We start from the raw sequence: 55950 nt of genomic DNA on the forward strand, positions 1-55950 counted from the left end.
GGCAGCCCGGCCACCCCGACCTCGGATTCGACACCGCTGAGCCCGAAATCGCTGATGATTCCCATGTCCAAGGTCCCGCGCTGGACCGCCTCCGACATCGTGAACTCATCGCCCGCGACGCCGTTGAGCTGAAGCGCCACCTTGACCCGGCCGTCGGTCTGTTCCTCGACCTGCTCCTTGAACTGTTCGGCGGCCGGTGTCATGGCATTGGTCGGTGCGGCCGCCGAACCCAGTGACAGGGTCACGGATCCGTCTGCGCCACCGCCCGATCCGCCTCCGCAGGCGGCGAGCAGGGTGACGGACAGCGCGCCGGCGACGATGCTGGCGAGGCGGTTGGACTTCACGGGCATTTCCTCACTGTGGGTGGGTGGTCGACGATGTGACGTGGTCAGGCGCCGGCGGGTTCGCGGAGCAGGCGGCGCAGGATCTTGCCGGTGGGGCTCTTGGGCAACTCGTCGACGACCTCGACGATGCGCGGAATCTTGAACCCGGCGAGCTCACCGCGGCAGTGGGTCTGCAGATCCGGCACATTCACCTCGTGGCCCGGACGCAGCGCGACCACCGCCCGCACCACCTCGCCCCATTCGGCATCGGGATGGCCGACCACCGCGGCTTCGGCGACCGCCGGATGCATGAGCAGCACGCTTTCGACCTCGGACGGGTAGACGTTCTCGCCGCCCGACAGGATGAGATCGCTTCTGCGGTCGGCGAGGAAGAGGAAGCCGTCCTTGTCGAGGCGACCCATGTCCCCGGCCGAACACCAGCCGTCGGGTAGCAGTGCTTTGGCGGTGGCGTCGGGCCGGCCGTAGTACTCGGTGAGCAGCACCGACTCCCCGCGGATCCAGACCTCGCCGACCGTGCCGACCTCGACGGGATGTCCTCGGGGATCGCGAATTTCGACCTCCATGCCGATGATCGGACGGCCGACCGACGACTTCTTGTCGGGCGGGTCGTTGGGGCGCAGCGACGAGACGATCCCGGTTTCGGTGGCGCCGTAGCCCTCGCTGACCGAACACCGCAGCTCGGTCTCGACCTGCTGTTTGAGCGCGGCCGAGATCGGCGCCGATCCGCAGAGGAAGCGGCGCAGCGAGCTGAGGTCGTACTGCCCCACGATGTCGGGACCCAGGTCGACGAGACGTTTGAGCATCGTCGGCACGACCGAGGTGTGGGTGATCCGCTGCTCCTCGATCGACGCCAGCATCGCGCGCGGGTCGAAGCTCGCGCCAGGCCAGATCACGTTGGTGGCGGCGGCCATGACGCACGCGATGCCGAACCAGGTGCTGTTGGAATGGAACATCGGCATGACGGTGAGGAACCGGTCGCCGCGTTCACTGGGCCCGCCGTAGTCGAGCATCAGCGACAGGCAGTTGCGGATCATTCCGCGTTGGCCGACCACCGCACCCTTGGGGGCGCCGGTGGTGCCCGAGGTGAATCCGATGAAGAACGGCACATCCGGCTCCGCCGGGCGCCGGTCGGCCGGGCGTCCGTCACCGTCGGCGAGCCATTCGTCGTAGGGCACCGCCCAGGGGGGAACCTCGCCCGGCGCCCCGAGGACGACGTAGCGCACGTCGCGTCCGGTGCCCCGCAGCCGCAGCGCGTCGACCACCGGGACGAGGCCGGGTTCGGTGACGAGCACCTGCGGGTCGGCTACGTCGAAGACATGGTGCAGTTCGCGCTCCACCGAGCGGAAGTTGACGGGCACGGCGACGGAACCGCTGCGCGCCATCCCGAACCAGAGGTCGATGATCTCGCCGCGGTTGCGGAGGAAGAACGCGCACCGGTCGCCGCGGTCGAGGCCGGACGCCTGCAGGGCGCGTGACACGGCCCCGGACCGCTGATGGAGACCCTCGTAGGTCACCGACTGCTCGGCCGCGACCCACGCCTCCCCGTCTGGATTCTTGGCCGCGGCCTGGTCGAGATAGTCGGCCAGCGTCAACAACATGAGTTTCCCTCCATCGGGTCAGACTACCGGCGTTCACAGAGCGAGCGCTCGGCTCACTAAGCATTGCGGCCAATCCCTAGTGATGTCAATCACTTCACAGCAATAGCCTGTCGGTTTACTCTCAGGACGCGGCCCTTGAGACCGGTCGAACGGTTCTCGCCCAGTTCAGTTGTTCAGGTTTACCGAACATGCCGGGGTTCTGGGGCGCAACTGCCTGCGGAGAGGAAACCACCATGACGACCAAGCACTGGCCCGCCGAACTCGCGGTTCACGCGCTGCTGCGCGAAAAGGTCACCACAATGTTCGGGCTGCTCGGCGGCCACATCAACCCGATCCAGGACTTCGCCTACCGGGCCGGCATCGACGTGTTCCAGATGCGGCACGAGCAAGCCGCGGTCCACGCCGCGGACGGCTACGCGCGCATCACCGGACGGCCGGGTGTCGCGTTCGCCACCGCAGGGCCGGGCATGACGAACACCGTCACCGCGATGCACATGGCCTACGGTGCGCGCACCCCCATCGTGCTGTTGCTCGGCGGACACAAGCTGCACGAGGACGGCCGCGACACCGCGCAGGAAGCCGACGCCAAGCGCGTACTCGGTTCGGTCACAAAGTATTTCCAGCGGGTGACGCTGCCCGAACAGGCTGATCTGTTCATCAAGCGGGCGTTCCGCGAGGCGATGACCTACCCGTACGGGCCGGTCGCGCTGGAGTTCCCGGTCGATGTGTTCAACTACCAACCGATGTCGCCGACCGATCAACTCGGCTACGTCACCGGGGGCGGCCGTCCGGTCGGTCCGCCACCGCCGTTCAACGGTGACCCCGAGGGTGTCCAGTCGGCGTTCGACCTGATCCGCTCGGCTGAACGGCCGGTGATCCTCGCCGGCGACGGTCTGCACTGGGACGGTGCCGCCGCCGAGTTGCGCACCTTCGCCGAAACGCTTTCGATCCCGGTCAATCTCCGCCGCCACGCCCGCGGCGCGATCCCGGAGTCGCATGCGCTCGCGGTGCCGGCCGCCGTGCGCAAACCGGTGCTGGCCGAAGCCGACGTGGTCGTCATCCTCGGCCTGCATCTCAACTACTTCGAAGGCTTCGGCGACTGGAAGTCCGACGCGAAGTTCATTCAGGTGAGCCGTCATCCCAGCGACGTCGGTGTCAACCTCCCGACGGCCGTGGAGATCACCGGCGACATCCGTTCGGTGCTCCGGCAGTTCAACGCGATGGCGGTGTCCACGGGCGCGGCAGCGGAGACGACGACGTGGTCCGCCCGCGTCGCGGCACTGGCCGACGAATGGCGTGCCGAACGCGACGAGGACGTGGCGTGCCGCCGCGCCTCCGCCGGGCGGATCCACCCGGCGGTGTTCTCACAGGAACTCGCCGAATGCCTTCCCGACGGTACGCCGGTGATCCTCGACTCCTTCACCGCATCCGGCTACGTCGTACAGCATCTGGACCCGACCGTCACCGGGCAGGTGATGGACGCGGGGCTCTCGGCGGCCTTCGGGCACGGCATCGGGATGGCGATCGGCGCCTCGGTCGCCCGTGGCTACCAGCCCGTGGTCTCGGTGCTCGGCGACGGCGGAATCGGTTTGGGCGGTGGCGATATCGAGGTCGCGGTCCGCTACGGGGTGCCGGTCGTGTTCGTCGTCTACAACAACAGCGCGCTGTGCGGCGGGTTGGAGGTCTACGCCTACGGTGAGGAGTACTCGGTGCTCGGCCCGAATGCCCGCGGCGGTTTCGACGTCACGCGCGACATGCCCTATGAACGGATGTGGGAGCTGATCGGTTGCCATGCCGAACTCGTCGAGTCCCCAGGCGAGTTCCCGGCGGCGCTCGAACGCGCACTGGCGTCGGGGAAGCCCGCCGTGATCAACGTCCTCGCCGACCGCGACGCGCAGCCCGGACTGTACGAAACTCACCACGCCAAGGACATGTTCTGGCACCTCCCGGTCGACGAGGTGGCCGAGCCGGTGCGCAGACGCCACCACGAACAGCTCTACGAGCGGTTCCACGGCGGCCGGCGCCTCGTCGACGACCTGACGTAAGCGCCCGGCGGCGGGCTTCAGTCCTCGGTGATCACGACGTCGAGGGTGCGCGGACCGTGCACCCCTTCGACGCGGTCGAGTTCGATGTCGCTGGTGGCGCTCGGACCCGAGATGAAGGTCAGGGGCCGCACAGGGTCCAGCCGCGCGAAGGCCTGCGGAACGGTGTCGACGATCTGGCCGGCACCGACGATGCAGATGTGGTGGTCGGGTACCAGCGTCACGGCGCGCCGCCCCTGGCCTGTCCCGCCGTCGAGCACGATGGTGCCCGTCGCGGCGATACCCACCGCACACCCGGTGACCACCGCGTCCGCCGCGTCGAGCGCCGCCGGCGCCAACGCCGGCTCGTCGCGCATGACGTCGAGATCTCCGACCCACGCCGCAGGCAGGTCCGCGGGCACGACGACGCGTCCGCCCCGCGGGACGAGGCCGGCGACGGTGGTGGGGACGGCCTCGGCGGACACCCGCCACACCCGCGCCCGGTACTCACCGACCGTCTCCGCGAACCGGTCGACGTCACCGGGACCGTGCAGTGGGGCGTGGTCGTAGTCGCGAGGAACGACAACGGTTTTCGGCGGTGCGGACTCGAGCGCACGGCGGATCCGGCCCAGCACCTCGGTTTTCGCGTCGCTCATCGGGACTCCTCCCCGTGCGTACGGGCCCACCACTGGCGGAACGTCTCCTTCGGCGGTTCCGTGATGTCGCGGCTGGCGGTCCATCTGGACCCGGGCCACGGCAGCGTCGTGATGCGGTGATCCTTGCCGGCGATCACGCGTCCGGCCGACAGCGCCTTCTCGGCCAGTGCGAAACGCCGCGGTGACGCCATCGCCCACGCCGCCGCCTTCATCGCGAGATCCTGTCCGCCCGGCACTCCCCCGCGTTCGGAATCCACCTGCCGCGCCCGGAGATGGACCAGGATCGACGGAATGTCGATGCGTACCGGGCAGGCGTCGAAGCACGCACCGCACAGCGACGACGCGTACGGCAGCGACGCGTTCGGATCGTCGTGCCCACCGGTCCCGGTGAGTTGCGGCGACAGGATCGCGCCGATCGGGCCGGGATAGACCGACCCGTAGGCATGCCCGCCGGTGCGCTCGTACACCGGGCAGACGTTGAGGCAGGCGCTGCACCGGATGCAGTGCAGTGCGGCCCGGCCGACCTCGTCGGCGAGCACACTGCTGCGGCCGTTGTCCAGGAGCACCAGGTGGAATTCGCGGGGGCCGTCACCGTCGTGGGCGCCGGTCCACATCGAGGTGTACGGGTTCATCCGCTCGGCCGTCGACGACCGGGGGAGCAACTGCATGAAGACCTCGAGGTCACGGAACGTCGGCACGATCTTCTCGATGCCCATCACCGTGATCAGTGTCTCGGGCAGCGTCAGGCACATCCGGCCGTTGCCCTCGGATTCCACGACCGCGAGCGTGCCGGATTCGGCCACACCGAAATTCGCCCCGCTCACCGCGACCTTGGCGGAGAGGAACTTCCGCCGCAGGTGCGCTCGGGCCGCCATCGCGAGGACGCGCGGTTCGTCGGTCAGGTCGCCCGCCTCGGGCATCTCCCGGCGGAAGATCTCCCGGATCTCGGCGCGGTTGCGGTGGATCGCCGGTACCAGGATGTGGCTGGGTTTGTCGTGACCGAGTTGCACGATCAACTCCGCCAGATCGGTTTCCACGGCCGCGATGCCGTGTGCCTCCAGGTGTTCGTTGAGGCCGATCTCCTGGGTGGCCATCGACTTCACCTTGACCACTTCGTCCGCGCCCGCCGCGGTGACGAGTTCGGTGACGATGCGGTTGGCCTCGCCGGCGTCGCGGGCCCAGTGCACCACGCCGCCGCGGGCGGTCACGTTGCGCTCCAACTCCTCGAGGAGTTCGGGAAGCCGGGCCAGCACGTCCTGCTTGATCGCGCTGCCGGCGGCCCGCAGCTCCTCCCAGTCAGCGCATTCCGACACCGCGCCAAGGCGTTTGGTGCGGATCGTACGGGTAGCGTGGCCGACGTTACGCCGCATCTGGGTGTCCCGCAGCGCGCGGCGGGCCGCCTGTGGGAACGCCTCGTCGCCGCGGAGGTTTCCGGTGCCGTGCTGTTCGGGCAGACCGAGGAATACGCTCACCGCACACCCGCCGGGGCGTCTTCGGTGGAGGCCAGGATCTCCGCGAGATGCACGGTGCGCACACCGGACCGGATCCGGGTCAGCCCGCCGCCGATGTGCATCAGGCACGATGAATCGCCGGCACTGCACACCTCGGCACCCGTGCCGATGACGCACGCCATCTTGTCGGCCAGCATCGCCGTGGACGTGTCGGCGTTCTTGACCGCGAAGGTCCCGCCGAATCCGCAGCACGAGTCGGCGGCGGGAAGTTCGACCAGTGTCATCCCCCGGACGTGGCGCAGCAGCTGCAGCGGCTTGTCACCGACGCGCAGCATCCGCAGCGAATGGCACGTCGGATGGTAGGTGACGCGGTGCGGGAAGTAGGCACCCACGTCGCGGACGTCGAGTACGTCGACGAGCAGTTCGGACAGCTCGTAGGTGTGCGACGCGATCGCCTCCGCCCGCGCCGCCAGGGATTCGTCACCGGCGCGCCGCGCCACCATCGCATGCTGGTGGCGGACCGAACCGACGCAGGAGCCCGACGGCGCCACGACGGCGTCGCAGCCGGCGTCCTCGAACACCTCGACGTGGTGACGCACCAAGGCCGTCGCCTCCGCGAGATAGCCGGTGTTGGTGTGCATCTGGCCGCAACAGGTCTGTTTGTCCGGGAACACCACCTGGTGCCCCAATCGCTCCAAGAGGTTGACCGTGGCGATCGCCGCCGCCGGGAACATCGCGTCGGCCAGGCAGGTCGCGAAAAGGGCTATGCGCATACGGACTCCGAACCGCTCGGGCTGTGGTCAGACCAACATAGGGTCGTGGTCTGACCACGATACGTGACTGTGCGGACCGGCGACAGCCCCTGGGTCGCTATCCTCTGTCCATGCGTGCGCACGAGCTCGTCCTGCAACGGATCGAGCGGGATCTTGCCGAGGGTTCCCTTGGTGTGGGTGATCGACTGCCCGCGGAACGCACGCTCGCCGAAAACCTCTGTGTCAGCAGGTCATCGGTCCGCGAGGCGATGCGGGTCCTGGAAGCGATGGGTGTGGTGCGGACGGCGACCGGCTCGGGCCCGGATGCCGGCGCCGTCGTCGTCGCCGACCCCATCACGTCGATCGGATCGGCGTTGAGGTTGCACGCCGCGACCAAGCACCTCCCGGTCGCTGATCTGGTCGAGACCCGCGTGCTGTTGGAGAGTTGGGCGGTGGACGAGGCGGCGCGCCGTCGCGGGCAGGGCGACCTGTCCGGTGTCGAGGAACTGTTGCTGGCGATGGACGGCGACGACCTGACCCCCGAGGAGTTCCACCAGCTGGACGCGGCCTTTCACGTCGCGGTGTCGACGCTGTCCGGCAATGTGGTGGTGGCGGCGATGATGGCGGCGCTGCGCGACTCCATCCACGGATACGTCATGGCGGGGGTGCCGTTGCTCGACGACTGGGCGGCCGTCGCCGACGGACTGCGCGAAGAACACCGCGCCATCGTGGCCGCGGTGCGCCGCGGACACGGCACCAAGGCGGCCGAGTTGATGCGGCACCATATCCGGGGCTACTTCGCGCGGATGCAGCGGGGCTGAAACCGGGTCGTCGATCCGGCCTGACATGAACGGATGCGACCCACTCAATGCTCTTGGGGCAGATCAGTTCCTCTCGTCGCGGACATCCTTGCCCTGTTCTGCGAACGCCTTGAAGTCCTGCATGTGTTGCTGTGACTGCTTGACGAAGGCACCCGGCATCAGACGCCCCATCAGCCGCATCAGCGGGTTGCTGAATCGGTATTCGCTGTCGCTCTCCCAGAGTGTCGTCGCCGGACCGAGTTCGGTCAGCCGGTCGCGCACGGCGCTCCACATGCCTGCGCCGACGATCTCTCGGTCGAAGTGAACGACGACCTCCTTGGGGATCGCGTGCAGGTCCGCCGGATCCCGTCGTGTGATCGTTTCCGTGCACTCGATCTCCCGCTTCCCCGAGCGCATCACGACCCGTGACGTGGTTCCGGGCCGGCCATGTACCCCGCTCACCGGCTCGTGTAGTACCACCCCTCGGAGCCACTTCGGTAAGTGTGCCGGGTCGGCGAGCAGCTGGGCCACCTTCTCCCGCGGCAGAGCGATCTCGATCGAGTTGGTGTACTTCATCGCGCAGATTCCTTCCGGTGATTGCCATCGTCGCTCGCTCGAACCGCGACGACCTGCTCCCCTGTAAGCCGACCGACCGGGGCATGGACGTTTGACCTCTCGGCGGACATCCTCTTGTCCCAATCTCCGACGACTACAGGGCACAAAGCCCTAGTCTTCCCCGACGAGGACGACACTGTGAACCACGATCGCGCACGGAACGTGGATCGCCCACCAGGACACGCCACCGACGCCATGGAGGAAGATGAGCCCCGTCGCCGAATACGACTTCATCGTCGTCGGAGCAGGCAGCGCGGGTTGCCTGCTTGCCAATCGGCTCAGCGCCAACCCTGATCACCGTGTGCTCTTGATCGAGGCCGGCGGCAAAGACAACTGGTTCTGGATCAAGGTGCCGGTGGGCTATCTGTACACCATTGCCAATCCCCGCACCGACTGGTGCTTCACGACCGAACCCGATCCAGGTCTGGCCGGCCGCAGCATCATCTACGCGCGCGGCCGTGTACTCGGCGGCTGCTCGTCGATCAACGCGATGATCCACATGCGCGGCCAGGCCAGCGATTACGAACTGTGGGCGCACGCCACCGGCGACGAACGATGGCTCTGGGGTGGCAAAGACCGTCCGGGCGAGACACTGACGATCTACAAGGAGTTGGAAGACTACTTCGGCGGAGCCGACGACTGGCACGGCTCCGGTGGTGAGATCCGGGTCGAACGGCCACGCGTGCGCTGGAAGATTCTGGACGCCTGGCAGGCCGCCGCCGCCCAGTTGGGCATTGAGCCGATCGATGAGTTCAACCGGGGTGACAACTCCGGCAGTGCCTACTTCCATGTCAATCAACGGCGTGGCCGGCGCTGGTCGATGGCCGACGCCTTTCTGCACCCGGTCACCCACCGCCCCAACCTCACGGTCTACACCCAGACCCAGGCTCTCCAGCTGCTGATGGACGATCAGGTTCACGAGTCCCAGCGTCGCGGTGCCTGGACCACGGCGCAGCACCGCGCCACCGGCGTACGGCTGCTCAAAGACGGCCAGATCGTCGACGTCCGAGCCCGCCGGGAGGTGATCCTGAGCGCCGGAGCCATTGGCTCGCCGCATCTGATGCAGGTCTCGGGTCTGGGCCCGGCCGGGCTGCTCACCCGACATCACGTGCCGGTGGCCGTCGATCTGCCGGGAGTCGGTGAGAACCTCCAGGACCATCTACAGCTTCGAACGGTCTACCGCGTCCGGGGTGCCCGGACCGTCAACACGCTGTACCGGAATTGGATCACGCGCGCGGGCATGGGAATTCAGTACCTGTTGCTGCGATCAGGACCCATGACGATGCCGCCGTCCACACTGGGGGCTTTCGCCAAGAGCGACCCGGCGCTGGCCAGCCCGGACATGGAGTGGCATGTGCAACCGCTGTCGTTGCCGAAATTCGGCGAACCGCTGCACCCGTTCGGCGCCATCACTCCCTCGGTCTGCAATCTGCGGCCCACCTCGCGGGGCCATGTGCGGATCGCCGATGCGGATCCGCTGACCCACCCGAAGATCTCCTGCAACTACCTGTCCACCGATGCCGACCGTGACGTCGCGGTGCGCGGCCTGCGGATGACCCGGCAGATCATGGCGGCGCCTGCACTGGCCCGCTACCAGCCGGAAGAGATGCATCCCGGCCCGCAACTGGTGAGCGACGACGACCTGCTGACGGCGGCCCGTGAACTGGGGACCACCATCTTCCACCCGGTGGGCACCTGCGCGATGGGTGCCTTCGACACGCGCGGTCTGCCACGGTCGTCCGCCACGGTGCTCGACACCGACTGCCGCGTGTTCGGCGTCGCCGGCCTTCGAGTGGCTGATGCGTCGGCGATGCCCACCATCACCTCCGGGAACACCAACGCGCCCGTCATGCTGATCGCCGAGCGCGCAGCGCGGGCGATCCTGGAATGAGTCGGCCAGCCGGTCAGGGGGCACCGGCCCGCGACCGCAGGAGTTCGGCGCGGGTGGCGGGTATCGCGCTGCGCCCGCGCGGATCACACTTGACCGCCAGGATCTGGTTGACGCCGAGCCGGTTGGCGGTGAATGCCAGCGCTGAGCCGGCCATGTAGAGCCGCCAGACCCGGGCCCGGCCGGCGCTGCTGAGCGTGACGGCCTGCGTCCAGTCGTCTTCCAGGTTGGCGACCCAGGCCCGCAGTGTCAGCGCATAGTGTTCGCGCAGCGACTCGACATCGCGCACCTCGAAGCCGGCCCGCTCGAGCGCGTCGATCATCGTCGCCATCGGTTCGATCTCCCCGTCCGGGAACACATAGCGATCGATGAACGACGTCTTGGAGAACTCCGGCGGTTTGCCTGGCCGGCGCGAGATGGCGTGGTTGAGCAACCGACCCTGGACGCGCAGGAGCCCGAACAGTCGGTCGGCGTACACGGGCAAGATCGCCGCACCGACATGTTCTGCCATACCGATACTCGCGATCGCGTCATAGGGCCCGTCGGTGACGTCGCGGTAATCCTGGACGCGAATGTCGACCGACTCGGCGACGCCCTCGGCGATCATCCGCTTCCGTGCGTAGTCCGCCTGGGCGTGAGACAGGGTGACGCCGACGACGTGCGCGCCGTAGTCGCGGGCGGCGTGCAGTGCGAAAGTCCCCCACCCGCAGCCGACATCAAGAACGCGCATCCCCGGGACCAGGCCGAGCTTGCGGGCAACCAGATCACACTTGGCGTACTGCGCCGCGTCCAGGCCCCTGTCTGGTTGCTCCCAGTACCCGCACGAGTACGTCATCGAGTCGCCCAGTACCAGGCGGTAGAAGTCGTTGCCGACGTCATAGTGGTGGTTCACCGCGGCGGCGTCGCGCCGTTTGTCATGTCGGCGCCCGCGGGCCGGTTCGGCTTCTTCGCGAGGCGGTTTCGGTGGTGGACCGAGGATGCCAAGGCGCAGTACGGTTTTCGCCAGTGCCTTCTTCGTCTCGGCATCGATGGACACGCCGGGGCCGCGTGTGGGATCCGACATCTGCTCGAGGACTTCCATGCCCGCGAGCAGGTCTCCCTCGATTTCGATGTCGCCGGAGACATACGCACGGGCGAAGCCCAGTTCGTTGGGAGCCCAGAGTAGACGCCGCAGGCCTCTTCGATTGTTGACCTTCAGCGCCCATGGTGCATTCGGCGGCCCGGCGCGACTGCCGTCCCAGGCTTTGATCGCGATCGGAGCCTCTGGGTTCACCGCAGCGCGGACCAACGGCACCAGCGTGTCAGCTACTGTCATTGAGGTCAACCTCCGTCCGAAGCGGCCACCGCAGAGGCCGAGCAGCACGTAGTCCTGTCTACCGCCAATGGATACCGGCCCGCTCCTTTTCGTGTGACAACGGCTATGACGGCCGGTTCACAAAGAGGGGCGGTCTCGCCCTGTCCGTCTGGGAACGACGCGTTATATCCAAGCGGCAGAGCGGTTTCGGGCGACAACGCCGCACACGGAGACCGCCGCCCGGCACCTCCGGTGGGAGCGCCCTTTACAACGTGCGGGGGACGGTGTGACAGTGGACGTCGGGGGCTCTCGCTGCGGACCGCAGGCGCGCTTGATTTCAGACCGGGGGTGCTGAGGTGCAACAAGCCGACGAGGCGTTGTCCGACATGCCGCTGGCGCAGCTACTGGCCGAGTTGGACAGCTCGGCGCACGGGTTGACCACCGCCGAGGCGCGGCAACGACAGCAGCGGTACGGGGCCAACGAGATCACCGAGCGCCGGCGCAACCCGCTGGTGGCGTTCCTCGGATACTTCTGGGCGCCGATCCCGTGGATGATCGAGGCGGCGCTGGTGTTGTCGCTGGCCGCCCGGCATTGGGCCGACGCGGCGATCATCGCGGTGCTGCTGGTGATGAACGGGCTCGTCGGCTTCGTCGAGGAACACCAGGCGGCCAACGCCATCGACGCGCTCAAACAGCGGCTGGCCACCTCGGCGCGGGCCCTGCGTGACGGTGTCTGGGTGACCGTGGCACTGCGAGACCTGGTACCCGGCGACGTGGTGCGGGTGCGGCTGGGCGACGTGGTGCCCGCCGATCTGCGGGTGCTCGACGACACCACGGTCGAAGTGGATCAGTCCGCGCTGACGGGCGAGTCGCTCGCGGTGTCCCGCGGCCGCGGTCAGGTGCTGTACTCGGGGTCGGTGCTCGTGCGAGGAGAAGCCGACGCCCTCGTGTACGCGACAGGCGCGTCGTCCTTCATGGGGCGCACGACCTCCCTGGTGCAGACCGCCGGTACGGTCAGCCACTTCCAACGCGCAGTGCTGCGCATCGGCAACTACCTCATCGCGTTGTCGGCGGCGCTGGTGGCGCTGACGGTGGTGGTGTCACTGATCCGCGGCAATCCTGTGCTCCAGACGCTGGAGTTCGCCTTGGTGGTCACGATCGCGTCGGTGCCGGTCGCGCTCCCCGCGGTGCTGTCGGTCACCATGGCCGTCGGTGCCCGAAAACTGGCCCGACACCAGGCTGTCGTCAGTCATCTGCCTGCGGTCGAGGAACTCGGCGGGGTCGATGTGCTGTGTTCGGACAAGACCGGCACGTTGACCGAGAATCGCCTGACGGTGACGACGTCCTGGGTCGCGCCCGGCGTCGACGCAGCCGAACTGCTGCGGACCGCGGCAGCGGCGTCCCGCGCCGAGGACAACGATCCCATCGACATGGCGGTGCTGGCGGCGGCCGGCGAAGCGGCGCCGGCGGTGGTCGAGGACTTCACCCCGTTCGACCCGGTGAGCAAGCGGACCGAGGCGACGGTGCGCGGCGACGACGGCCGCTCGGCCACGGTCAGCAAGGGTGCCCCGCAGGTCATCAGCGCCCTGTGTGTGCACGACCCCGCAACCGGTCAGATCGACGGCGTGGTCGAGGGGTTCGCCGACCGTGGCTACCGCTCGTTGGGGGTGGCCCGCACCGACGATGCCGGGGACTGGCGCCTGCTGGGTGTGGTGGCGCTGGCCGACCCGCCGCGGGAGGACTCCACAGCGACGATCCGCACGGCCCAGCAGCTCGGTGTCGAGGTCAAGATGGTCACCGGCGACCAGGTGGCCATCGGCCGTGAGATCGCCCGCCAGGTCGGTTTGGGCGAGCACATCGTGGATGCCGCCGCACTGGACGCCGACGCCGGCGACGACGCGTTGGCGGCCCGGGTGGCCGACGCCGACGGCTTCGCGCAGGTGTTCCCGGAGCACAAATACCGCATCGTGCGGCTACTGCAGGCACGCGGCCACATCGTCGGGATGACCGGTGACGGGGTCAACGACGCACCCGCCCTCAAACAGGCCGACGCCGGCATCGCGGTGGCCGGGGCGACCGAGGCCGCGCGTGCCGCCGCCGACGTGGTGCTGCTGGCGCCGGGACTCTCGGTGATCGTCGATGCGATCCGGCAGGCCCGCGAGATCTTCGCCAGGATGACCAGTTACGCCACCTACCGCATCGCCGAGACCATCCGGGTGCTGCTCCTGATCACCCTCTCGATCATCGTCTTGAACTTCTTCCCGGTCACCGCGGTGATGATCGTGTTCCTGGCACTGCTCAACGATGCCGCCATCCTGACCATCGCGTACGACAAGGTGCGCGGGTCGGCCACACCGGTCGCCTGGGACATGCGCAGCGTGCTCACCATCGCCACTACGCTGGGCGTGATGGGCGTCGTCGAGACCTTCCTGCTGTTGGCGCTCGCGGACAAGGTCTTCGGTCTCGATGAGGACCTGATCCGCACCCTGATCTACCTGAAGCTGTCGGTGTCGGGGCACCTGACGGTGTTCGTCACGCGCAGCCGCCATGCGTTCTGGTCCCGGCCGGCGCCGGCGCCGGCCCTGCTGACCGCGGTGATCGTCACCCAGCTGATCGCCACCCTGATCGCGGTGCACGGTGTGCTGATGACCCCGCTCGGGTGGGCGTGGGCCGCCGTCGTGTGGGGCTATGCCCTGACCTGGTTCCTCGTCGAAGACGGGGTCAAGCTGGCCACGCATCGCTGGCTGGACCGCCATCCGGCCCGACCGGGACCGGGCCGGACTGCATCGCGCTGACGTCCAGACCGCCGATCTGCCGGCAGAGGCCGTGTCAGGCCTCCGGCTGTTGCATCACGGCGATGGCCAACCGGCCCTCGTCGTCCTGCTCGACGTCGAGCACCTTGTCGTCGAGCAGGACGGCCGCCGCCGGTTCGAGGAAGATCCGCGCACCGCCTTCGGTTCCGAGCACCTCATCGCCTTCCTCCGGCCCGGGAGCGATCGAGACTGCGAGTTGCGCCCCTGAATCGTCCTGTGCCTGCACCGTGAAGCGCAGTCCGGCAGTACTCTCTCCGTCCGGCCCGTCCGGCGAGGTCATCGCCGTGACCGCCTCAGCAGCAGCGTCCGTCATGGCAAGCATGTTCGGTTTCCCCTCTGTTGGCATTTGGGTTGACAGTCCCCACCGTAGGGGCGACAGGCCGAGACCGCCATGCGGCTCATCCTCCGAGCGCGGGGCCCGGCAGCGTCGGAAGGCTGCCGTGCGGCAACCGCTCTCATCGCTCACGTGGGCGGTGAAACAGGCGGTTCACCATCGTGTGACTCGGACCGATTGAGCCGCCAAAGTCGGTAGGCCCAAGGAATGTCATACAAAACCACGTAGGTCGTATACGCCGTCACCATCAAGCGCGATCTCCGATCCCGCCGGACTGATCGCTGGAGTCCGCCCAGGGGCAACAAGAACGCGAGCAAGCCGAAGAAGGCGGCGCGCGGGCTTCGCCGACTGAACAGCAGCACGTTCCACGCCTCGTTGCCCGCCAAGACCGCGACCGCCCATCCGACTGTGCCAGTGGCGCGCCGATCGACACCCCGTCCCAGCACCACACCCATGATCACGTAATAGACGGCAGCAACGACAAAAAACCCCGGCATCGGCAACTGCCACCGCGGCGACCTCAATCCACGGAACCACGTGAGAGATTCATTGCCGACGAAGGCGTTACCCAGCACTGCAGCGGCCACAGTGCCTGCGGTGCCGACCAACGCAGAGCGCCCCCTCATAACCGTGAGACCCTGATCGGACACCAGCGTCGTCGCAGCAACTTGCTCGCGCTCAGAAATGCGAACCGAGGGTTATCAGGAGAACTCCGTCTCATCTGTTGAGTCACCTGGGTCCGATCTGCTCTCGTTGCGGTACGTCCAGGCACGAGGTCAGCCAAGCGTTGATCTGGCGGTGAGCTTCTTGAGCCATCGAAGTCGGGTGGGCGGTGAATCCGTGCGGGGAGTCGGGGAAGATCCGCAGATTCACGTCGACCCGGGCTGCCGACAATCGAGCGGCCATGGCCAGGTTGTCTTCCAACAAGATGTCGTCACTGCCGACGACGATCAACACCGGCGGCAAACCTGTGAGGTCCGCGAAGATCGGCGAGACGTGCGGGTGGGTGCGGTCCGGTGCCGCCCCCGCGTAGGCGTCGAGGAAGTACTCGTCGGCGATCTGGCGCCCGGCCGGTGTCTGTGCGGCCAGGTCATAAGTTCCGAATTGCAGTACGGCCGAACAGAACCCGGTGACACCTCGATCGCGCAGGCGCAGCAGCGTAACCATCGCCAGCGTCGCACCGGCGGAGAAACCACCGACGGCGAGCCGCGTCGTTCCGAACCTCCGCTCTGCCTCGTCGACAAGCCATAGTGCTGCGGTTTCGCAGTCCTCGGGGGCCGATGGCCACGGATGCTCAGGAGCGAGCCGGTAATCCACGCTGACCACCGCAATACCGAGAGTGTCGGCGAGCCGACGGTTCGCGGTGTCACTGCCCGCGGCGGACCCCATATAGAAGCCGCCGCCGTGGATTTCGAGAAGGACGCCGACTGGCGGCTCGGCCGTCGGTAGGTGAATCCGGATCGGGACGCTCCGTCCGCCCGCGATCGCCACGTCACTCACCGTCGACGGTTCGGACTGAATCGACGCCGCGGCCGCTGCTCGGACTTCGCGGAGTTCGTCCCAACCACTCGGCCCCCGCCGAGACGGGCGCTGCGCATAGAAGCTGCGGGACTCGGCGGCAAGCGCCCACAACGACGGGTCGATCAGTGAGGACAGCCCGACATGCACACCGAGCACCATACGAACCCGGGCCGGCAGCCGTCACCTGTGTCAGCCCCCTACCTCATCGGGACGCGTGGTTCTGGCGTCGTCGGTCTGGTCCAGAAGGGGCCGTCCGCGGCTCCGGTACAGTGCGGAATCGGCTTGCGCGTACAGCTTTGCGATGCTGATGTCGCCCGAGGTCTGCGTGGCCGTGCCCAGGCTGACCTCGGGGGTGTTTCGCCGGATACTGGTGAGGAATTCCTCGACGTCGGGAGCCTTCACACCGGCGATGCAGGCGGCGAACTCGTCGCCGCCCAGTCTGGCCAGCACGGCGCCCGCAGGTGCGACGTGTCTCCAGTGGCGGGCGTACTCCACGATGCGGCGGTCCCCGGCTTGGTGACCCCACGTGTCGTTGAGTCTTTTGAGGTTGTCGATGTCGAGGGCGACGACGGTGACGGGGTCAGGAGCCGAGCGGGCACGGGTCAGCACGTCGGCTGTGGCAATCTCCCAACCGGCGCGATTGAGAAGTCCTGTCATCGGGTCGGTGCATGCTGCGGTCAACATCGCGCGCATGAGAAAACCGAAGGATTCGGAGGCTCCGACGATGGCCACGGCCATGATCACAAACGTGATGACGCCCGTCGCCGGCGCTGGGGCAAGGGCGACGGCGATCAGGCAGGCGCCGGTGAGAGCAGCGATCAAGGGCAATGCGCGACGGGGTGCGTGGAATGCCCGTAGATACATGGCCAGGAACATCGCGCCGATCAAACAGACGTATTCAGCGATCATCGAGATGTGAAAAGCCATCACGAACGGGGTGGCGGCGATGGCGGCCCACGTTGCCGGCGCGGGGTTATCGGGTTTGATCGCCAGGTATAACAGTGCCGCCGATCCCAGAAGGATCGCGATGATCCCCCCGGTCGGGTTGGCGTAGGTGAGGTCGGTGCGTACCGGGAAGATCGTGAACGCGACGCCGTACAGGTAGAGAAATGTCGTCGCGCCCAGGTAAATCCGCAACAAGCGTACCCGCTGCCTGCCGAAGAGCCGGCTGTCGGCGCCGGCGAGCGAGCTGAGGCGATACATAGCCCTAACTGGGTCGTGACTGAGCGGATGCCAACCGCATGGGAAACGAGAAATCGGCATCGACATTACCGAACACGACGCCGTCATCATCAACACTCGTCGTTCGACCGGACAGATCCGTCTGCGGACTCCGCCGACGACCGGCCACTGGACGGCGCGCTGGTTAGAATGCCGTTGCGACCGGATGCCGGAATGGTGGGTCGCTGCGGGAGGGGTAAGGGTCGATGATCGACCGTCTGACGGGTGCGCAGACAGTCGGTCTTGCCGTCGTCATCCTCGGTGTGTTGTTCGTCGTCGGATGGTGGGTGCGCTCGCGGGTCCCGGTGCTGCGGGCGTTGTTCATCCCGGCGAGCATCATCGCGGGGTTTCTGGTGCTGCTGCTCGGTCCGCAGGTCCTGGGCCGGCTGACCGGCACCCACGGTCTCTTCCCCGCCGAGGTTCTGGAGACCTGGCGATCTCTTCCCGGTCTGCTCATCAACGTGGTGTTCGGCGCCATCATGATCGGCAAGACGTTGCCGAGACCGCGACAACTCTGGCAGGCCGCGGCACCGCATGCATTGTTCGGCACGTTTCTGTCGTTGGGGCACTTCGCGCTGGCCGGACTCGCCGTGCTGCTGTTCCTGGGCCCGGTGCTGGGTCTCCCGCCCGAAGCGGGGGCGTTGCTGGAGATGTCGTTCGCGGGCGGTCACGGCACGATCGCCGGGATGGGTCAATTGCTCACGGAGGCAGGCGCTTCCGAGCTGGTCGATGTGGGGCTGGGGTTGGCCACCGTCAGCATGATCACCGGTATCGGCGTCGGGTCATGGCTGGTGCGCTGGGCGGTGCGCAGTCCGCGGGTGACGGTCATGCGCAATGCGGCACCCACCGCCCAGGAAGGTTACGACGTGGATCACGTCCACGTCGTGCCCGCCGACGACCGGCCCCGGGTTGACGACGGTATTCATCCGACGGTGTTCGCGTTCGCCCTCATCGCCGCCGCTATCGCGGTGGCTATCGGATTGCTATGGGCACTGAGGGCGGCTGCCGGCGCTTTCGGCTCGGACGTCTTCGATGCGTTCCCCCTCTTTCCGCTGACCGTCATCGGTGGATTCGTCGTGCAGTGGTTGGCGACCAAGACCGGTCAGGCCGCCAAGATCGACAAGAGAGCGGTCGACGGCATCTCGGCGATCGCCTTGGATGCGCTGCTGGTGACCGCGATCGGGACCATGTCGCTGGCGGTGATCGGATCCAACATTCCGGCGATGGTGGTGTTCACCGTGATCGGTGTGGGATGGAGTGTGATCACACTGTTGTTGCTGGGGCGCCGTTTTCACCGAGACAACTGGTTCGAGCACGCGATCGCCGACTTCGGCCAGTCCCAAGGCAACGTGGCCACCGGCTTCGTGCTCGCCGACATGGTTGATCCGCAACGGCAGACCAGTGCTGCCACCGACTACGGTTACAAACAGCTCGCGTACGAGCCGATCCTCGGCGGCGGATTGATCACCGCCCTGTCAGTGCCGCTGATCACCAGCATCGGTCTGCCGGCGTTCACGGTCGTCAGCTCCATCCTCGTTGTGCTGGTGGGATTCTGGGGCATGGCGCGACGGTAGCGTGGCGAGGCTTCACTCGGGCAGATTCAGCAGCCGCCGGGTCAGATCGGTGAGCGTGGCGCGCAGGGTCTCGTCGTCGACGTGCGCGATCAGGGGGTGGATCACCGCGCCACCGATGGCGGCCGAGAGTACCGCTGCTGCCACCTGCGCTTCGGTGTCGTCGTGTTCGTCGAGTAACGCTCCGTACAGGCGGCCCATGAAGTCGCGGAACGGCCGATAGTCGCCGAGCAGACGCATGATCACCGGATCGTGCTGCAGGGTCCGCGTCCAGTCGCGCCGCGTCACCGCCATGTCGATCACACGGGCCAGGAGGAGCTTGCGGGCGCGCTGACGATCGGGTTCGGCCTCGGCGTCCTCCACCGCCTCCTCCAACGAGGCGAGTTCGTGCGCGGTCACCGCGATGACGATCTCTTCTTTGGTCCTGAACTGGTAGTAGATCGCGGCTTTGGTCACGCCGACCGTGTCGGCGATCATCTGCAGTGAGGTCCCACCGACCCCGTGTCGGCCGATCAACTCCATCGCGGCGTTCATGGTGCGTCGCTGCGCCGGCGTCCACGTCAAGTCGCGCAGCGCGCGTGAGGCGGGCTGATCCGTGGGCACGCCCAAGGGTATCGGCGAGCGGCTCCAGATGGACGTTGACCTTCCTCTGGCTGCACGACTAGAGTTCGGCCTAGCCGACCGGCTAGATGAGGCGCCCGAGGGGTAAGCGCGGGTGCGGGACGGTTGTGGGAGGTCGCCGATGGCTCGGGACAGGACGCCATCAGTGTGCCGAGATGCGCGTTGGCGACGTGAAACACCTTCTGATAGACGGGCATAACGCATGAGAACCGTTCACAGTTTCTGCCGTGTCTGCACGTCGGTCTGCGGCATCCTCGTCGACGTGGACGGCGACGAGGTCGTCCGGGTCCGCGGCGACCAGGACCATCCGTTCTCGCGGGGCTATACCTGTCCGAAAGGGCGCGCGCTACCGCTGCTGCACCACCATCCCGACCGCATCGAGCGCCCGCGGATGCGCATCGGCGGCCAGCAGCGCGAAACCACGTGGGAGACCTGCCTCGACGATCTGAGCACCCGGCTGCGCGACGTCATCGACAGGCACGGGCCTGAATCGGTGGCTTTCTACTTCAGCACCATGGAAAGTGCCGGCTTCCGGATGGCCGAAGCGCTGCACGCGGCGATCGGCACCCCGGCGAAGTTCAGCCCGTTGACCATCGACGGCACCGCCAAGCCCCTGATATCCGACCTGGTCGGCGGGTTCATGGGGTTGTCCGGCCGTACCGACCTCGACAACGCGGACTTCCTGATGCTGATCGGCGTCAATCCTGTTGTGTCGCACGGCCATGCGATCTCGATGCCCAATCCGACCGGCACCGTGCGGGACATCGCCAAGCGCGGTCAGGTGTGGGTGATCGATCCGCGCCGCACCGAGACCGCCCGGTTGGCGACCGGACATCTGGCACCGCGGCCGAGCACCGATCACGCGGTGCTGGCCTACCTGGTGCGCGAACTGCTGCGTGAGGGCATGAAGGCCGATGTCCCGGTGCAGGGCGTCGACGAGCTGAGGGCCGCGGTCGAACCGTTCACCCTGGCCCACACGGCGGCGCTGGCCGACGTGCCCGAAGCGGACCTCACGCGACTGCGTGACGCGGTGCGCGGCGCCGACTGCGTCGCGGTCGAAACCGGCACCGGCGTCACCATGACGGCCGACCGGGGCAACGTCACTCAGTGGCTGGCCTGGGTGCTGATGATCCTCACCGGCGCGATGAACCGTCCCGGCGGCACCTGGTTCCACCCCGGATTCGCCTACCAGATCGAGACTTTCGGTGATCTGCTGCCCGTCACACCGCCGGAGGGATCGTTCGGCCCGGGTCCGCGCAGCCGCCCGGAGGCGCAGGCGTTCATCAACGAATGGCCGTGCGCGGTGCTGCCCGACGAGATCGCCGCAGGCAACATCCGCGCTCTGATCAACGTCGGCGGCAGTCTGGTCACGTCCTTCCCCGATACCAACCGGCTGATCCCGGCTCTGCAGCAACTCGAGGTGTTCGCCACCACCGAGATCATCAACAACGAAACCGCGGAACTGTCCACCCATGTCCTGCCCACCAAGGATCCGCTGGAACGGCCCGACATCACCATCCACGACATCCTGAGCTCGAGGGTCTCCGTGCAGTACTCCCCCGCCGTCGTGGAGCCGGTCGGTGATCGGCGGTCGATGTGGTGGGTGTTCGCCGAGATCGGCCGCAGACTGGGTCACGACCTTGGCCTGGCCGATCCGGACACCAGCACCGATGACGACGTGCTCACCGTCCTGTTGACCGGCGCCCGGTCGAAGTACGACGAGGTGGCGGCCACCGGTTGGGCAGACGCCGGCCGGGAGCTCCCCGCGCCGTGGGTCGACGCGCATATCGAGCGGATGGGCGGCTGGCGGCTGGCCCCGCAGCTGCTCGTCGATCAGCTCGCCGCCCTCAAGCCGCCGGCGCCACTGGTGATGGTGCCACGGCGCCAGCGCAAGAAGCTGAACGGCCAACTCGATTTCATGGGCGAAACCGCCGAGGTACTCGTTCACCCCGACGACGGTGCCGCAGCGGGGCTCGTCAGCGGTCGACCGGTGACGGTGCGCAACGCCAACGGCGAGTTGACCGGCGTCGCACGATTCGACGACTCCATCCGACGAGGGGCGGTGTCGATCCCGCACGGACACCACACCGCCAACGTCAACCGTCTCACCAACAAGGACGACATCGACGTGGTGACCGGGATGGTGCGTTATTCCGGGATCCCGGTCAGCCTGCACCCGGGGTGAGCTCTGTGCCCGGCACGCGTCACTACTGGCAGCAGCTCGGGTCGAGCACCACGCACAGCGCTTGCAGCGCCTCGGGTTTCACCCGGTGGAAGACGTTCATGCCCCGGCGATCGGAGATCACCAGCCCGGCTTTGCGCAACTGACCGAGGTGGTGGCTGACCGTCGACTCACTCAGGTCCAGCGCCGCGGCCAGGTCTCCGCTGGTCTCCTCCGCACGGGTCGAGCTGAACAGCAGCGACATGATCTTGACCCGCATCGGATCGGCGAGCGCCTTCAATCGCATCGCCACCGCCAGGGCATCCGCGTCGCTGATCGGGCCGGCGGCCACCGGGGCGCAGCACACCGGGGCGGACATGTCGATCACGGGCAGCGCTTTGGGCATAGCCCCCATCCTGCCACCTATCTTGACATATATCAAAAAGGTGGCACTCTGAGATCGACGCGTCAGTTCGATATATGTCTCATCCCCCAAGCGGAAGGTCGATCATCATGTCCCGCGTTCAACTCGCTCTCAATGTCGATGATCTCGACGAGGCGATCCTGTTCTATTCCAAGCTGTTCAACACCAGCCCGGCGAAGGTGAAGCCGGGCTATGCCAATTTCGCGGTGGCGGAGCCGGCGCTGAAGCTGGTGCTGCTGGAGAACCCGGGTAAGGGCGGCAGCATCAACCACCTCGGCGTCGAGGTCGAGTCCAGCGACCACGTGCATGCCGAGATCGCCCGCCTGACCGGCGAAGGTCTGTTCACCGATGAGGAGATCGGCACCACGTGCTGCTTCGCGACCCAGGACAAGGTGTGGGTGACGGGCCCGGGCGGGGAGAAATGGGAGGTCTACACCGTGCTGGCCGACTCCGACACCTTCGGCACCAGCCCGCAACATCCCGACGACTCCGCCGAGGACAAGGATGGGGTGTGCTGCGGCAGCTCCGCCCCAGCGGGTGAGCCGGCGGGCACGGCGCCCTGCTGCTGAGTACCGTCCTAGACGGTTGCCCCACCCCCCGATGCGGGGGTGGGGCAACCGGCGACAGCAGCGCTTCGAGGGGATAGGTTGACGGATCCATTCTCGGGCCCCGTCGGCACCGGCCGCCGGGACCGTGGCCGGACGGATTGCGCAGCGGCGCACGCCGGGACGCTCAGTGATGCGGTACTCCGCCGCATTCTGGCGACATTGTGTCTCACCCAGATCACCAGCTGGGGCGTGCTGTACTACGCCTTCACCGTGTTGTCGGTGCGCATCACCGATCAGACCGGCTGGTCTCAACCCGCGGTCACCGCGGCGTTCTCGGCGGCGCTGGTCACCTCGGCCCTGACCGGGATCCTGGTGGGCCGTCGGCTGGATCGACACGGCCCGCACGTGGTGATGACGGCCGGCTCGGTCCTCGGCCCGCTGGCCCTGGCCGGTGCGGCGGTCTCACCCAACTTCGGGGGGTTCGTCACGGCCTGGCTCGCCGCCGGAGTCGCGATGGGCGCGGTCCTCTATCAGCCGGCGTTCGCGGCGTTGACCCGCTGGTACGGGCCGCGCCACGTCCGAGCGCTGACTGTGCTGACCCTGGTCGCCGGCCTGGCCAGCACGGTGTTCGCGCCGCTGACCGCCCTACTGGCTGATCATTTGGATTGGCGCACCACCTATCTCGTGCTCGCCGCGGCCCTGGCCGTGATCACGGTGCCCGCGCACTTCTTCGGCCTGCGCCACCCGTGGCCGCCCGCGCCACATTCCCATCATGCCGATTCGCCGACCACCACCACCCGCAGCCGCGCCTTCATCGCGTTGACCGCGGCGATCGCACTGGCCGCCTGCGCCTCCTATGCGATCATCGTCAACCTCGTGCCGTTGATGACCGAACGCGGCATCAGCACCCAGGCCGCCGCCCTCGCGCTCGGCTTGGGTGGCGTCGGGCAGGTGTTGGGCCGCCTGGGATACGGGGCCTTGACCCGGCGATTGGGCGTGCGGACCCGCACCGTGCTCATTCTGTCCGCGATCGCCGTCACCACCGCCCTGCTCGGGATGTTCACCTCACTGATCGCACTCGTGGTCGTGACGGTCCTCGCCGGCTTCGCGCGCGGGATCCTGACGCTGCTGCAGGCGACGGCCGTCACCGACCGATGGGGCCCGACACATTACGGTCACCTCAGCGCCGTCATGGCAGCCCCGGTCACCGTGGTCACCGCGCTGGGCCCGTGGATCGGCGCGGCGCTGGCCAGCCTGCTCGGCGGATATGCGCCGATGTTCGTGCTTCTCGGCGTGGTCGCCGCGCTGGCCGCCCTGCTCAGCCTCGCCGGTTCCCCCACCCGCCGCCAGTTGTTCACTTGACCATTGATTCGATATCCATCAATATCGATGAATGTCGAATTCGTCGCCGGAGCTCGTGCCCGCACCGGACGCATGCTGCCCGCCCGGCGCGTTACTGCGTGAACCGCTCTCCACGGCAGAAGCGGCGAGCATGGCAGTCAAGCTGAAGGCTCTGGGCGACCCGGTACGCCTGCAGTTGTTCTCGGCGATTGCCAGCCACGTCGGCGGCGAGGCCTGTGTCTGTGACATCTCGGCGGGCCTGGACGTGTCGCAGCCGACCGTGTCTCATCACCTCAAGGTGCTGCGCGATGCCGGTCTGCTGACCTCGGAGCGTCGGGCGTCGTGGGTCTACTACGCGGTGGTGCCCGAAGCGTTGGCCAGCCTGGCCGTCCTGCTCGGTACCGACACCTCCGCAGCGGTGCCGGCATGACCGACACCACGACGCCACCGCCGTCGGTTGTCGGCAAGCTCTCGACCCTGGACCGGTTTCTGCCGCTGTGGATCGGTGCGGCGATGGTCGCCGGTCTGCTGCTGGGCCGCTGGATCCCCGGGCTCAACACCGCGTTGGAAAGTGTTCAGTTCGACGGGATTTCACTGCCCATCGCGCTGGGCCTGTTGATCATGATGTACCCGGTGCTGGCCAAGGTGCGCTATGACCGTCTCGACACCGTCACCGGCGACCGCAGACTGCTGCTCTCCTCGCTGGTGTTGAACTGGGTGCTGGGCCCGGCGCTGATGTTCGCGCTGGCCTGGCTGCTGCTGCCCGACCTGCCCGAATACCGCACCGGTCTGATCATCGTCGGCCTGGCGCGCTGCATCGCGATGGTCATCATCTGGAACGACCTGGCCTGCGGGGACCGGGAAGCCGCCGCTGTGCTCGTCGCGCTGAACTCGATCTTCCAGGTGGTGATGTTCGCGGTCCTGGGCTGGTTCTACCTGTCGGTGCTGCCCGGCTGGCTCGGACTCGAACAAACCACCATCGACACCTCACCGTGGCAGATCGCCAAATCCGTGCTGATCTTCCTCGGTATCCCCCTGGTGGCCGGTTACCTCTCCCGCCGGCTCGGTGAGAAAGCCAAGGGGCGTGACTGGTACGAAACGCGGTTCCTGCCGCGCATCGGGCCGTCGGCGCTCTACGGCCTGCTCTTCACCATCGTGATTCTCTTTGCCCTGCAAGGCGATCAGATCACCACCAATCCGTGGGACGTGGCCCGCATCGCACTGCCGTTGCTCGCGTATTTCGCGATCATGTGGGGCGGCGGCTACCTGCTGGGCAGCGTGCTCGACCTCGGCTATGAGCGGACCACCACTTTGGCGTTCACCGCCGCCGGCAACAACTTCGAACTGGCCATCGCCGTCGCGATCGCCACCTACGGTGCCACCTCCGGGCAGGCCCTGGCCGGCGTCGTGGGCCCGTTGATCGAAGTTCCCGTACTGGTGGCGCTGGTCTACGTCTCGCTGGCGCTGCGCCACCGGTTCACACACCACACCTCCCTGAATACCTCCCGGGATCAGCCGATCGACCCGACGACGAGAACGGAAACGGCTCCATGACCGACAGCCCCGTCACCCACCAACTCCGCGACAGCCTGTCCATCGACCAACAGCTGGCCCTGAAGACCGCCGCGACCCGGCTGCACGGCGAGTTCGACGGCACCTTCGGCACCGAAACCATCGAACGGTTCCTGCACTCCTCCTACGACCAATTCGCCGGCCGCGCCACCGTTCCCCACTTCCTGCCGCTACTCGCCGAACGGTTCGCCCGTCAACGGCTGCACGCCCTGGCAAGAGTCGAGGGCAAGATCACCGACGGCAAACCGACCGTGCTATTCCTGTGCACGCACAACGCCGGCCGCTCGCAGATGGCCCTGGGATTCTTCACCCACCTGGCCGGCGACCAGGCCGTCGCCTGGTCGGGCGGGTCCGAACCCGGCGACGAAATCAACGCTGCGGCGGTCGCGGCCATGGCCGAAGTCGGCATCGACATCACCGGCGAATACCCGAAACCCTGGACCGACGAGATCGTGCAAGCCGCCGACGTCGTCATCACCATGGGCTGCGGGGACGCCTGCCCGATTTTTCCCGGAAAGCGTTACGAAAACTGGGAACTCCCCGACCCCGCAGGCCAGGGCCTCGACGCGGTGCGCCCGATCCGCGACGACATCGAGGAACGCGTCCACCGGCTGCTGACCGGTCTGAACGTGTCGCTCACCCGCCGGTAGACCTCGCCGCGACCGCACCTTTCACCACTCGGCGGGGTATGCCATCCGCCAGCGGCTGACTGACCCGGCCATGAGCCCGAACACGGGGTCCGGTGTCACCCGCAGGGCCAGGTTGCGGGTCTTTTCCAGCCCGGCGAGCCGCGGTGCGGCGAAGTACGCCCCGGCCTTCGACATCGCGTACAGCGCAAGCATTCTGGAGAAACGCCGAGACAGCGCGTCGGTGCCGTGACGGGCCAGGGTGAGGGCGTCTTCCATCGCGAGGGCCGCACCCTGCCCGAATGTGGGTTGCATGGTGTGGGCCGCGTCGCCGATCAGTACCACTTTTCCGTGCACGAGTCGGCGCGGTGGCCGGGCCTCGAAGATCTCCGGGGTGATCATCTGAGCCGGCGCGGCGTCGTCGATCAGCTCCGGCAGTGGTGCCGCCCAGTCCCGGAAGGATGTCAGATCTACCCCACGCAACGAGGTGCCGCCGTAGACATAGGTGCGTCCGTCGGCAAGCGGCAGAATGCCGAACTGGGAGGTACTCCCCCAGATGGTGCCGAAGCCGGTATCGAGTTCGCGGTCGGCGATCCATCCCCAACCCGTGGTGCCGGTGGACCGCAGCCTCGGTGCGTGCGGCCACAGCGCTCGTCTGACCACGCCGCGGGGACCGTCGGCGCCGACGACGAGATCGAACCTGTCAGCGCGGTCACCGATCTGCAGCGATCCATCGGGCTCCGCGCCGACCACGGCAGCCGAGTAGTGCACACACTCCGCGGGCAACTGTTCGGTCAGCCAGCGCAGAAGCTGGCTTCGCGGCACGGTCGCGTACTCACGCCCACCGGTGAGCTGAGCCAGGGTGCTGCGAACCAGTATCCGGCCGTCGGCGCTGCGCACGGTCGCGGGGACGTTCGCCCATGGTCGGGTCGACAACCGGCTGCGTAGACCCAACATCGACAGACACGCCAACGCGTTCTGAGCCAGCGAGATCGCCCCGCCCGCTGTGGACGGCCCGCTTTCCTTCTCGAACACGGTGACGTCATGGCCGTCGCCCCGGAACGCGATCGCGGCGGCCAGACCCGCGAACCCGCCGCCGACAATCCCCACACGCACACCGATAAACTACAGCGCGTAGTAGCGGTCTGTGGGCGAATTCGCAATATCGCCACCTGGAGGGTAGGTGCGGCTCCAAAGTCGTTGTACTGCAAGATAATAGCGTTTGCCTAGAGATCGAGGGCGTTGACCGTGGCGCCTGGATTGGGCCCCAGAAGCGCGGCGAGGCGCGGGCTGACATCGCGGCACGCGCCCTGGAGTGGGCGCACCAGACGGACCAGGGCCTGACGTGGAAGACGTGCGGCCGGACCGGCGATCGTCATGGACCCGAGCGCGAGTGGCGGGTCAACCTGATCCTCGGCCTGTGCGAGCAGCGGGACGGACACCCCGTTGATGCCGGGATGATTCTCGCCGTAGGACATTTCGTAGCCGCGCCGGCGGATCTCGGCGAGGTGTTCCGGGGTGATCCCGTCGAGGTCGATGCCACCGAGCTCGGATTCGGGCAGATGGGCGAGGATGATGCGGCCGCTGGCGCCGGACGTCAGCGGTGACCGCTCCCCCAGCACGCCCGCCGGGTCGACGACCGGGCCGGACGGTGCAGGGACACCGAGGACCAGCACGCGGAAATGGCCCGCGCGCAGATGCACGATGGCGGCCTCACCACTGACGGTGGCGAGCCGCGCCACGACGGGATACATCACCCGCAGCATCGCCGGTCGCGGACCGATGAGGGTCGCCAGCGCGACTGATCGGCTGGCCAAGCGATACCCGGACCGCCCGAGGTGGTGCAGATAGCCCTCGCGCTCGAGAGCCTGCAGGAGCCGGAAGGCATAGGACTCGGAAAGGCCGGCGCGCTCGGCGATATCGCGCAGGGTGGCCGGTTGGCGCATCCCTGCGAGCGCTTCGAGCAGTTGAAGTCCGCGCAGCGCCGTCGTCGCCACAGGACGATGTTACTTGCTGATCCAGCAAGTTGAGTAGTGCGCGGACGAGTGACTCCGTCCAATGGGTGCGTGATGCCAATCCAGGGAGAGGCGATGACCACCACGGCTCGTGCGCGGTTACGTGAACTGCTCGACCGCAAGCAGTTGATCGTCGCCCCCGGTGTGTACGACGTAATCTCGGCACAACTCGCCAAACGGACCGGCCACCCCGTTGCCTACCTGACCGGCGCCGGCGTCGCCGCGTCCGGGTTCGGGCTGCCCGATATCGGGCTGCTCACCCAGACCGAGATGGTGGAACGCGCCAGGATGGTCGTGCGGGTGCTCGACGACGTGCCGCTGCTAGCCGACGCGGACACCGGTTACGGGGCCCCGATCAACGTCATCCGCACCGTGCGGGAATACCAGGACGCCGGCGTCGCCGCGATCCAACTCGAAGATCAGGCTTTTCCGAAGCGGTGCGGTCACCTGCCGAACAATGAACTGGTCGGTGCCGACCACTTCGTGCGCACTCTCGCCGCCGCGTTGGAGACGCGAACCGATCCCGGCATGCTGGTCATCGCCCGCACCGATGCCCGTGGGCCGCTAGGCCTCGACGAAGCGATTCGACGCGCCAACCGGTACGCCGCCGAAGGAGCCGACATCCTGTTTGTCGAAGCGCCGCAAAGCGATCGCGAGGTCGAGCAGATCGCCCGCGAGGTCAACGCCCCGCTGTTGCTCAATCTCGTGATCGGCGGACTCACCCCCGAGCAGTCCGCAGAGCGGCTCCAGAAGCTGGGCTTCGCCATCGCCATCCATCCCTCCGCGGTCCTGGGCCCGGTCGCGCTCGGGGCGCTCACCGCGCTGTGCCGACTGCGGGGCGTCAGCGTCGACGAGTTCCTACCCACCACGCCGGAACAGTTCTTCAACCTTGTCGGCATGGCTGAATGGTTCGCCCTCGCAGAGAGATACCAGCCGGGCGCGGCAGGACAGGAGACCTGAGATGGGCATGACGATGATCGAGCGAATACTGGCCCGCAAGGCCGGCATTCCGGAAGTCCACGCAGGCGATACGGTCACCGTCGAAGTGGACATGACCGTGCTGATCGATCTGCAGTTCGCCACCATGTGGATGCAACCGCTGAAGATCAACGATCCGGCCAAGGTCGCGATCGTGATGGATCATGCCGTGCCGGCCCCCACCATCAAAGACGCCGCCGGCGGCCCCAAAGCCCGCCGGTTCGCCCGAGATTTCGGGATCGAGCGCTTCTATGACGTCGGCCGTCACGGCATCTGCCACCAGGTCATCGCCGAGAACGGGCTGGCCCGTCCGAGTGAGATCCTTGCCTGCACCGACAGTCACACCTGCGCCGGCGGCGTCTACAACTCGGCCGCACGCGGTTTGGGCCCCGCGGAGGTGTACTCGGTCCTGTGCACCGGGCGCACCTGGTTTCAGGCCGCCCCCACGATCCGTTACGAACTGACCGGGGCGCTGCCGGCTGGGGTCAGCGGCAAGGACGTCTTCCTGTACATCGCCGACGAGTACGGCGACGCCACCAACCGCAACCTGGAGTACGGCGGGCCCGGGCTGGGCACCGTCCCGCTGAACGATCGGCGCACCATCGCCACCCAGGGAGCGGAGGTCTCGGCCGACTTCTCCACCTTCGCCTACGACGACGTGCTGGCCGAACAGTTCCGCGCGCTTGGCATCACCGACTACGAGCCGACCTACGCCGATTCCGACGCGGTCTACGACGAGGTCCGTCACATCGACCTGTCGGCACTCGTGCCCTACGTCGCGCGCCCGGGAACGGTGTCCCACAACGGAATTCCGGTCGGTCAGATCGAACCCCGCAGGATCGACCAGGCTTTCATCGGCTCGTGCGCCAACGGTCAACTCGACGACCTGCGCATCGCCGCCGACGTGCTGCGCGGCCGCCACGTTGCGCCCGGTGTGCGGCTCATCGTCACCCCGGCCAGCCAGCAGGTCTACCGTGACGCGCTGCGGCTGGGTTACCTGCAGGACATCGCCGATGCCGGCGCCGTGGTCACCAACGCCACCTGTGGGGCGTGTTTCGGCTACCACATGGGGGTCGTCGGGCCTGGCGAGGTCTGCCTGACCTCCAGTACCCGCAACTTCACCGGCCGGATGGGCTCGGCCGAGGCCGAGATCTACATGGCCTCCAGCGCCACGGTGGCTGCCTCGGCCGTGGCGGGACACATCACCGACGCCAGGGAGGCCATGACACCATGCGCACGAACCTGACGGTGACCGGGCGTGTCTGGGTCTTCGGTGATGGCCTCGACACCGACGCCATGTACCCACCGGATGCGATGAAACTCGACCTGCCGGAGGCGGCCCGGATGGTCTTCCACGCCGTGCGGCCCGGATGGACCGGCCAGGTTGCTTCCGGCGATATCGTGATCGCCGGCAAGAACTTCGGGATCGGCTCGTCGCGGCCCGTCGCGGCACTCTTCGACCAACTCGGTGTCGCGGCACTGGTGGCCGAGGAATTCAACTCCCTGTTCTTCCGCAATGCCGTCAACGCCGGCCTGCCCGCGATGGCCGTCCCCGAGGTCACCTCCGTGTTCACCGACGGTGACATCGGCACGTTCGATCTGCGTACCGGGCACTGGAGTAACGACACCACCGGCGCCGGCGGCGTCGTGCCGGTGATGCCCGAGCTCATCCTCGACATCCTGGCCGGTGGGGGCGTCTTACCCCGGCTGGCCGAACAGGGCTATCTGCCCGCCGAACTCGCCGACGTACTCCGCTCGCCAGCCGTCACAGCGGCTGGACTCGGCAGCGGTGCGTGAGGGCCGAAGTTATCGGAACGGCGCTGAATTCGAGCCGGACAGGTCGGGTCGATAACTGCGCAGCAGCTCGGCCTGGGCAATCAGACGGTCCGCCGCCTCGAGGTGACCGAACCCGCGATAGCGGTCGGCCTCGCGCAGTGAGCTGTCGATGAGCTCGTCCAGCACGGCGGCGACGTCTTCGACGGACAGGTCGCGCCGCGCGACGTCTGCGGCCCCCAACCCCGCCGAAGCCCCGGCGATGCGCCCACTGGCGGGCGCGGGTTCGTCGCCCACCCCGACGGCTTCTGCGTTGTCGATCGCCGCGATCGCGACGCGCAACGCACTGGCGACGTCGGCGCGCCGAGCTTTGAGCGCCGCGCGGAGATCCCGCCGCATCGCGTCGCGCACATCGGGCTGGTCGCGGCAACCGCCGGCGGATCCGGACGTCGTCACCGGCGTGCCGACCCGGTGAGGAACTCGTCGATCGACGAGCCGTCGTCCACGAGCGCGTGGCCGGCTTCGGGCACCACCGTCAAGCTGGCGTCGGGCAACAGGCGCTTCACCCGCCGGGCTGTGTCGCGCGAGTCGAGTATCCGGTCGCGTGCCCCCAGGACCACCAATGTCGGTGTCTGCACAGTCCTCAACTGTTCGTCTGTGAAGACTGGGAGCCGATCGCGGCGCGGCCGGTAGTGCTGTTGGGTCAGCGCCATGTAGTCGATGAAGTCACCGAGATCGGGTGAAGGCCCCAGAATCAGCCGCACCGCGCTGCGCCGGCCGCGCTGACCCAACGCCAGCAGAAACGCCGAGGCGAGCACCGCACCGTACTTCTGCCTCCCGATACCGCCCGGAGCGCGCAGGACAAGCCGGTCGACCCGGTGCGGGCGCCGGATGGTGTAATCCAGTGCCAGCCAGCCTCCCAGCGAGGCGCCGACGAAGGCGGCGTGGGATATCCCGAGGGCGTCGAGCACGTCATCGAGCCATTCGGCGTAGGCGCCCGACTGCAGGGGCGGGCGTGACGGGGCACTCAGCCCGGGTTCACCGATGACGTCGACGAGGTGAACCCGGTGGGTCTTCGACCAGCGCTCGGCCTCGGCCAGCCAGATCGTGCTGTCGGTGCCGGCGCCGTGCAACAACACCACCGGGGAGGCCTGTTGCGGCCCGCACACGGTGACGAACGTGTCGCCGTGGCGCGTCGGCACGGTGCGGTGTTCGGCCGGCACCGGCCAGTTGTCCAAGTGCTCGCGGTAGCGCTGTTCGACGGCCCGCTGTCCGGCCGGTGTCCGGTAGATGCCGCTCATTGCGGTTCGGTCTCCTCGGTAAGGGCGCTGATCAAAGTGATCGCCTTGGCGGTGTCGTCGGCATCGCCGACCAGGATGACCTTGAGGTTCTCGCGGGACTCGTCATAGACGACCTGCACGTGCAGGCCACGGCGAGCAGCCGAGGCGCTCGACGCGGCGCCGACCACATGCGTGGCCACCCGGTCCATCGCGGATCGCCCGATCCCGTCGATCGTCACAATCGCCGAAACCTCCGTCCGTGCTGAGGCGGACGCCGGAACGGCGCCGGGACACCCACCGATGAACTCCTCCAGGTCCTGGGCGGCGATGCGGTACTGCTTGCCGATCCGCACCGCCGGCAGCCGGCCCTGACGCACGTAGCCACGCACGGTGCGCACGTGTAGGCCGAGGATGCCGGCGACCTCTTCAGCTGTGTACCACCCAGGCGCCATCGACCTCATCCTTCCCTATGCTGCCCTGTAAAGACTCACTATAGGTAATAATAGAGAAGGTCAGTGGGTTTCCGGGGGCGGCCGGCCGAAGCGCACCGCGAAGCTCGCGGCCCGTCGCCGCTTAACGGTTCAGCCTCGCGTGTCCTGGTTGAGGCCGGACAGGAGTTCCCGAACACGAGCGATGTGGGCCGCTGCGGCTGTGCGTGCGGCCTGGGCGTCGCCGACGTCGATCGAAGCAAGAATTGCCTCGTGTTCACAGACCGAGAGGTCGAGGCGACCTGTGGGAGTGAAGCCCACTGAGCGCGCCTCGCGCAGATGCTGATGTAGTTCGCCCAGCAGATCGATGAGCAGTGAACTGCCGCTTGCCTCTGCGACGGACAAATGGAATGCGATGTCAAGGTCGGCCAACGCGTTCAGATCGCGCTCGCCGGCTTCGACGGCGGCTACGAAGGCTTCATGGGCACGTCGGATCGCCGCGCGCTGGCGCTTGTCGGCGCGGGTCGCCGCCTCGCCTGCCGCCAGTTCGTCCAACGCGCCGCGCACCAGCATCATGTCCATCACTTCGGCACGGTGCTCGCCCAGCCATTTGAGCACGTCCACACTCGGGCGCCGCACCGTCGCTGTCACGAAATACCCGTTGCCATGCCGCACTTCAACGAGGCCGACGGCTTCAAGGGAACGCATCCCCTCGCGGACACTGACCCGGCTGACTCCGAGCATCTCGGTGAGTTCGCGTTCAGAAGGCAGCTTGGCTCCGACCGGATACAGGCCGTTCTTGATCGCGTCGGCGAGTTGATCCCGTACCTGGTCGGCCCGCGAACGGGACGGCAACCGGGTGAAGTGACCCGGGCTAGTCACGATGACACCACCTGCCGCATCCGTTCGATCCTAGTGCGCACACCGTGCCACTGACTTCCACCGACCGTGACTGGTGCCCGCCGACCCATTCCCCGCGCCCAGACCGCCCGATGGCCCATGTCGGCGGCAACTGTCAGGTCCACACCTCCCGGCGGGGCTGCCACGTCGACCACCAGCGAACCGGTTGGCAACCGCTTGAGAACGTCTTCGGTCACCACCCGGGCGGGCACCGTGGAGAACAGCATCGAGGCTTCTGCGGCGGTGTCCGCGAGCTCGGTCAGCGGGGCGCTGTTCAGGTGAGCGGCGTACGCCGCAGCGCGCTGCACCGGATTCCGCGCCACCACCGTCACCCGTGCGCCCAGGGCCCGCAATGTCGTGGCAAGCCGTGCGCCGATGTTGCCGAACCCGACCACGACGACCGATGCGTCGTTGAGGGAAACCCTGGTGTTCTCGATGGCCACCCGCAGCACGCCCTCGACGATCGCAGGCGCACGCAGCAGCATCAGTTCCTGATCGTCCTCGTATTCATCGAGTACAGCCCCCGCGGTGGCCGCCGCCGCCCGCAACGCACCATCGGCCCTCCCCAGAACGACATGTGCCGGAGATGACATCAGCCTCAGCAGCTCGGCGGTGATGACGATCGGCGGGGTGTGCTCCGGGGCGAATATCGATCCGTCCAGGGCGATGCCCGGAATGGGCAGCAACAGTATGTCGGCGCCGTCTACCGCGGATTCCAGGTCGGCCGCGCTCTGCACACCGGTAATCGGGCCCGTGGCGCCGATGAAGCCGTACGCGCGCACCCGGGCACCGGTTTCGGCCGCGAGGCGGGCGATCTCCTGTTCGCGCTCGTCGCCACCCACCACGGCGATGGTCAGATCATTCCAGCTCACAGTGCACCCTTCGTGACAAGATCGAGTAACTCGTCGGTGCTGCCCGCCTCGAGTCCGACATCCCGCAACCGGAGTCCGTCCCGTTTGGCCGCGCCGTGTGTCGCGCAGTCGACAAGGTGCAGCAGCGCTGTTGCGACCGGCATCTCGATGTGCGCGATCGCGGCAAGCTCCAGCATCGGCACCACTGCGAACGCGAAGTCTTCACGGTAGTAACGATGTTCGAGTGAAGCCGGCGCCATGATCGAGGCGTTGGCACGACCGGTGGACACCGCGATACGCAACTGGTCTTCTGCGGTGCCACTGTCGGGTACCGCATCGACGGTACCGATGGCCAGCATTTCCTGCACCAACGGGTCAAGGGTGTGGCCGAACGCTGTTGCAAGGGCGAGGCGCTCCTCGTCCAGCCGTGTCATCACTGTGGCGACAGCGGGCGTGGTGGCTTCGGCGTAGTAGGCGAACTGCCCGCCCGTCGCCTCCACCCAGGCGGCGGCGAGCACTGCTGCCGGGGGGTGCAGAACCGCGTTCACATTGGCCAATCCCGTGGCGAAGACGTCTGGTTCCGGTCGGCAGGACGGCCACAGCTGTGTCGCGAATGTAAGTGCGGTGTCGTCGGTTCCAAGAGTCGCGGCTCGCACGCGTCGAGCGGTGCCCGTTATCCGCACTTCCGGGCCGTCGCCGCAGCGCGCCACGTAGGTCAGGGTCGACAGCTCGGCGATCGGAGGGCGCTCGATGCCAAGTCTGGCGAACCGTGACGCCACGTGCGCCGCGCCCAAGGTGTGACCGGGATTGAGCAGCAACGGAACCCGACACCCGAGTCCAGCCAGATCGTCGGCCAGCGCCCGGTGTGCCAGGGCCGGTAGACATACCACTGCCACTTCGGCTCCGTCGACTGCTTCGGCCAGCTCGGTGGTGATGACAGGAAGCGGGGTGAACGTCTCGCCCAGGACACCGCTGGCATGGACGCCGCCGGCTTCACGATAGGGCTTGAGCGTGGTAGCGCTACGGTTCCACAGCCGCACCCCGTGTCCGGCGGCTGTGAGTTCGACGGCGGCCGACAGCCCTCCCGCTCCGGCGCCGAGCACGGCCACGGTGCTCACAAGGTCGCCGTCTCGTCTGCGTACTTTGTCAGCTTGACGGTGTCGACCTCGATCCCGAGGCCCGGCGTATCGGGGCAGATCAGGCTACCGTCGCGGAACTCGAACGGTGTGGTGAGTACGTCGTCGAGGTAATAGACGCCGGCCGTGCGGGGCCCGTCGGACCCCTCCACTGCCGTCACCGAGCACACGCTCGGCAGGATCGCCCGTTCCATGGCCACCCCGAGGTGGAGGTTGGCCGCGGTGCCGATTCCGAACTCGATCGATCCGCCGATATCGTGATACATCCCCAGTGCGGCGGCGAGTTCAGCCTGCTGTCGGGCCCGCCACAGGCCGCCGGGTTTGGTGACGTAACAGCTGAAACACTCAGCCGCACCATGCTGGTGTAGCTCGAGGATGTCGTGCACCGTCCACGCTGATTCGTCGGCCATCACCGGCACGTTGATTCGGCGAGCAACCTCGGCGAGTCCACGCATCCCGGCCAGCGGCTGTTCACACAGCAGCAGATCGTACTCCTGCTGCCGCAAGGTGACCCGCACAGCCTCGGCAATACTGGGATATCCCTCGTTGCCGTCCACGCGCAGTTCGATTGTCGGCCCGACGAGTTCGCGCATTCGCCTCATCAACTCGACATCCCGATCACCGTCGATGCCGGTCTTGAGCTTGAAGACGGTGATACCCTCGGCCACAGCGACTTCCGCTTCCGACAGTGCATCCCCGATCGGCATCAGGCCCAACGAGTGGGTGATCCGCACACCGTCGCGCCGCCTTCCGCCGAGCAGTGTGTGGACCGGAACCCCAAGTGCCTTGCCGGCGATGTCGTGGCAGGCGATGTCGATCGCGGCCTTGGCGTACGGTGCACCCTTGGCGACTCGGTCCATGGCCGCGTGGACGACGCTGATCTCGCGGGGGTCCTTACCGCGCACGGCCTCGAACAGGTAGTCACGCACAAGAGCGAGAACGGTCTCCGGTGACTCTCCGCCGTAACGCATCTGGGGCCCGCCCCACGTCGGTATCGCCGGCGTCTCACCCCATCCGCTGATGCCCTCGTCGGTGTCGAGTCGAATGATCGCGTGGTGACCGATGCGCCGGTGGGTGTTCCCTGACCAGGAGTGCACACGACGTAGCGGCAGGGTGACCAGGTGGATCTGCCCGCCGGTGATCTGCATTGGTTCCTCTCAGGGTTGAGTTGGTGTCGGCATCACGTGCCGGGAGCATCACCGATCATCTCGATCTTGTTGCCGTCGGGGTCGAGTAGGTACAGGCTCAACCCGTAGCCGCTCGGTTCAGGTCCGGCTACGATCGTCACATTCCGGTCCTTGGCGCGGTTGGCGATCTCGTGCAGGTTGCGAGCCCGGAAGGCGATGTGCTCCACCGGGTTCCCACCCTCCGGGCGCCCCGTGGTGAGACCCAGGCCCTGGTGCGTGACCACCAGCGGGCGACCATCTCGAAAGTCCTCGCGTTTGCGCACCGTCAGCCCCAGGAAGCCGAGATAGAACTCTTCGGCGGCGGCGAGGTCGGTGGTCTGGAGCAGTAGGTGACCGATGCCGTAGATCACCGGCGGCTTCTCGCTGCCGAGCACACTGTGCCGCTCGGTGTCCGCCCCGAGGACTCCGGCCCGAGACCAGTCTTCAGGTGCGTACTCGGATATGGCGACGTGGAAATGCTCGGGGTTTGCCCCGGCATGTTCCACCATCGCCTCGGTGATGGCCTTGGCGAGCCGTCGTTTCTGCTCGACGCTGCGGCCCTCCCACATGTGTACGGTGACGAACGGCATGTATCTCCTTCGTTAGTTGTAGAGAACGGTGGTCGTCGGGGTGTCCGAGCCCAAACCGGCCCGGGACACGATCGCTCGGGCACGGTCTCGCGCCTCGATCCGGAGTGCCTTCTCGTCCAGCGAGAGCACGGCCCCGTCGAGGTAGAGGGCCGTCCCGTCGACCCACGTCTCGGAGATGCTGGCGGTGCTGGCCGACCAGACCAGCGCGAGAACCGGATCATCGAAGGGAACCCAGTCGTGGTGGTCAAGATCCCACAGAACGAAATCGGCCTTCTTGCCTGCTTCGATCGAGCCGATCTGGTCGTCCCAGCCCAGTGCCTTGGCTCCGTCGATCGTCGCCATTCGCAAGGCCTTTCGAGCACCTATGAGAGATGCTTCGCATCGGGCGTCTTTGAACATGCCGGCGACTACCGACATCTGTCGCATCAGGTTCAAGTTGCCCGACGCGGCCACCCCGTCGGTACCCAGTCCGACGGTCACTCCGGCGTCGATCATCTCCGGGTAGTGGCCCAACGGTGACGAAGCGCCCTTGCCCAGCTTGAGTGAGGAGAAGGGACAGAAAGCAACGCTGGTCCCGGAATCTGCGAGTAGGTCGACCTCGGCGCCGGCGACGGCCACCGCATGAGCCAGTACCAGGTTCGGCCCGAGCCCGCCGTGCTCGCTGATGCGGGTTACCGGCCACCGCCCATACTTCTGCTCGCTGACGTGTGCCTCTTCAATGCTGCTGGCCAGATGGTAAGTGGTGCCGACCCCGAGCTCGGAGGCAAGCGCGCGGGCACCGACATGTAGCTCCAGCGAGCATGGCTCTTTGCCCTCGATGTTGACCCAGCACCGAATTCGACCGTTTGCGTGGCCGTTCCATCGCCGTACCGCGTCGCCGAGAACGTCGAGTGCCTCGACGTGATCGCCGAAGAAGTGGTGTCGCACCATCTCTTCGGACCAACCGCGCGGTAGCTCCGGTGGTGGTCGATCTGCCGCATGCCGTCCGACGATTCCCCGGATACCGATCTCGGCGGCGGCCCTGGCGGTGATTCCCGGATCGTTCTGGGCCCCCATGTCAAGGAAGCAGGTGGTGCCGTTGCGGAGCATCTCGGCGGCGCCCAGGCTCACGCTCACGCTCTCGTCCTTGGGGCCGACGCTCGCGTAGAAAGGCTTGGCCCAATGGAAGACCCAGGTGCGTGTCGAGATGTTATCGGGAAACACCGCACGCGAGAGTGTTTCGGACAGGTGCACGTGAGAGTCGACGAATCCGGGGCTCAACCCGCGATTCTGGGCGTTGCGCACCACGTCGCCAACTGTCGGTGGATGCTCGTGCAGGACGTCGTCCGTTCGTCCGACCGCAACGATGATGTCGCCGTCGATCAGTACGGCGGCGTCCCGTAGGACGGTGTCGGAGGCATCCACGGTCACCACCCAGTCGAGATGGGTCAGGAAGATGCGTTCACCCGTCGATGACAAACAGCTCTCCTCCGTCCATCAGATCCGAGATGACGGTGTAACCGTCATCTGTCACCGCGACGACGTCTTTGACCTGGAAACCGAAGCGGCCCGGGATCATCGCGAACGGCTCGATGCCGATGATCGCGCCGGACTCGATCGTGTCCGTGGAAGTCGCGCTGATGTATGGAAGTTCGTGCATGTCGAGTCCCATGCCGTGCCCGAAGAACGCGATGGCGTGCTCCCCGAGGGGGCCGAGCGCCTCGACGTAGGCGGCGTAGATCTCTCGGGGATCGGCTCCTGGGCGCAGCATCTCCAACCCCGCGCGGCGGGCACCGCTCACCAGATCCCAGTGCCACTGCACATCGGCGGTGGGTGCCCCGACGACTGCGGTGCGGGCCACTCCGGCTTGGTATCCGCTTCGGCCGCCGAAGATCTCGACCCGAACCACGTCACCGTGGGCGATCCGGCGCGTCGTCGGTCCGGCGTTGGGATATTGGCTGCCGATACCGGTGGCCGCGATCAGGAACCGGTGTTCGGTGACACCGGATGCGTAGAGAGCGGACACGATTCGCTCACCGAGCTCGGCCTCGGTTTGTCCCACCTTCGCGCCCAGGAGACCGACCCGTAGCGCCTCGTCCGCCGCCAGGGACAGTTCGCGAACGGTATCGAGTTCGGCCGCCGTCTTGGCCGATCGCAGTGTCTCGAGGTCCTCGTCGAGCGCCACCCAGGTGACCTCCGGTAGCTTCTCCCGCAACCGGTCCAGACGCACGGCCGGCACAAAATCCGTCTCGATGCCGATTCTGAGTGGTCCGCTGCCCCAGATGCGGACGATCAGGCCTGCGAGTGCCTCCATCGGCTCCTCGACGAATTCCTTCCACACCACCAGTGGCACGGTGGGCAGTGCGTCGGCGACGAAACTCCGTTCCATGTCGATCGCGAGCACCCCGGCCAGATCCTGCGGACCGACCAGCGCGGCCGCGTGTCGCCAGCGCATCAGAGGATGCGACACGATGCGCAGACCGGTCGCATAGGTGAATCCCTGTGGGGAGAGCAGGACCACGCCGTCCAGCTGCCTCCGTTGAACCAGACCGGCCAGCTTGCGGACAGTTTCGGACTGTCCACCGGCCGGTGCGCACTTCTCAATTGTCACGGTGACTCCAGCTGACGATGCGGCGGTCAAGTACCTCGACCACGAGGTATGAGCCGTACCCCATGACCGCCAGCACGACGACCAGAGCGAAGGATTCGGCGATCCTCAGTTGAGAATTGAAGGTGGTGATCATCACGCCTAATCCCACGTTGCCTCCTACGAACTCGCCGACGATGGCACCGACCAGAGATGCCGGCACAGCCAACCGAAGGCCGGCGAAGATCGTGGGTAGCGAAGCGGGGAGCAGGAGCTTGCGGAACATCGTCCAGCGTGAAGCGCCCAGCGAGCGCAACAGGGTGCGGGCTTCCTGGTCGGCGGCGTTGAGCCCGACGACGACGGCGACCAGCACCGGGAAAAAGCAAGACAATGCGGCGAAGAACACCCGCGGTGCGATCCCGAAACCGAACCAGATCAGGAACAACGGTGCGATCGCGACTTGCGGGGTGCTCTGGACGGCTACCGCCAACGGGTACACCGATTTGCGGGCGAACGTGCTGACACCGATGATCAGTCCGGACGCGAACCCGAGCGTGACCCCCAGAGCGAAGCCGACTGTTGCTTCGAACGCCGTCCAATAGAAGTTCTGCCAAAAGTACTGCTGCTGAATCAGAGTCAGCAGGGCCTGAGCGATCTCGCTGGGGGCAGGCACGATGAGCCTGTTGACCAGACCCATCCGCGACCCGAGTTCAAGAACGGCCAGTATCACCACCAAGGTGAGGACAGGCCACACCCAGCCGCCTCGACCCTGGCCCGCCTTACTGGCCGGCGGAGCGGCAACGGGTGACGGAACCGAGCTCGTCGCGGTCATGGTTGCGCCCCGGTGGTGGCCTGCGCCAAGGTCTTTCGGATATCCGCGACGAGTGCGACCGCCTTTGGGGTTTCCATCACCTCGGGGGTACGGGGCTTGGGGAGATCCACGCGGACCCGATCGATGATGCGGCCCGGACGTGGCGTCATCACTATTACCTCATCGGACAGTGTGACGGCTTCGCCGATGTTGTGCGTGACATAGACAATCGTGCGGTTGAGCCGACGTTGTAATGAGGCCAGCTCCTGATCGAGTCGTTCGCGGGTGAATTCATCGAGAGCGGCGAAAGGCTCGTCCATCAACAGGACATCCGGTTCGAATATCAGCAGCCGCGCCAGGCTCGCCCGCTGTTGCATGCCACCGCTCAGTTCCCAGGGGCGCTTATGTTCGAAGCCTTGCAGGCCCACCATCTCGATGAGTTCCATCGCCCGCGAGCGCGCGGACGCCTTGTCGAGGCTGAGAACCTCGATCGGCAACATGATGTTGTCCAACGTGCTGCGCCACGGCAGCAGAACCGCGGATTGGAGCATGATGCCGCAGTCGGGCCGGCCGGCGCAGGCCGGACGTCCGCTGATCGTCACGCTGCCGGTGGTGGGTTCCACGAGGCCGGCCATCAGTTTGAGCAGCGTGGACTTTCCGCAACCGCTCGGTCCCACCAATGACACGACATCACCGCTACGGACGTTCAGATCCACCTCGGCCAACGCCACCACGTCCGACCCCCCGCTCGTCGGATAGGTCCGAGAGGCTCCCGAGACCGTGATGATCGGTGCCGTGCTCACGGAATCACCCTGGTACAGCCTGTGAGTTGCTGACCGCACTACTCGGCACCGTCGATCCGGTCGATGTAGTCGTTGGTGAAGACCTCGCCGAACGGTACTTCCATGGTGCCGTACACCGCGTTCAACAGTGTGGTGGTCGCCTGCTCATCGATGAAGCCCCATCTGTCACCGATCGGCACGGTGCCCTGAGATGCGAGATCGACGGAGTACACGGCGGTTTCGGGGTCGGTGCAGCCTTCAGGCGCCAGATTGCAGACAATCTCGACGGCTTCTTCCTGATTGGTCGTGATCCAGTCGGCCGCCTGCAGCCAGCCACTGGCCAACTTGATCGCGATCTCGGTCTTCGCCGGATCGTTGAGCAGTTCGTCGGGTACCACCATCATGTTGCCCGGCAGGTTCGCGAAGTCCTCGGGCATGATCGACCGCAGTTCCATCCCGGCTCCCATCTCCATCGCGGCCATATCGCCGCCGCCGTGGGCGAAAGCCTGGATTTGGCCGGTCTGGAAGGCGTTGACCACCGCAGCCCCGCCGGCGCCGACGATCGGCTGCTCCCATTCGGTGACCCCGACGGACTTCATCACGGCGTCGACGATGGGAATCGCTCCGTCCGTGGCTGAGGTCACCCCGATTGATTTCCCTTGCAGATCGGCCGCGGTCTCGATGTCGCTGCCCTCGACCGGGACACTGAGCATCGCGACGTCGCCGTGGGTGAGCATGGCGATGGCCGTGACAGGGGCGCCTTCGAGTGCTCCGCCGTACACCGCCTGTGCGCTGGCTGCACCGTAGTCGGCATTGCCGGCCACGATCTGTTGCACCACATTGGAAGAGCCGTCGGTGCCGATGCCATTGACCTCCAAGCCCATTGCCGGCCAGAACTTCTCGGTAGCGACCAGGAACGCTGCCCAGTCGACACCGAGGGTCGCCGGTAGCACCATGTCGACCGTCGTCGTGCTGTCCTCGGACGGCGCGGAATCACTCGAACTGTTCGACGAGCACCCGACGAGTGCTGCGATGGTCAGCGCACTGGTCGCCGCCGCGAAAGTGCGGACTGTCTGATTTCTCCCTGGTCCTGCCATGTGTCACCTGCTCCGTGTAGGAAGATCGGTCGGCCGAGTTGGTTAGTTGTTAGTTATAAGACCAATTTGTGTCGTCGGGGTTTCCTGCTGTTTCCAAGCGGCAAACTTCGGCCGCGATCCGGGCAGCGCCGGGAGTTCTCAGGTAGTTCAGGTTCGCGCGGCGACTTCTCGCACGTGCTCTGCATCGGTACCGCTGATCGTCACCGCAGCGACGGCGATGCCCGTCACGATCCCCACTGCCGTGTCCAGAACGCGGTCCAGTGCCACGGCGGGTGCCAACCCGGCCTGAAGCCCGGTGAGTAACAACGCCATCGGCGTCACGGCCAACGACGTCAGCGCGTAGTTGACCGTCGACGCGATCTCGGCGACGGTCTGAAAGACGATGATCGCCGCGACGGCACCCCAGTACCCCAGCGGCAGTGCGAGCAGCGCGGCGGCCAACAATGCGCCGCCGACGTTGCCGAGCAGTCGCTGCACACCGCGGTGCACCGTGACGTGGTAGCCGACTCCCTGCATGGTGGCCACCGCGCCCATGGTCGCCCACATCGGGTGCTCGAATCCCAGGCCGATGGCGATCACCGCCGCGACGGCGCCCGCGACGACGATCCGTGCGCCCCGCGCCGCGAGCGTGCGATGCGGTGCGCGAGCGAGCGTGCGCCACAACGATTCCCGTCGCGTGGTGGCTGATTCGTCCGGATTGCCCTTGTTCGTGATCGGATGCCGGAGCTTCTGCAGCCACAACGGCGCCAGGGCGGCGAGGACACCGATGACCGCTCCTGTGGCCGTCACCGCCATCGCGCGAACCACGTCGCCACCGTCCTGCGCGAACGCCTGCGCACCGGCGGCGCCGAACACGAACACCACCGCGCCCGGCCCGACGATGTGCAACGCCCACATGAGGTATGCCGCCGCGCCGGCGAGGCCGGAGATCACCGCCGCTTCGACGAGCACGCCGCTTCCGGTGGCACCGAGCGCGGCGCCGAGCCCGATCGACGCGGTGATGCCGGCTGCCAGGACGAGGAGACGACCGAGGCGCACCGGATACGGATCCGGCCGGCAGAACGCCGACACCAGCGCTCCCAAGGCGGCGAACCCCGCGACATCGTGCTGGCCGACCAGGCCTCCGACGACGAACACCAGCGTGACTGCGGCACCGACGCGAAGCGGCGCGGCCAGGCCGACCCTGCGGCGATCGACGTGCAGAACGCCGCGCCAACCCCTCGGCGTGACGGCGTGGCCCAAAGCGGCGCAGCCACGGCCGAGGTGCCGGACAACCGGGGAAACGAGCACCGATGAACTTTATCAGTGGTTTACTAGTGAACTAAATGCGGCTACGGTGCCGACATGGGCAATGCGGCCGACGACACGGCCTTCACCGACACGGTCGATCGGGTCCGCCGCGAGTGGGCTCAGGCACGCCCCGATCTGGACACCTCGCCCATCGACGTGCTCGGCCGCGTCCAGCGAATCGCGTCGATCTGCAGCCACCGGCTGGACCTCGACCTGGAACCCCACGGCATCACCCGGTCGGAGTTCAGCGTCCTCAGTGCGTTGGCGCGCGCCGGCCGTCCCCTGCGGGCCAGCGAGGTCGTCTCCACCACGATGCTCAGCGGAGCGTCGATCACCAAGATCGCCGACAGCCTCGTCCGCCGCGAGCTCCTGGTGAGGCAGAAATCCGAACGCGACGGCCGGGTCGTCCTCCTCGCGCTGACCGACACGGGACGCGCGGTCGTCGACGACGAGATGCCCCGGCGCCTCGCCGACGACGAACAGCTGATCGCGGGACTGACCCCGGCCGAACGGGAGACCCTCGCCGGCCTGCTCCGGAAGATCTGTGCGGCACTGGGTGACTGATCGACCGCGATGCGAGCGCGGGGCCCGGCGTACCTGCCGGTAGCGTGACGGCGGTGAACACCCTTCGTCTGCGTTCGGCCGTCGCGTTCGCCGCCGGCATCGCCGCGGCCACGGCACTGACCGCCTGCGGCTCCACCCTCGTGCCGTCGTCGGAGGCCCAGGCGCCGGGATGCCCGAGCGCAGAGCCCGACGCCACCGCCACGCCCGAGTGGACCCTTCCCGGCGCCACCGGCAGCGTCGCGGTGACCGGGTCGACCGACACCGCGGCGCCGCTCGTCACCGTGACGCCGCCGTTCAGCGTCACCGAGACCCAGGTGCACACGCTGCAGACCGGTTCGGGACCCGTCGTCGCGGACAACGCCACGGTGGCCGTCTGCTACATGGGGGTCAACGGGCGAGACGGGTCCGTGTTCGACAGCAGCTACCAGCGCGGCGCTCCGGTCGAGTTTCCCCTCGACGGCGTGGTGCCGGGATTCCAGAAGGCCATCGCCGGCCAGAACGTCGGATCCACCGTCGCGGTTGCGATGACCTCTGCCGACGGCTACCCCGACGGTCAGCCCGGCGCCGGCATCCTGCCCGGAGATTCGCTGATCTTCGCGATCAAGATCCTCGAGATCACCGGCTGACCGGCCGCGGCCGTGCCGCGCCTGTCGAAGTCGGCTGAGTCCGCCCGCGTGGTCCATGATGAACCCATGGAGTCCACCCGCGTGGACCGCTGGCTGTGGGCGGTCCGGCTCACCAAGACCCGCCCGGACGCCGCGTCGGCGTGCCGCGGCGGACAGGTCCGGGTCAACGGCCGCCCGGCCAAGCCGTCCACGCCGGTATCCCCCGGCGATGAGGTCCGCGCCCGGGTGGGTGAGACGACCCGCATCGTCGAGGTCGCCCGGATCATCCAGAAGCGGGTCGGCGCCGCCGATGCGGTGACCTGCTACCTCGACCGCACTCCCCCGCCGCCGCCGGTGTTGTCCGTGCCGGTCGCGGTCCGCGACCGCGGCGCCGGCCGCCCGACCAAACGGGACCGTCGCGTGCTCGACAAATGGCGCGCCCGGCAGGGCTGACGAATTCCCCGATGATCCGCGCGGCGCACGTCCTTGCGGTGATGGGCAAACTCGCGGTTCCGGCGCTCGGCTGGTTCGTCGACGGTTGGTCCGGTGCGACCGCACGGGCAACGGGGAATCGCCGAGGGACGTGAACGCAACGAGCAACCGTGGCCGGCTGCGGCCCCGTGACCGCAGTCAGCCGCCGAGTTCGTTGACCGCGGTGTCGAGCGACGCGGCCTGCGCGGTCAACTGGTCGTCGGTCAGCCGGCCCTCCCCGCCGGTGCGCTCGAGGAGGTCCGGGCGTGAGATCACCTCGAGCGCGCCGCGGTAGGCGTCGGTGTCCTTCTGGCCACCGCCGATCACCTCGGCACGCCCCTCGATCAGCACGAGCGTCGCGGTCTCGTCATCGGAATCCAGGAGCCGCCGCACGTCGTCCGGAGAGATCGTCATGTGGCGACGTATGCCCGGTTCGCCGTTGTTCACACCTCGGTCCGGCGACGATGCCGGCAGATCCCAGCTCGACCACGTGTACCGGTGTTCGGGGGTGGTGGCGCTGCCCAGCATGAACGCCCGGTGGTAGCGCTCGGCCCGCGCGATCATGGCCAACCACGTTGTCACGGTGCTGACCCGGTTGCGCACGCCGGTCAGGAATGCGATGTGCAACAGTCCCCACGCGATCCAGCCCAGGAACCCGGACACCTTCACCGGACCGATCTGCAGCAGGGCGTGGCCGCGGCTGATGTAGGCCGCCGAACCCAGGTCGTGGTACTTGTACCGGCGCCGGGCCCGGCCGGCGAGGTCGCGGCGGATGCAGGCCGCGGCATGCAGGCCGCCCTGCATGGCGTTCTCGGCGACGCCGGGCAGATCATCGCGCCCGACCAGATCGCCGATGACGAAGATCTCGGGGTGCCCCGGTACGGACAGGTCCGGCTCCACCGCCAGCCGACCCGCGCGGTCGGTTTTCACACCGAGAACCTCGGCGAGGTGCCGGGCGAACGGCACCGCCTCGACGCCGGCGGTCCAGAACACCGTGCGCACGGCGAACTGCTCCTCGGCCGCGCCCGACTTCGGGGTGATGGTCACCCCCTCCTGACGCACATCGGTGACGTGGACGCCCAGACGCATCTCGACGCCGAGGTGCGACAGGATCTGCGTCGCCTTACTCGACAGGTCGGGCGCGAAACTCTTCAGGAGCCGGTCTCCGCCGTCGAACAGCAGCACCCGGGCCTCCTCCGGCTCGATGCTGTGGAACTCGTGGGCCAGCGTCCGGGTCGCCATCTCGCGGATCTGGCCGGCCAGCTCGACACCGGTGGGTCCGCCGCCGGCGACGGCGAACGTCAGCCAGGCGTCTCGCTCGGGCCCGGCGGGCAGGGTTTCGGCGATCTCGAACGCGGTGAAGATTCGCTGCCGGATGCCCAGCGCGTCGTCGAGGGTCTTCATCCCGGGCGCCCATTGGGCGAAATGGGGTTTGCCGAAGTAGGACTGTTGCATCCCCGAGGCGACGACGAGCACGTCGTAGTCCACCGTGTACGTCGTCTCGTCGGGCCTCAGCGCGGTAACGATGCGCCGGTCGGGATCGATCTCGATCGCCTCCCCGAGCAGCGTCCGGATGTTGGGATGACGGGCGAACTCCTCCCGCAGCGGACGGCTGATGTGCGCGATGCTCAGCGTTCCCGTCGCGCATTGATAGAGCAGCGGCTGGAACAGGTGGCCCGCGGAGCGATCCATCACCGTCACGTCCACGTCGGTCCGGGCCAGCCGGCGTGCGCAGAACAGCCCCCCGAACCCTCCGCCGATGATCAACACTTTCGGACGATTCTGGCTCACCACGCCGAGGCTAGTACCCGCCGGCCGCCGGACCGAAGCGCACGGCCGTAACGCCGAATCGTCACATGACGAAGTAACCGGTGCGGGCACGGCGGTGCAGGCGAAGCAGTGGGCCACGTCGTCGTGCGTATCCAGGCACGCGCGCTTCCGGGCGCGCCGAGAGGACGGCGGTAACGAATGGAACCGATACGAGGCGTGGCGCGACGGTTGTCGGTCAGCGCAGTGATCACTCTCCTTCTGTCCGGTTTGATCGCGGTGGCCGGAGGGGCCGCGACGGCATCGGCGTACTCGCGGCCGGGGCTTCCGGTCGAGACGTTGATGGTGCCGTCGGCGGCCATGGGCCGCGACATTCCCGTCAAGTTCCAGGGCGGTGGCCCGAGGGCGGTCTACCTGCTCGACGGGATGCGTGCCCGCGACGACAACAGCGGATGGGACATCGAGACGGCGGCGTTCGAGACGTTCTTCGAGTCCGGCGTATCGGTGGTGATGCCGGTCGGCGGGATGTCGAGCTTCTACACCAATTGGCAGGGCCCTGCGGTGGGCAACGGCACCACGTACAACTACCAGTGGGAGACGTTCCTGACCTCCGAGCTGCCGGCCTACCTCGCGGCCAACAAGGGCATCTCCCCCAGCGGCAATGCTGTTGTGGGACTGTCGATGTCGGGTAGCGCGGCCCTGATCCTGGCCGCCTACCACCCGGGACAGTTCAGCTACGCCGGGTCCCTGTCGGGTTATCTCAACCTGTCCGAGGGGGTGTGGCCGTTGCTGGTCAGCTTCGCGATGCGCGATGCGGGCGGCTTCAGTTCGACGGCGATGTGGGGCTTCGGTGGTAGCGCTGCGTGGAAGCGCAACGATCCGACGGTCAACGTCGGGCGGCTGGTGGCCAACGGCACCCGCATCTGGGTGTATTGCGGCACCGGCCGGCCGGGTGAGCTCGGCGGTGGCGGCGACGTGCCGGGCCAGGTGCTCGAGGCGATCACGCTGGACAGCAACCGGGAGTTCCAGCGCCAGTACCAGGCCGCCGGCGGCGGCAACGGTGTCTTCAACTTCCCGCCCAACGGCACACACGGCTGGGGTTACTGGGGATCGCAGCTCAATGCGATGAAGCCCGACATCCAGCGGGTGCTGGGCGCCTGACAACGCCACCGGCCGCCGCAGACCCGGGTGGGTGCGCGGCGGCCGGTGCGACGGGCCGGGTGCGCCCTCCGGTCTCAGGGCACACTGAACCGGATGGCTGAGCAACGACGGGTGGAGCCGGCGCGGGTCGCCGACGACGTGGCCCGCTGGGATCGGCGTTATGCCGAGCGGGGCCCGTTGTCGACGGCCGAGGTCGCGCTGCCGGCGAGGTTCCAGCCGTTCGCCGACGTGTTCCCCGCCGCCGGGCACGCTGTGGAATTGGCCTGCGGGCGCGGCGCGGCGGCCGTGTGGCTGGCGCGCCGCGGTCTGACCGTGTGGGCGTGTGACGCCTCCGAGGTGGCGATCACGCAGGCCCGGGACCTCGCCGAGCGCTGCGGACAGGCGGCGCGCTGCCGCTTCGAGGTGGCCGATCTGGATGCCGGGCTGCCTCCGGGCGAACAAGCAGATGTGGTGCTGTGCAACATGTTTCGGGACACCCGACTCGACGGGCCGATCGTCGAGCGGCTCGCGCCCAGCGGCATCCTCGCGATCAGCGCGCTCAGCGAGGTGGGTTCGAGGCCCGGTCGGTTCCGCGCCCGTCAGGGCGAGTTGTCCGCGGCGTTCGAGGGGCTCGACGTGATCGCCCACGGCGAACAGGACGGCGAGGCATGGCTGGTGGCGCGTAGGCGGTGACCGCGCGGCGGTCTCGGGGCGACCGCGCTCTCAGGACGACCGGCGCTCCCGCGTCGCGCCCCACAACCCGACGCCGATCCCGACGACCGCGCCGCCGAGGCCGATGAGCTTCTGGGACCGGCGCATCGAATCGTGCACGCTCATGCCGCCCAGCAGATCGGACGCGTCGGCGCCTCCGGAGGCCAGGAACCAGCCGCGGGTGTCACGTCCCCGCACGCCGGCGGCGAGCAGTAACCCACCGATCAACGCGTCCCGGTATCCCATGGAGCGCAGCAGCAGCCGCGCCGTCGGGGGCGGTTCGTCGGGGTCACCCCACCACTTGTTGGCGCGCAGCGGGTCGATCAGAAACGAGATACCCGACGCCAGCCGGATCCCACCGGCGACGACAGCTGCTGGATCTGCGGGCATGAGCGCACGCTACGCCGACTTCGCCACCGACAGTGATGTTTTCGGTAGTGATGTTTCGGCGGGGTCAGCCGGCCGCCCAGGCTTTCGCGTCCTCGAGCTCGGTGATACCGAACCTCATCCAGGCTGACGGCCCCGGTCTTGCACTCAGACGCCCGTCGCGCCGTCGATCCGCTCCCGGATGAGGTCGGCGTGTCCGTTGTGGCGGGCGTACTCCCCGATCATGTGCAGGTAGATCCAGCGCAGCGAGACCTCGGTTCCGTGGAACGGCCGGGTGTCGTCCAGCGTGCACCCGGCGCAGTGCGCACGGGCGGCCGCGATCTCGGCCCGCCAGGTGGCCACCGCGTCGGCAAAGGACACTGCATCGAGAATCTCGAATCCGCCGTCGTGGCCGTCGGTGTCGGCCGCGGGGTCGTAGATCGGCGGCGCGGTCTCCCGGCCGAGGATGCGGCGGAACCAGTTGCGTTCCACCTCGGCCATGTGCTGGACCAGGCCCTGCAGCGTCAGCGGCGACGGCGGTACGGGGGCCGAACGCAGCTGCTTGTCGCCGAGCCCCTCGCACTTGAGCAACAGCGTGCTCCGCTGGAAATCCAGCCACGCCTCCAGCATCGTGCGTTCGTCGGTGTTCATCGGCGGCGTCGCGCGTTCGGTCACGATTTCCGATACTGCCACCGCGATACGACAGCGCCGACGACGAGCCGTCGGTAAAGATCGACGGGTGGAAGCTCCGACCGTGCCCTCCCTGCTGTCGGCCGCAGCATGTGCCTACGGTGAACGCACCTACGTGGTGACACCTAGCGAACGAGTCACCTACGCGGACGCAGACCGGCGGTCGGCCGAGCAGGCCCGGTGGCTGCTCGGTCAGGGGGCGGGCAAGGGCACCCGGATCGGCCTGTTCTTCGCCAACGGCGTGGAGTGGGTGACGTGGTGGCTGGCGGTGTCACGGATCGGCGCCGTCGCCGTCCCGCTGAGCACCCTGTACCGGCCACCGGAGCTCGCCAAGGTGCTCCGGTTGGCCGATGTGGCGATGCTGATCGCGCCCACCCGGGTGCTCGACATCGACGTCGCCGACCGGTTGCGCGAAGCACTACCCGGACTCGGCACCCACCAGGGCGCCCGGCTGGCGCTGCCCGAGACGCCGTTTCTGCGGCGCATCGTGCTCACCGGTGACGGTGACGTCCCGTGGGCGACGGCCGTGGACGGCGCCGGCGCGGTGGCGACCGAGATCCTGACCTCGGCCGAGGCCGAGGTGTCCCCCGCCGACCTCGCGATCATGGTGCACACCTCCGGTTCGACCGCGGATCCCAAGGGCGTCATGCACACCCACGGCACGCTGGTGCGCCAGACCTCGACGTGGCCCACGGCGATCCGCGCGATCTCCGGTTCGGACGCCGACCCTGTGATCCTGTCGGCGATGCCGTTCTTCTGGATCGGCGGCGTGCTCGCCGTGACCGGTGCCCTGCACGAGCCCGTGACGCTGCTGGTGATGCCGAAGCTGGACGCCGGTACCGCACTCGACCTGGCCGAGAAGGAGCGCGCCACCGGGATCGTGGGCTGGCCCGCGTTCACCCAGCGGTTGCGCGAACATCCCGGCTTCGCCGAGCGGGACCTGAGCTCGGCCCCGATGCTGCGCGACGGCCCGCTCGACATCGCGATGACGAATGTCCCGGACGGATTCCCGGTGCACCGCACCATGTCCGAGACCGCGGGCGGATTCGCGTTCACCGACATGAAGATCGTCGACGACACCGGGACACCGGTTCCCGACGGCGAGGTCGGTGAACTGCTGGTCCGCGGGATCGGTGTGATGGCGGGATACAACAAGCGGGAACGCAGCGAGACGTTCGACGCCGACGGCTGGTATCACACCGGTGACCGCGTGTACCGCCGGGCCGGCGACCCGCGCCTGTTCTACGTCGGTCGCACCAGCGAGCTGATCAAGACCTCGGGGGCCAACGTGTCGCCGCTGGAGGTCGAGGCGGTGATCGAGGGCTTCGACGACGTCGCGCAATGCGTGGTGGTCGGCGTCGAGCATCCCGAGCGCGGTGAGGAGGTGTGCGCGGTGCTGGTGCCGGCCGGCGTCGAGGTCGATGTGCAGGCGGTCGCGCAGCGCACCCGTGACGCGCTGTCGTCCTACAAGGTTCCGACCCGGTGGGTCACCACGACCAGTGACCGGATCCCGACGCTGCCCAGCGGCAAGCTGAACCGCCGTGCGCTGCGCGCCCTGTTCGTCAATTCTGGCGCGGCAGAAGTTCTTTGACGAAACTGTCGAGGAAATCCGTCAGGTCGGCATCGCCCGCGGGCCGGACCACGAACTTCGTCAGCCCGGCGGCGAGGTAATCGTCGATCTGGCGGTGCAACTGCGCCCAGTCGGCAGCGATCAGCTCGGCGGGGTCGAGATCGGGACGTCGACGGCGGATCGCGGCGAGGACGGGTTCGGGCAGGTCCCCGTTGCCGACCGCCAGGTTGATGCCGTAGTGATCCTCGGGAACCTGCCGGCCGGCGGCTTCCGCGGCGTCCCGGATCGCCAGCCGGGCTTGGCCGGCCTCGGCCGGGGTCACGAAGCTGCCGAGCCAGCCGTCTGCGTGTTCACCGATGCGCCGGTATCCGGCCTGTGACGAGCCGCCGAGCCAGATGTCCAGGCGCGCAGACGGTTTGGGGCGGATATCGACGTCCCGGACCGAGAAGTGGTCTCCGCGGAACGTGACGCGGTCCTCGGTGAGGGCAGCCCGCAACAACCGCAGGGACTCGTCGAACACCGCCGCCCGCTCACCGTCCGGCACCACGAACGCATCCCGCTCGGCGGGCAGCGCGGAACGCAGGCCGAACACCGGGAGCACGCGTTTGGGGGCCAGCGCGGCCAGTGACGCGAGCTGCTTGGCGACCAGCACCGGGTGCCGGCCGGGCAGCACCGCGACCGAGGTGCCCACCTTCAGCCGGGTGGTGCGGGCCAGGGCGTAGGTCATGCCGACGAACGGCTCCACCGCGGGTGAGTACACCAGCTCGGAGAACCACAGCGAGTCGACACCCGTGCTCTCCAGATGGTCGACGACCCCGGCCAGCTGGTCATGTTCCAGGTCTGCGCCCAGGCCGACTCCGAACCGGATCTTCACCATCGACTCCTCACGTGTCGCCGCTGTTGTCCGTTCTGGCAACGCGGCGTAAGCCGTCTTTGTGCCCGTCGCCGGCACGCGATGACAGGATGGGCCGGTGGCAGAACGCGTCACCTTCCCCAGCAGCAGTGGGCCCGAGCTCGCCGGCCTGATCGACATGCCCGAGGGCCCCACCCGTGGATGGGGGGTTTTCGCCCACGGCTTCACGCTCGGCAAGGACTGTCCGGCGGCCAGCAGGATCTGCAAGCAGCTGGCCCGCGAGGGCATCGGCATGCTGCGGTTCGACAATCTCGGACTGGGCGATTCCGAAGGCGACTGGGGCGACGGATCGTTCTCCCACAAGGTCGCCGACACCATCCGCGCCGTCGAGTTCATGGCCGACCGTGGGTACGAGGTGCGCCTGCTGGTCGGTCATTCGTTCGGCGGCGCCGCGGTGATCGCGGCCGCGCACGGCTGCCCGTCGGTGGCCGCGGTGGCCAGTGTCGGCGCGCCGTTCCGGCCGGCGCATGTCGAGCACGTCTACGACGCCGTGGTGGCTCGTATCGAAGCCGAGGGTGAGGCGCCGTTGCTGATCGGCGGCCGGGCGCTCACGCTGAGGCGCGAGTTCGTCGAGGATGTCCGCGCCGCGGATCTACGCGAACGGATCAAGACGCTGCGCCGTGCGCTGCTGGTGATGCACTCGCCGACGGACAACACGGTCGGCATCGCGAACGCCAGCGACATCTTCCGGACCGCCCGTCATCCCCGCAGTTTCGTCTCGCTCGAAGGCGCCGACCACCTGCTCACCGGTAAGGACCAGGCGGTCCGGGCGGCCCGCATCATCAGTGCCTGGGCGGACCCGTACCTGTGAGCAGGTAGGTCGGCGCGTTCTCGCCGGGTCGTCAGTCCTCCGAGCCGCCCGAATCCGAGCCGGAATCGCTGCTCGCCGAATCCGAACCGGAGTCGTTGCTCTTCTTGGCGGAGGTGGAGTCGTCGGTCTTCTTCTTCTCGTCCGTCTTCGTGCTCGGCTTCTTGAAGCCGTCGGTCAGCTTGGAGACCGTCGAGTTGATCGAATCCCGCAGGTTCTTCACCGCCTGGCCGGTGGCGGTCGGTTTGCGGTGCTTCGGGCCGGTGGACTCCTCGGCGACCTCTTCGGCGACCTCGTCGGCCGGCGCGTCCGCCGCGGCGAGCGCTTCAACAGCGTCGGTGCTTTCGGTGACCGCGGTGGGCTCGGTGACCTCGCTGACCTCGGTGACCTCGCTGACCTCGGTGCTCTCGGTCTCGCTGACCTCGCTGACCTCGGTGCTCTCGGTCTCGGTGGTCTCGCCGGCCGCGGTGCTCTCGGTCTCGGTGGTCTCGCCGGCCGCGGTCACCTCGGCGTCCTCGGTGGTCGGCGTGGCGTCGGGATCCTCGAAGACCGGTCCGGGCACCGGCAGGTTATCCGGGTTCGGGACGAACGGCGCGCAGATGTTGCACTGCGTGCCGAGCACGAACGGGTTGTAGGCGGTGTTCAGACCGCGGGCGAAGCTGGCCAGACTCTCCATCACGAGCTCGAACGTCGGGAACTTGATCTCGGAGAAGTCCGGGGTTGCGGTCAGGCTGTCGTAGAAGTTGGAGAACGGCGCGAAGGGATCCAGCTTGACGGTTTCGCCCGACCACGGGACTTCCCGGCCGTCGGGATCCTTGACATAGCACTGCCCGTCCTCGCTGCACGTGATGCCTTCCCGCGACTCCGGGTACGTGTATCCGTCAGGCGAAAACAGTTCCCCGATGGCACGAACGTCGAACATTTTGCTGAGGATGCTCGAGGGGTTGTCGCAGGCCCCGGAGCCCGTGCCGGTGCAGCCTTCGTCCATCGGAAGCTGGGACGCGGCGATGGCGGCGATCATGTTTCCCAGCGGCACCGACAGGGCAGGGAACGGTACGAGTACGTTGGCGAGCGCCTGATACCTGGTGACGTCCGCGGCGTCGGTTCCGAGGATGTTGGTGGGGCTGTAGACCCACCAGCTGCCGCCGTAGTGCAGGTTTGCGCCGAGGCCGACGACATTGCCGTCGGGCTGGGTCAGTGTGACGCCTTCATAACCCGGCCGGAAGCTCGGGCCGCCGTCGGGCTCCGAGCCGAGGTGGACGTTCCCGGAACCGAGTGCGGTGAAGAAGTTGTAGGGCGTATTCGCCAGTGCGATAAACAGGTTGGCCGGGATGTTGAAGATGTTGCTGCTGTCGGCGGTCGGGGTGAAAGTGTTGGTGGCCGGACTCCCCGACGGGGTCGACGGGGTGACGCACAGCGCGCTCGATTCGCCGGGCACGCAAGCCTGGGTGGCGGCGACCAGACCGATCTCGAAGCTTGCTGTGCGGTGCAGTGGTTGTGGCGTGGTGACCGGCGCCGCCGAGATGACACCCGCCCCCACCAGGGCGACCCCGGCGGTGACGTAGGTACGTGCGACAGTGGGCATGACTCGGGGCCCCTCCTATGTTGCTGTGCTCGGCCCCGACCCGGACGAAACGTATCCATAATGTGACCCTCTGTCTACCTGGATGAGGCAATTTCTCACATTCTGGCCATTTGCTGACGCAGGCGTCATTTAGTGGTGCGATAAAACTGCAGCAAATGGAATCGCGATTTCGCGACGAATTCCGCAGGCATTCGCCGGGCGCAGCGTCGGAATTCGGCCCGCAGACCCCTCCGGCCGTCGCAATAGACTGGCGCACCGTGCGGATCGTCGCCATACACCTCGCACCGGGACGCAAGGTGCCGACGCGTTCTGTGTCCGCGGTCGAAGCCGAGGCCGGCAAGGGACTCGTCGGGGACAGGTACCACGGCGCCAAGCACCGCCACGTCACCGTCCAGTCCCGCGAGCTCCTGGACCGGGCGGCGGCCGATCTCGGTCAGGCCATCGATTCGGGTGCCACGCGTCGCAACCTCACCATCGACGCCGGGGACATCCCCACCCGGCCGGGCGCCCGGATTCGGATCGGCGACGTCGAACTGGAAGTGGTGCGCGTGGCCGCGCCATGCCGGCTGCTCGACGACTGGATCGCACCGGGTGCCGCCGCGGCGATGCGGCAACGGGGAGGTTCGGTGTTCCGGGTGTTGTCATCGGGGGCGATCCGGGTCGGCGACGACGTGGCGCGCTGCGACTGACGCGTCAGCTTCCGCCGCCGCCCACCTCCGCGGGCAACGGCGGTGGCAGCGGGGTGGGCTTCGTGATGGGCGACGGTGTCGTCGGGGTCGAGGTGCCCGACGTGCCCGCACGGTGGAAGTCCGTCATCGGTTCGTCGCGGATCACCTTCTCCCCCGCGCTGATCACCAGTGCACTCGACGTCACCATGTACTCCACGCCGTCGGTGGTGGCGGTGAACGCACCGTCCGAAGATTGC

The 55950-nt window shown here is 67.6% G+C and carries 56 protein-coding genes and 2 pseudogenes (1 of these 58 only partly in view); 23 read left to right on the top strand and 35 right to left on the bottom strand.

Annotated elements, in window-relative coordinates:
• Positions 1-350, bottom strand: a pseudogene (locus ASJ79_RS09625) (hypothetical protein); the annotation flags it as partial.
• 38 nt (positions 351-388) lie between these two features.
• Positions 389-1942 (bottom strand): class I adenylate-forming enzyme family protein, encoded by a 1554-nt coding sequence (locus tag ASJ79_RS09630; protein WP_067954546.1) that lies wholly within the window; start codon positions 1940-1942, stop codon positions 389-391.
• 233 nt (positions 1943-2175) lie between these two features.
• Here ASJ79_RS09630 and ASJ79_RS09635 point away from each other — a divergent pair, with 233 nt between their 5' ends.
• Complete coding sequence (locus ASJ79_RS09635) at positions 2176-3987, top strand: thiamine pyrophosphate-binding protein (RefSeq protein WP_067954548.1); 1812 nt, start codon at positions 2176-2178, stop codon at positions 3985-3987.
• A 17-nt stretch (positions 3988-4004) separates the two neighbouring features.
• Here the strand turns inward: ASJ79_RS09635 and ASJ79_RS09640 are convergent, their stop codons facing one another.
• Genes ASJ79_RS09640 through ASJ79_RS09650 form a run of 3 tightly spaced genes read right to left on the bottom strand, consistent with a single transcriptional unit; the run spans position 4005 to position 6843 of the window.
• Positions 4005-4619: an LUD domain-containing protein gene (locus ASJ79_RS09640; RefSeq protein WP_067954550.1), complete on the bottom strand. Its 615-nt coding sequence runs from the start codon at positions 4617-4619 to the stop codon at positions 4005-4007.
• On the bottom strand, positions 4616-6091 hold the full coding sequence (locus tag ASJ79_RS09645; RefSeq protein WP_067954552.1) for a LutB/LldF family L-lactate oxidation iron-sulfur protein: 1476 nt from the start codon (positions 6089-6091) through the stop codon (positions 4616-4618). Before ASJ79_RS09645 ends, ASJ79_RS09640 begins: the two co-directional genes overlap by 4 nt.
• Positions 6088-6843: a (Fe-S)-binding protein gene (locus ASJ79_RS09650; RefSeq protein ID WP_067954554.1), complete on the bottom strand. Its 756-nt coding sequence runs from the start codon at positions 6841-6843 to the stop codon at positions 6088-6090. Before ASJ79_RS09650 ends, ASJ79_RS09645 begins: the two co-directional genes overlap by 4 nt.
• 110 nt (positions 6844-6953) lie before the next feature.
• Here ASJ79_RS09650 and ASJ79_RS09655 point away from each other — a divergent pair, with 110 nt between their 5' ends.
• Complete coding sequence (locus ASJ79_RS09655; RefSeq protein WP_067954555.1) at positions 6954-7643, top strand: FadR/GntR family transcriptional regulator; 690 nt, start codon at positions 6954-6956, stop codon at positions 7641-7643.
• A 63-nt stretch (positions 7644-7706) separates the two neighbouring features.
• On the opposite strand, the gene ASJ79_RS09660 is transcribed toward ASJ79_RS09655, so the two are convergent.
• A complete protein-coding gene (locus ASJ79_RS09660; protein ID WP_067954557.1) occupies positions 7707-8198 on the bottom strand; it encodes an SRPBCC family protein in 492 nt (163 codons plus the stop codon).
• Between the two features lie 244 nt (positions 8199-8442).
• Between ASJ79_RS09660 and ASJ79_RS09665 the strand changes: the two genes are divergently transcribed.
• A complete protein-coding gene (locus tag ASJ79_RS09665; RefSeq protein ID WP_067954560.1) occupies positions 8443-10128 on the top strand; it encodes a GMC family oxidoreductase in 1686 nt (561 codons plus the stop codon).
• Positions 10129-10141: 13 nt separating this feature from the next.
• Here the strand turns inward: ASJ79_RS09665 and ASJ79_RS09670 are convergent, their stop codons facing one another.
• Positions 10142-11440 (bottom strand): cyclopropane-fatty-acyl-phospholipid synthase family protein, encoded by a 1299-nt coding sequence (locus ASJ79_RS09670; protein ID WP_067954562.1) that lies wholly within the window; start codon positions 11438-11440, stop codon positions 10142-10144.
• A 365-nt stretch (positions 11441-11805) separates the two neighbouring features.
• On the opposite strand from ASJ79_RS09670, the gene ASJ79_RS09675 reads away from it, so the two are divergent.
• Entirely contained in the window at positions 11806-14214 is a 2409-nt protein-coding gene (locus ASJ79_RS09675) for a plasma-membrane proton-efflux P-type ATPase (RefSeq protein ID WP_369803644.1), read from the top strand.
• A 34-nt stretch (positions 14215-14248) separates the two neighbouring features.
• Here ASJ79_RS09675 and ASJ79_RS09680 read toward each other — a convergent pair whose 3' ends face one another.
• From ASJ79_RS09680 to ASJ79_RS09695, 4 genes are all read right to left on the bottom strand, one after another.
• Positions 14249-14545: a hypothetical protein gene (locus ASJ79_RS09680; RefSeq protein WP_231750802.1), complete on the bottom strand. Its 297-nt coding sequence runs from the start codon at positions 14543-14545 to the stop codon at positions 14249-14251.
• 149 nt (positions 14546-14694) lie between these two features.
• The gene (locus ASJ79_RS09685; protein ID WP_197420152.1) at positions 14695-15153 is read right to left on the bottom strand and encodes a tryptophan-rich sensory protein; all 459 of its coding nucleotides are present in this window, start codon (positions 15151-15153) and stop codon (positions 14695-14697) included.
• A 142-nt stretch (positions 15154-15295) separates the two neighbouring features.
• Complete coding sequence (locus ASJ79_RS09690) at positions 15296-16234, bottom strand: alpha/beta hydrolase (RefSeq protein WP_156448362.1); 939 nt, start codon at positions 16232-16234, stop codon at positions 15296-15298.
• A 42-nt stretch (positions 16235-16276) separates the two neighbouring features.
• Positions 16277-17290 carry a GGDEF domain-containing protein gene (locus tag ASJ79_RS09695; protein WP_067954573.1) on the bottom strand — a complete coding sequence of 338 codons (1014 nt, stop codon included), beginning with the start codon at positions 17288-17290 and terminating at the stop codon, positions 16277-16279.
• A 224-nt stretch (positions 17291-17514) separates the two neighbouring features.
• Here ASJ79_RS09695 and ASJ79_RS09700 point away from each other — a divergent pair, with 224 nt between their 5' ends.
• Positions 17515-18882 carry a sodium/glutamate symporter gene (locus ASJ79_RS09700; protein ID WP_067954575.1) on the top strand — a complete coding sequence of 456 codons (1368 nt, stop codon included), beginning with the start codon at positions 17515-17517 and terminating at the stop codon, positions 18880-18882.
• A 12-nt stretch (positions 18883-18894) separates the two neighbouring features.
• Here ASJ79_RS09700 and ASJ79_RS09705 read toward each other — a convergent pair whose 3' ends face one another.
• On the bottom strand, positions 18895-19482 hold the full coding sequence (locus ASJ79_RS09705; protein ID WP_369803641.1) for a TetR/AcrR family transcriptional regulator: 588 nt from the start codon (positions 19480-19482) through the stop codon (positions 18895-18897).
• 220 nt (positions 19483-19702) lie between these two features.
• Between ASJ79_RS09705 and ASJ79_RS09710 the strand changes: the two genes are divergently transcribed.
• The gene (locus ASJ79_RS09710) at positions 19703-21685 is read left to right on the top strand and encodes a molybdopterin-dependent oxidoreductase (RefSeq protein WP_067954577.1); all 1983 of its coding nucleotides are present in this window, start codon (positions 19703-19705) and stop codon (positions 21683-21685) included.
• 22 nt (positions 21686-21707) lie between these two features.
• Here the strand turns inward: ASJ79_RS09710 and ASJ79_RS09715 are convergent, their stop codons facing one another.
• Positions 21708-22067, bottom strand: coding sequence for an Rv2640c family ArsR-like transcriptional regulator (locus ASJ79_RS09715; protein WP_067954579.1), 360 nt, complete (start codon positions 22065-22067; stop codon positions 21708-21710).
• 107 nt (positions 22068-22174) lie between these two features.
• On the opposite strand from ASJ79_RS09715, the gene ASJ79_RS09720 reads away from it, so the two are divergent.
• The 5 genes and pseudogenes from ASJ79_RS09720 (at position 22175) to ASJ79_RS09740 (ending at position 26196) form a co-directional block, all read left to right on the top strand.
• Complete coding sequence (locus ASJ79_RS09720) at positions 22175-22654, top strand: ArsI/CadI family heavy metal resistance metalloenzyme (RefSeq protein WP_067954581.1); 480 nt, start codon at positions 22175-22177, stop codon at positions 22652-22654.
• 186 nt (positions 22655-22840) lie between these two features.
• Positions 22841-23995 carry an MFS transporter gene (locus tag ASJ79_RS09725; RefSeq protein WP_067954637.1) on the top strand — a complete coding sequence of 385 codons (1155 nt, stop codon included), beginning with the start codon at positions 22841-22843 and terminating at the stop codon, positions 23993-23995.
• A gap of 31 nt (positions 23996-24026) precedes the next feature.
• The gene (locus tag ASJ79_RS09730) at positions 24027-24404 is read left to right on the top strand and encodes a helix-turn-helix transcriptional regulator (RefSeq protein ID WP_067954583.1); all 378 of its coding nucleotides are present in this window, start codon (positions 24027-24029) and stop codon (positions 24402-24404) included.
• Positions 24401-25494: pseudogene (gene arsB, locus ASJ79_RS09735) on the top strand (ACR3 family arsenite efflux transporter); the annotation flags it as partial. The gene ASJ79_RS09730 and the pseudogene arsB, both read left to right, overlap by 4 nt.
• A gap of 30 nt (positions 25495-25524) precedes the next feature.
• Complete coding sequence (locus ASJ79_RS09740) at positions 25525-26196, top strand: arsenate reductase ArsC (protein WP_067954588.1); 672 nt, start codon at positions 25525-25527, stop codon at positions 26194-26196.
• A 21-nt stretch (positions 26197-26217) separates the two neighbouring features.
• Here the strand turns inward: ASJ79_RS09740 and ASJ79_RS09745 are convergent, their stop codons facing one another.
• Together ASJ79_RS09745 and ASJ79_RS09750 are read right to left on the bottom strand one after the other, a co-directional pair.
• Positions 26218-27288: an FAD-dependent monooxygenase gene (locus tag ASJ79_RS09745; protein WP_082753749.1), complete on the bottom strand. Its 1071-nt coding sequence runs from the start codon at positions 27286-27288 to the stop codon at positions 26218-26220.
• A 110-nt stretch (positions 27289-27398) separates the two neighbouring features.
• Entirely contained in the window at positions 27399-28169 is a 771-nt protein-coding gene (locus ASJ79_RS09750; RefSeq protein WP_067954592.1) for an IclR family transcriptional regulator, read from the bottom strand.
• Between the two features lie 93 nt (positions 28170-28262).
• Between ASJ79_RS09750 and ASJ79_RS09755 the strand changes: the two genes are divergently transcribed.
• Genes ASJ79_RS09755 through ASJ79_RS09765 form a run of 3 tightly spaced genes read left to right on the top strand, consistent with a single transcriptional unit; the run spans position 28263 to position 30962 of the window.
• A complete protein-coding gene (locus ASJ79_RS09755; protein ID WP_067954594.1) occupies positions 28263-29147 on the top strand; it encodes an oxaloacetate decarboxylase in 885 nt (294 codons plus the stop codon).
• A gap of 1 nt (position 29148) precedes the next feature.
• Positions 29149-30411: an aconitase/3-isopropylmalate dehydratase large subunit family protein gene (locus ASJ79_RS09760; protein WP_067954595.1), complete on the top strand. Its 1263-nt coding sequence runs from the start codon at positions 29149-29151 to the stop codon at positions 30409-30411.
• Positions 30412-30413: 2 nt separating this feature from the next.
• On the top strand, positions 30414-30962 hold the full coding sequence (locus ASJ79_RS09765; RefSeq protein ID WP_082753756.1) for a 3-isopropylmalate dehydratase: 549 nt from the start codon (positions 30414-30416) through the stop codon (positions 30960-30962).
• A gap of 9 nt (positions 30963-30971) precedes the next feature.
• Here the strand turns inward: ASJ79_RS09765 and ASJ79_RS09770 are convergent, their stop codons facing one another.
• From ASJ79_RS09770 to ASJ79_RS09830, 13 genes are all read right to left on the bottom strand, one after another.
• The gene (locus ASJ79_RS09770) at positions 30972-31394 is read right to left on the bottom strand and encodes a hypothetical protein (RefSeq protein WP_231750803.1); all 423 of its coding nucleotides are present in this window, start codon (positions 31392-31394) and stop codon (positions 30972-30974) included.
• Positions 31391-32239, bottom strand: coding sequence for an alpha/beta fold hydrolase (locus ASJ79_RS09775; RefSeq protein WP_067954599.1), 849 nt, complete (start codon positions 32237-32239; stop codon positions 31391-31393). The genes ASJ79_RS09770 and ASJ79_RS09775 overlap by 4 nt, the downstream gene beginning before the upstream one ends.
• Positions 32236-32670: a helix-turn-helix domain-containing protein gene (locus ASJ79_RS09780; RefSeq protein ID WP_067954601.1), complete on the bottom strand. Its 435-nt coding sequence runs from the start codon at positions 32668-32670 to the stop codon at positions 32236-32238. The genes ASJ79_RS09775 and ASJ79_RS09780 overlap by 4 nt, the downstream gene beginning before the upstream one ends.
• Positions 32671-32799: 129 nt before the next feature.
• Positions 32800-33528 (bottom strand): FadR/GntR family transcriptional regulator, encoded by a 729-nt coding sequence (locus ASJ79_RS09785; protein ID WP_067954603.1) that lies wholly within the window; start codon positions 33526-33528, stop codon positions 32800-32802.
• Positions 33525-34418, bottom strand: coding sequence for a dipicolinate synthase subunit DpsA (locus ASJ79_RS09790; RefSeq protein WP_067954605.1), 894 nt, complete (start codon positions 34416-34418; stop codon positions 33525-33527). The genes ASJ79_RS09785 and ASJ79_RS09790 overlap by 4 nt, the downstream gene beginning before the upstream one ends.
• Positions 34415-35506: an NAD/NADP octopine/nopaline dehydrogenase family protein gene (locus ASJ79_RS09795; RefSeq protein WP_082753757.1), complete on the bottom strand. Its 1092-nt coding sequence runs from the start codon at positions 35504-35506 to the stop codon at positions 34415-34417. Before ASJ79_RS09795 ends, ASJ79_RS09790 begins: the two co-directional genes overlap by 4 nt.
• Positions 35507-35511: 5 nt before the next feature.
• Positions 35512-36681, bottom strand: coding sequence for a mandelate racemase/muconate lactonizing enzyme family protein (locus tag ASJ79_RS09800; RefSeq protein WP_082753750.1), 1170 nt, complete (start codon positions 36679-36681; stop codon positions 35512-35514).
• A 32-nt stretch (positions 36682-36713) separates the two neighbouring features.
• Positions 36714-37289, bottom strand: coding sequence for a 2-hydroxymuconate tautomerase (locus ASJ79_RS30865; RefSeq protein ID WP_082753751.1), 576 nt, complete (start codon positions 37287-37289; stop codon positions 36714-36716).
• A gap of 12 nt (positions 37290-37301) precedes the next feature.
• Entirely contained in the window at positions 37302-38693 is a 1392-nt protein-coding gene (locus tag ASJ79_RS09810; RefSeq protein ID WP_197420153.1) for an amidohydrolase family protein, read from the bottom strand.
• A 37-nt stretch (positions 38694-38730) separates the two neighbouring features.
• Positions 38731-39879: a Xaa-Pro peptidase family protein gene (locus ASJ79_RS09815; RefSeq protein WP_067954609.1), complete on the bottom strand. Its 1149-nt coding sequence runs from the start codon at positions 39877-39879 to the stop codon at positions 38731-38733.
• The gene (locus tag ASJ79_RS09820) at positions 39869-40687 is read right to left on the bottom strand and encodes an ABC transporter permease (protein ID WP_082753753.1); all 819 of its coding nucleotides are present in this window, start codon (positions 40685-40687) and stop codon (positions 39869-39871) included. Before ASJ79_RS09820 ends, ASJ79_RS09815 begins: the two co-directional genes overlap by 11 nt.
• Positions 40684-41469: an ABC transporter ATP-binding protein gene (locus ASJ79_RS09825; RefSeq protein ID WP_067954641.1), complete on the bottom strand. Its 786-nt coding sequence runs from the start codon at positions 41467-41469 to the stop codon at positions 40684-40686. Before ASJ79_RS09825 ends, ASJ79_RS09820 begins: the two co-directional genes overlap by 4 nt.
• A gap of 38 nt (positions 41470-41507) precedes the next feature.
• Positions 41508-42404 (bottom strand): ABC transporter substrate-binding protein, encoded by an 897-nt coding sequence (locus tag ASJ79_RS09830; protein WP_067954613.1) that lies wholly within the window; start codon positions 42402-42404, stop codon positions 41508-41510.
• On the opposite strand from ASJ79_RS09830, the gene ASJ79_RS34735 reads away from it, so the two are divergent.
• Complete coding sequence (locus tag ASJ79_RS34735) at positions 42403-42525, top strand: hypothetical protein (protein ID WP_255374714.1); 123 nt, start codon at positions 42403-42405, stop codon at positions 42523-42525. The two genes, ASJ79_RS09830 and ASJ79_RS34735, sit on opposite strands and share 2 nt — an antisense overlap.
• 167 nt (positions 42526-42692) lie before the next feature.
• Here the strand turns inward: ASJ79_RS34735 and ASJ79_RS09835 are convergent, their stop codons facing one another.
• Positions 42693-43835, bottom strand: coding sequence for an FUSC family protein (locus tag ASJ79_RS09835; RefSeq protein WP_067954615.1), 1143 nt, complete (start codon positions 43833-43835; stop codon positions 42693-42695).
• A 54-nt stretch (positions 43836-43889) separates the two neighbouring features.
• Between ASJ79_RS09835 and ASJ79_RS09840 the strand changes: the two genes are divergently transcribed.
• The 3 genes from ASJ79_RS09840 to ASJ79_RS09850 all read left to right on the top strand — a co-directional run bounded on the left by ASJ79_RS09840 (position 43890) and on the right by ASJ79_RS09850 (position 45457).
• Positions 43890-44399, top strand: a complete 510-nt coding sequence (locus ASJ79_RS09840) for a MarR family winged helix-turn-helix transcriptional regulator (RefSeq protein ID WP_067954617.1) — start codon at positions 43890-43892, stop codon at positions 44397-44399.
• 53 nt (positions 44400-44452) lie between these two features.
• The gene (locus ASJ79_RS09845; protein WP_067954642.1) at positions 44453-45025 is read left to right on the top strand and encodes an FKBP-type peptidyl-prolyl cis-trans isomerase; all 573 of its coding nucleotides are present in this window, start codon (positions 44453-44455) and stop codon (positions 45023-45025) included.
• Between the two features lie 66 nt (positions 45026-45091).
• Positions 45092-45457 carry an RNA-binding S4 domain-containing protein gene (locus tag ASJ79_RS09850; RefSeq protein WP_067954643.1) on the top strand — a complete coding sequence of 122 codons (366 nt, stop codon included), beginning with the start codon at positions 45092-45094 and terminating at the stop codon, positions 45455-45457.
• Positions 45458-45634: 177 nt separating this feature from the next.
• Here the strand turns inward: ASJ79_RS09850 and ASJ79_RS09855 are convergent, their stop codons facing one another.
• Complete coding sequence (locus ASJ79_RS09855; protein WP_067954644.1) at positions 45635-47266, bottom strand: NAD(P)/FAD-dependent oxidoreductase; 1632 nt, start codon at positions 47264-47266, stop codon at positions 45635-45637.
• A gap of 177 nt (positions 47267-47443) precedes the next feature.
• On the opposite strand from ASJ79_RS09855, the gene ASJ79_RS09860 reads away from it, so the two are divergent.
• Both ASJ79_RS09860 and ASJ79_RS09865 read left to right on the top strand, forming a co-directional pair.
• Positions 47444-48403, top strand: coding sequence for an alpha/beta hydrolase family protein (locus ASJ79_RS09860; protein ID WP_067954618.1), 960 nt, complete (start codon positions 47444-47446; stop codon positions 48401-48403).
• Positions 48404-48496: 93 nt separating this feature from the next.
• Positions 48497-49075 (top strand): bifunctional 2-polyprenyl-6-hydroxyphenol methylase/3-demethylubiquinol 3-O-methyltransferase UbiG, encoded by a 579-nt coding sequence (locus tag ASJ79_RS09865; RefSeq protein WP_067954619.1) that lies wholly within the window; start codon positions 48497-48499, stop codon positions 49073-49075.
• A 30-nt stretch (positions 49076-49105) separates the two neighbouring features.
• Here the strand turns inward: ASJ79_RS09865 and ASJ79_RS09870 are convergent, their stop codons facing one another.
• Both ASJ79_RS09870 and ASJ79_RS09875 read right to left on the bottom strand, forming a co-directional pair.
• On the bottom strand, positions 49106-49483 hold the full coding sequence (locus tag ASJ79_RS09870) for a DUF4267 domain-containing protein (RefSeq protein WP_067954620.1): 378 nt from the start codon (positions 49481-49483) through the stop codon (positions 49106-49108).
• Between the two features lie 144 nt (positions 49484-49627).
• Positions 49628-50110 carry a DinB family protein gene (locus ASJ79_RS09875; RefSeq protein ID WP_197420155.1) on the bottom strand — a complete coding sequence of 161 codons (483 nt, stop codon included), beginning with the start codon at positions 50108-50110 and terminating at the stop codon, positions 49628-49630.
• Between the two features lie 88 nt (positions 50111-50198).
• Between ASJ79_RS09875 and ASJ79_RS09880 the strand changes: the two genes are divergently transcribed.
• Complete coding sequence (locus tag ASJ79_RS09880) at positions 50199-51740, top strand: class I adenylate-forming enzyme family protein (protein WP_082753755.1); 1542 nt, start codon at positions 50199-50201, stop codon at positions 51738-51740.
• On the opposite strand, the gene ASJ79_RS09885 is transcribed toward ASJ79_RS09880, so the two are convergent.
• Positions 51712-52593 carry a TIGR03854 family LLM class F420-dependent oxidoreductase gene (locus ASJ79_RS09885; protein ID WP_067954621.1) on the bottom strand — a complete coding sequence of 294 codons (882 nt, stop codon included), beginning with the start codon at positions 52591-52593 and terminating at the stop codon, positions 51712-51714. The two genes, ASJ79_RS09880 and ASJ79_RS09885, sit on opposite strands and share 29 nt — an antisense overlap.
• A 97-nt stretch (positions 52594-52690) precedes the next feature.
• Here ASJ79_RS09885 and ASJ79_RS09890 point away from each other — a divergent pair, with 97 nt between their 5' ends.
• A complete protein-coding gene (locus ASJ79_RS09890) occupies positions 52691-53443 on the top strand; it encodes a S9 family peptidase (protein WP_067954622.1) in 753 nt (250 codons plus the stop codon).
• A 31-nt stretch (positions 53444-53474) separates the two neighbouring features.
• On the opposite strand, the gene ASJ79_RS09895 is transcribed toward ASJ79_RS09890, so the two are convergent.
• A complete protein-coding gene (locus tag ASJ79_RS09895) occupies positions 53475-55025 on the bottom strand; it encodes a hypothetical protein (RefSeq protein ID WP_067954624.1) in 1551 nt (516 codons plus the stop codon).
• 311 nt (positions 55026-55336) lie between these two features.
• Here ASJ79_RS09895 and ASJ79_RS09900 point away from each other — a divergent pair, with 311 nt between their 5' ends.
• Positions 55337-55714, top strand: a complete 378-nt coding sequence (locus ASJ79_RS09900) for an MOSC domain-containing protein (protein WP_231750804.1) — start codon at positions 55337-55339, stop codon at positions 55712-55714.
• A 4-nt stretch (positions 55715-55718) separates the two neighbouring features.
• Here the strand turns inward: ASJ79_RS09900 and ASJ79_RS09905 are convergent, their stop codons facing one another.
• A protein-coding gene (locus ASJ79_RS09905) for a hypothetical protein (protein ID WP_067954652.1) crosses the window boundary here: on the bottom strand, positions 55719-55950 show its end. It continues 284 nt past the right edge of the window; 232 of the gene's 516 nt are visible here — the last part of the coding sequence; its start codon lies beyond the right edge, outside the window; it ends in the stop codon at positions 55719-55721.

Origin of the sequence: Mycobacterium sp. NAZ190054 (assembly GCF_001545925.1) — a bacterium.
Classification (GTDB): domain Bacteria; phylum Actinomycetota; class Actinomycetes; order Mycobacteriales; family Mycobacteriaceae; genus Mycobacterium.

Excerpts from the sequence above, each read along its gene's own strand:
- ASJ79_RS09740 (WP_067954588.1), top strand. The coding sequence starts at position 25,525 with ATGACCGACAGCCCCGTCACCCACCAACTCCGCGACAGCCTGTCCATC.
- ASJ79_RS09865 (WP_067954619.1), top strand. The coding sequence starts at position 48,497 with ATGGCTGAGCAACGACGGGTGGAGCCGGCGCGGGTCGCCGACGACGTG.
- ASJ79_RS09720 (WP_067954581.1), top strand. The coding sequence starts at position 22,175 with ATGTCCCGCGTTCAACTCGCTCTCAATGTCGATGATCTCGACGAGGCG.
- ASJ79_RS09680 (WP_231750802.1), bottom strand. The coding sequence starts at position 14,545 with ATGACGGACGCTGCTGCTGAGGCGGTCACGGCGATGACCTCGCCGGAC.
- ASJ79_RS09695 (WP_067954573.1), bottom strand. The coding sequence starts at position 17,290 with ATGTATCGCCTCAGCTCGCTCGCCGGCGCCGACAGCCGGCTCTTCGGC.
- ASJ79_RS09715 (WP_067954579.1), bottom strand. The coding sequence starts at position 22,067 with ATGCCCAAAGCGCTGCCCGTGATCGACATGTCCGCCCCGGTGTGCTGC.
- ASJ79_RS09650 (WP_067954554.1), bottom strand. The coding sequence starts at position 6,843 with ATGCGCATAGCCCTTTTCGCGACCTGCCTGGCCGACGCGATGTTCCCG.
- ASJ79_RS09820 (WP_082753753.1), bottom strand. The coding sequence starts at position 40,687 with ATGACCGCGACGAGCTCGGTTCCGTCACCCGTTGCCGCTCCGCCGGCC.
- ASJ79_RS09700 (WP_067954575.1), top strand. The coding sequence starts at position 17,515 with ATGATCGACCGTCTGACGGGTGCGCAGACAGTCGGTCTTGCCGTCGTC.
- ASJ79_RS09630 (WP_067954546.1), bottom strand. The coding sequence starts at position 1,942 with ATGTTGTTGACGCTGGCCGACTATCTCGACCAGGCCGCGGCCAAGAAT.
- ASJ79_RS09710 (WP_067954577.1), top strand. The coding sequence starts at position 19,703 with ATGAGAACCGTTCACAGTTTCTGCCGTGTCTGCACGTCGGTCTGCGGC.
- ASJ79_RS09635 (WP_067954548.1), top strand. The coding sequence starts at position 2,176 with ATGACGACCAAGCACTGGCCCGCCGAACTCGCGGTTCACGCGCTGCTG.
- ASJ79_RS09780 (WP_067954601.1), bottom strand. The coding sequence starts at position 32,670 with ATGGCGCCTGGGTGGTACACAGCTGAAGAGGTCGCCGGCATCCTCGGC.
- ASJ79_RS09895 (WP_067954624.1), bottom strand. The coding sequence starts at position 55,025 with ATGCCCACTGTCGCACGTACCTACGTCACCGCCGGGGTCGCCCTGGTG.
- ASJ79_RS09670 (WP_067954562.1), bottom strand. The coding sequence starts at position 11,440 with ATGACAGTAGCTGACACGCTGGTGCCGTTGGTCCGCGCTGCGGTGAAC.
- ASJ79_RS09800 (WP_082753750.1), bottom strand. The coding sequence starts at position 36,681 with ATGCAGATCACCGGCGGGCAGATCCACCTGGTCACCCTGCCGCTACGT.
- ASJ79_RS09870 (WP_067954620.1), bottom strand. The coding sequence starts at position 49,483 with ATGCCCGCAGATCCAGCAGCTGTCGTCGCCGGTGGGATCCGGCTGGCG.
- ASJ79_RS09730 (WP_067954583.1), top strand. The coding sequence starts at position 24,027 with ATGTCGAATTCGTCGCCGGAGCTCGTGCCCGCACCGGACGCATGCTGC.
- ASJ79_RS09665 (WP_067954560.1), top strand. The coding sequence starts at position 8,443 with ATGAGCCCCGTCGCCGAATACGACTTCATCGTCGTCGGAGCAGGCAGC.
- ASJ79_RS09860 (WP_067954618.1), top strand. The coding sequence starts at position 47,444 with ATGGAACCGATACGAGGCGTGGCGCGACGGTTGTCGGTCAGCGCAGTG.
- ASJ79_RS09640 (WP_067954550.1), bottom strand. The coding sequence starts at position 4,619 with ATGAGCGACGCGAAAACCGAGGTGCTGGGCCGGATCCGCCGTGCGCTC.
- ASJ79_RS34735 (WP_255374714.1), top strand. The coding sequence starts at position 42,403 with ATGTCGACCGTCGTCGTGCTGTCCTCGGACGGCGCGGAATCACTCGAA.
- ASJ79_RS09760 (WP_067954595.1), top strand. The coding sequence starts at position 29,149 with ATGGGCATGACGATGATCGAGCGAATACTGGCCCGCAAGGCCGGCATT.
- ASJ79_RS09655 (WP_067954555.1), top strand. The coding sequence starts at position 6,954 with ATGCGTGCGCACGAGCTCGTCCTGCAACGGATCGAGCGGGATCTTGCC.
- ASJ79_RS09875 (WP_197420155.1), bottom strand. The coding sequence starts at position 50,110 with ATGAACACCGACGAACGCACGATGCTGGAGGCGTGGCTGGATTTCCAG.
- ASJ79_RS09850 (WP_067954643.1), top strand. The coding sequence starts at position 45,092 with ATGGAGTCCACCCGCGTGGACCGCTGGCTGTGGGCGGTCCGGCTCACC.
- ASJ79_RS09755 (WP_067954594.1), top strand. The coding sequence starts at position 28,263 with ATGACCACCACGGCTCGTGCGCGGTTACGTGAACTGCTCGACCGCAAG.
- ASJ79_RS09775 (WP_067954599.1), bottom strand. The coding sequence starts at position 32,239 with ATGAGCGGCATCTACCGGACACCGGCCGGACAGCGGGCCGTCGAACAG.
- ASJ79_RS30865 (WP_082753751.1), bottom strand. The coding sequence starts at position 37,289 with ATGCCGTTCGTCACCGTACACATGTGGGAGGGCCGCAGCGTCGAGCAG.
- ASJ79_RS09830 (WP_067954613.1), bottom strand. The coding sequence starts at position 42,404 with ATGGTGCTACCGGCGACCCTCGGTGTCGACTGGGCAGCGTTCCTGGTC.
- ASJ79_RS09675 (WP_369803644.1), top strand. The coding sequence starts at position 11,806 with ATGCCGCTGGCGCAGCTACTGGCCGAGTTGGACAGCTCGGCGCACGGG.
- ASJ79_RS09840 (WP_067954617.1), top strand. The coding sequence starts at position 43,890 with ATGGGCAATGCGGCCGACGACACGGCCTTCACCGACACGGTCGATCGG.
- ASJ79_RS09660 (WP_067954557.1), bottom strand. The coding sequence starts at position 8,198 with ATGAAGTACACCAACTCGATCGAGATCGCTCTGCCGCGGGAGAAGGTG.